47 protein-coding genes are annotated in these 51,653 nt (G+C 72.8%); 15 read left to right on the top strand and 32 right to left on the bottom strand.

Translation table 11 applies throughout. The features are described from left to right. Positions 1 to 202: 202 nt before the first annotated feature. The gene (locus tag AB0D28_RS13875) at positions 203 to 1,216 is read left to right on the top strand and encodes a hypothetical protein (RefSeq protein ID WP_357385578.1); all 1,014 of its coding nucleotides are present in this window, start codon (positions 203 to 205) and stop codon (positions 1,214 to 1,216) included. An 83-nt stretch (positions 1,217 to 1,299) separates the two neighbouring features. Here the strand turns inward: AB0D28_RS13875 and AB0D28_RS13870 are convergent, their stop codons facing one another. The 3 genes from AB0D28_RS13870 to AB0D28_RS13860 all read right to left on the bottom strand — a co-directional run bounded on the left by AB0D28_RS13870 (position 1,300) and on the right by AB0D28_RS13860 (position 4,737). Continuing rightward, a complete protein-coding gene (locus AB0D28_RS13870; RefSeq protein WP_357385576.1) occupies positions 1,300 to 2,988 on the bottom strand; it encodes a S8 family serine peptidase in 1,689 nt (562 codons plus the stop codon). 88 nt (positions 2,989 to 3,076) lie between these two features. After that, on the bottom strand, positions 3,077 to 3,775 hold the full coding sequence (locus AB0D28_RS13865) for an HAD family hydrolase (RefSeq protein WP_357385574.1): 699 nt from the start codon (positions 3,773 to 3,775) through the stop codon (positions 3,077 to 3,079). Beyond that, complete coding sequence (locus tag AB0D28_RS13860) at positions 3,772 to 4,737, bottom strand: DMT family transporter (RefSeq protein WP_357385572.1); 966 nt, start codon at positions 4,735 to 4,737, stop codon at positions 3,772 to 3,774. Before AB0D28_RS13860 ends, AB0D28_RS13865 begins: the two co-directional genes overlap by 4 nt. 72 nt (positions 4,738 to 4,809) lie before the next feature. Here AB0D28_RS13860 and AB0D28_RS13855 point away from each other — a divergent pair, with 72 nt between their 5' ends. After that, positions 4,810 to 5,358, top strand: a complete 549-nt coding sequence (locus AB0D28_RS13855; protein WP_357385570.1) for a CGNR zinc finger domain-containing protein — start codon at positions 4,810 to 4,812, stop codon at positions 5,356 to 5,358. Here the strand turns inward: AB0D28_RS13855 and AB0D28_RS13850 are convergent. The 6 genes from AB0D28_RS13850 to AB0D28_RS13825 form a co-directional block, all read right to left on the bottom strand. Beyond that, positions 5,322 to 5,921, bottom strand: coding sequence for a GNAT family N-acetyltransferase (locus AB0D28_RS13850; protein WP_357385568.1), 600 nt, complete (start codon positions 5,919 to 5,921; stop codon positions 5,322 to 5,324). The two genes, AB0D28_RS13855 and AB0D28_RS13850, sit on opposite strands and share 37 nt — an antisense overlap. A 54-nt stretch (positions 5,922 to 5,975) precedes the next feature. Further along, positions 5,976 to 7,385: a class II fumarate hydratase gene (locus tag AB0D28_RS13845; protein WP_357385566.1), complete on the bottom strand. Its 1,410-nt coding sequence runs from the start codon at positions 7,383 to 7,385 to the stop codon at positions 5,976 to 5,978. A 44-nt stretch (positions 7,386 to 7,429) separates the two neighbouring features. After that, on the bottom strand, positions 7,430 to 10,402 hold the full coding sequence (locus AB0D28_RS13840; protein WP_357385564.1) for a BTAD domain-containing putative transcriptional regulator: 2,973 nt from the start codon (positions 10,400 to 10,402) through the stop codon (positions 7,430 to 7,432). A gap of 261 nt (positions 10,403 to 10,663) precedes the next feature. After that, complete coding sequence (locus tag AB0D28_RS13835) at positions 10,664 to 12,331, bottom strand: fumarate hydratase (RefSeq protein ID WP_357385562.1); 1,668 nt, start codon at positions 12,329 to 12,331, stop codon at positions 10,664 to 10,666. 76 nt (positions 12,332 to 12,407) lie between these two features. After that, entirely contained in the window at positions 12,408 to 13,844 is a 1,437-nt protein-coding gene (locus AB0D28_RS13830; protein WP_357385560.1) for a PQQ-binding-like beta-propeller repeat protein, read from the bottom strand. A 120-nt stretch (positions 13,845 to 13,964) separates the two neighbouring features. Beyond that, complete coding sequence (locus tag AB0D28_RS13825) at positions 13,965 to 14,453, bottom strand: Lrp/AsnC family transcriptional regulator (RefSeq protein WP_357385558.1); 489 nt, start codon at positions 14,451 to 14,453, stop codon at positions 13,965 to 13,967. 140 nt (positions 14,454 to 14,593) lie between these two features. Between AB0D28_RS13825 and hppD the strand changes: the two genes are divergently transcribed. Genes hppD through hisC form a run of 4 tightly spaced genes read left to right on the top strand, consistent with a single transcriptional unit; the run spans position 14,594 to position 18,665 of the window. Continuing rightward, positions 14,594 to 15,799, top strand: a complete 1,206-nt coding sequence (gene hppD / locus AB0D28_RS13820) for a 4-hydroxyphenylpyruvate dioxygenase (RefSeq protein WP_357385557.1) — start codon at positions 14,594 to 14,596, stop codon at positions 15,797 to 15,799. A 10-nt stretch (positions 15,800 to 15,809) separates the two neighbouring features. Next, positions 15,810 to 16,499, top strand: coding sequence for an RDD family protein (locus tag AB0D28_RS13815; RefSeq protein ID WP_357385555.1), 690 nt, complete (start codon positions 15,810 to 15,812; stop codon positions 16,497 to 16,499). 55 nt (positions 16,500 to 16,554) lie between these two features. Continuing rightward, complete coding sequence (locus AB0D28_RS13810) at positions 16,555 to 17,565, top strand: RDD family protein (protein WP_357385553.1); 1,011 nt, start codon at positions 16,555 to 16,557, stop codon at positions 17,563 to 17,565. Continuing rightward, positions 17,562 to 18,665: a histidinol-phosphate transaminase gene (gene hisC / locus AB0D28_RS13805; RefSeq protein ID WP_357385551.1), complete on the top strand. Its 1,104-nt coding sequence runs from the start codon at positions 17,562 to 17,564 to the stop codon at positions 18,663 to 18,665. Before AB0D28_RS13810 ends, hisC begins: the two co-directional genes overlap by 4 nt. 124 nt (positions 18,666 to 18,789) lie before the next feature. Here the strand turns inward: hisC and AB0D28_RS13800 are convergent, their stop codons facing one another. The 5 genes from AB0D28_RS13800 to AB0D28_RS13780 form a co-directional block, all read right to left on the bottom strand. Continuing rightward, positions 18,790 to 20,043, bottom strand: a complete 1,254-nt coding sequence (locus tag AB0D28_RS13800) for a PQQ-binding-like beta-propeller repeat protein (protein ID WP_357385549.1) — start codon at positions 20,041 to 20,043, stop codon at positions 18,790 to 18,792. Between the two features lie 67 nt (positions 20,044 to 20,110). Then, positions 20,111 to 20,593: an SRPBCC family protein gene (locus AB0D28_RS13795; protein ID WP_357385547.1), complete on the bottom strand. Its 483-nt coding sequence runs from the start codon at positions 20,591 to 20,593 to the stop codon at positions 20,111 to 20,113. 112 nt (positions 20,594 to 20,705) lie between these two features. Continuing rightward, the gene (locus AB0D28_RS13790) at positions 20,706 to 20,915 is read right to left on the bottom strand and encodes a DUF397 domain-containing protein (protein ID WP_104114857.1); all 210 of its coding nucleotides are present in this window, start codon (positions 20,913 to 20,915) and stop codon (positions 20,706 to 20,708) included. A 171-nt stretch (positions 20,916 to 21,086) separates the two neighbouring features. After that, entirely contained in the window at positions 21,087 to 22,286 is a 1,200-nt protein-coding gene (gene fahA / locus AB0D28_RS13785; RefSeq protein ID WP_357385596.1) for a fumarylacetoacetase, read from the bottom strand. Between the two features lie 176 nt (positions 22,287 to 22,462). Next, positions 22,463 to 23,329, bottom strand: a complete 867-nt coding sequence (locus AB0D28_RS13780) for a hypothetical protein (RefSeq protein WP_357385544.1) — start codon at positions 23,327 to 23,329, stop codon at positions 22,463 to 22,465. A gap of 94 nt (positions 23,330 to 23,423) precedes the next feature. Here AB0D28_RS13780 and AB0D28_RS13775 point away from each other — a divergent pair, with 94 nt between their 5' ends. Then, positions 23,424 to 24,620 (top strand): homogentisate 1,2-dioxygenase domain-containing protein, encoded by a 1,197-nt coding sequence (locus AB0D28_RS13775; RefSeq protein ID WP_357385542.1) that lies wholly within the window; start codon positions 23,424 to 23,426, stop codon positions 24,618 to 24,620. A gap of 55 nt (positions 24,621 to 24,675) precedes the next feature. On the opposite strand, the gene AB0D28_RS13770 is transcribed toward AB0D28_RS13775, so the two are convergent. Genes AB0D28_RS13770 through AB0D28_RS13760 form a run of 3 tightly spaced genes read right to left on the bottom strand, consistent with a single transcriptional unit; the run spans position 24,676 to position 28,223 of the window. Then, positions 24,676 to 25,716, bottom strand: a complete 1,041-nt coding sequence (locus AB0D28_RS13770; protein WP_357385540.1) for an NAD(P)-dependent alcohol dehydrogenase — start codon at positions 25,714 to 25,716, stop codon at positions 24,676 to 24,678. A 45-nt stretch (positions 25,717 to 25,761) separates the two neighbouring features. Next, positions 25,762 to 26,820, bottom strand: a complete 1,059-nt coding sequence (locus AB0D28_RS13765; RefSeq protein WP_357385538.1) for a tetratricopeptide repeat protein — start codon at positions 26,818 to 26,820, stop codon at positions 25,762 to 25,764. 50 nt (positions 26,821 to 26,870) lie between these two features. Then, positions 26,871 to 28,223, bottom strand: a complete 1,353-nt coding sequence (locus AB0D28_RS13760; RefSeq protein WP_357385536.1) for a BTAD domain-containing putative transcriptional regulator — start codon at positions 28,221 to 28,223, stop codon at positions 26,871 to 26,873. Between the two features lie 174 nt (positions 28,224 to 28,397). Here AB0D28_RS13760 and AB0D28_RS13755 point away from each other — a divergent pair, with 174 nt between their 5' ends. After that, the gene (locus AB0D28_RS13755; protein ID WP_357385534.1) at positions 28,398 to 28,928 is read left to right on the top strand and encodes a hypothetical protein; all 531 of its coding nucleotides are present in this window, start codon (positions 28,398 to 28,400) and stop codon (positions 28,926 to 28,928) included. A gap of 37 nt (positions 28,929 to 28,965) precedes the next feature. Here the strand turns inward: AB0D28_RS13755 and ispF are convergent, their stop codons facing one another. From ispF to AB0D28_RS13740, 3 genes are all read right to left on the bottom strand, one after another. Further along, a complete protein-coding gene (gene ispF, locus AB0D28_RS13750) occupies positions 28,966 to 29,448 on the bottom strand; it encodes a 2-C-methyl-D-erythritol 2,4-cyclodiphosphate synthase (protein ID WP_357385532.1) in 483 nt (160 codons plus the stop codon). A 669-nt stretch (positions 29,449 to 30,117) separates the two neighbouring features. After that, on the bottom strand, positions 30,118 to 30,813 hold the full coding sequence (gene ispD / locus AB0D28_RS13745; RefSeq protein WP_357385530.1) for a 2-C-methyl-D-erythritol 4-phosphate cytidylyltransferase: 696 nt from the start codon (positions 30,811 to 30,813) through the stop codon (positions 30,118 to 30,120). A gap of 53 nt (positions 30,814 to 30,866) precedes the next feature. After that, positions 30,867 to 31,352, bottom strand: coding sequence for a CarD family transcriptional regulator (locus AB0D28_RS13740; RefSeq protein WP_013288937.1), 486 nt, complete (start codon positions 31,350 to 31,352; stop codon positions 30,867 to 30,869). A gap of 327 nt (positions 31,353 to 31,679) precedes the next feature. On the opposite strand from AB0D28_RS13740, the gene AB0D28_RS13735 reads away from it, so the two are divergent. Next, positions 31,680 to 32,375, top strand: coding sequence for a hypothetical protein (locus AB0D28_RS13735; RefSeq protein ID WP_357385528.1), 696 nt, complete (start codon positions 31,680 to 31,682; stop codon positions 32,373 to 32,375). A 19-nt stretch (positions 32,376 to 32,394) separates the two neighbouring features. Here the strand turns inward: AB0D28_RS13735 and AB0D28_RS13730 are convergent, their stop codons facing one another. From AB0D28_RS13730 to AB0D28_RS13715, 4 genes are all read right to left on the bottom strand, one after another. Beyond that, positions 32,395 to 32,991, bottom strand: coding sequence for a hypothetical protein (locus AB0D28_RS13730; RefSeq protein WP_357385526.1), 597 nt, complete (start codon positions 32,989 to 32,991; stop codon positions 32,395 to 32,397). 39 nt (positions 32,992 to 33,030) lie between these two features. Then, positions 33,031 to 34,080, bottom strand: coding sequence for a type III polyketide synthase (locus AB0D28_RS13725; protein WP_357385524.1), 1,050 nt, complete (start codon positions 34,078 to 34,080; stop codon positions 33,031 to 33,033). A 96-nt stretch (positions 34,081 to 34,176) separates the two neighbouring features. After that, entirely contained in the window at positions 34,177 to 35,343 is a 1,167-nt protein-coding gene (locus AB0D28_RS13720) for an acyl-CoA dehydrogenase family protein (RefSeq protein ID WP_357385522.1), read from the bottom strand. A gap of 40 nt (positions 35,344 to 35,383) precedes the next feature. Beyond that, entirely contained in the window at positions 35,384 to 36,139 is a 756-nt protein-coding gene (locus AB0D28_RS13715; protein WP_357385520.1) for a methyltransferase domain-containing protein, read from the bottom strand. A 45-nt stretch (positions 36,140 to 36,184) separates the two neighbouring features. Between AB0D28_RS13715 and AB0D28_RS13710 the strand changes: the two genes are divergently transcribed. From AB0D28_RS13710 to disA, 4 genes are all read left to right on the top strand, one after another. Next, positions 36,185 to 37,015 carry a UbiA family prenyltransferase gene (locus tag AB0D28_RS13710; RefSeq protein WP_357385518.1) on the top strand — a complete coding sequence of 277 codons (831 nt, stop codon included), beginning with the start codon at positions 36,185 to 36,187 and terminating at the stop codon, positions 37,013 to 37,015. A gap of 141 nt (positions 37,016 to 37,156) precedes the next feature. Beyond that, positions 37,157 to 37,909 (top strand): hypothetical protein, encoded by a 753-nt coding sequence (locus AB0D28_RS13705; RefSeq protein WP_357385516.1) that lies wholly within the window; start codon positions 37,157 to 37,159, stop codon positions 37,907 to 37,909. 103 nt (positions 37,910 to 38,012) lie between these two features. After that, the gene (gene radA, locus AB0D28_RS13700) at positions 38,013 to 39,461 is read left to right on the top strand and encodes a DNA repair protein RadA (RefSeq protein ID WP_357385514.1); all 1,449 of its coding nucleotides are present in this window, start codon (positions 38,013 to 38,015) and stop codon (positions 39,459 to 39,461) included. A 130-nt stretch (positions 39,462 to 39,591) separates the two neighbouring features. After that, positions 39,592 to 40,782, top strand: a complete 1,191-nt coding sequence (gene disA / locus AB0D28_RS13695) for a DNA integrity scanning diadenylate cyclase DisA (RefSeq protein ID WP_357385512.1) — start codon at positions 39,592 to 39,594, stop codon at positions 40,780 to 40,782. Between the two features lie 8 nt (positions 40,783 to 40,790). On the opposite strand, the gene AB0D28_RS13690 is transcribed toward disA, so the two are convergent. The 3 genes from AB0D28_RS13690 to AB0D28_RS13680 all read right to left on the bottom strand — a co-directional run bounded on the left by AB0D28_RS13690 (position 40,791) and on the right by AB0D28_RS13680 (position 42,739). Next, a complete protein-coding gene (locus tag AB0D28_RS13690) occupies positions 40,791 to 41,561 on the bottom strand; it encodes a hypothetical protein (RefSeq protein ID WP_357385510.1) in 771 nt (256 codons plus the stop codon). A gap of 105 nt (positions 41,562 to 41,666) precedes the next feature. Continuing rightward, positions 41,667 to 42,230: a peptide deformylase gene (locus AB0D28_RS13685; RefSeq protein WP_357385508.1), complete on the bottom strand. Its 564-nt coding sequence runs from the start codon at positions 42,228 to 42,230 to the stop codon at positions 41,667 to 41,669. Further along, on the bottom strand, positions 42,227 to 42,739 hold the full coding sequence (locus AB0D28_RS13680) for an ACT domain-containing protein (RefSeq protein ID WP_357385506.1): 513 nt from the start codon (positions 42,737 to 42,739) through the stop codon (positions 42,227 to 42,229). Before AB0D28_RS13680 ends, AB0D28_RS13685 begins: the two co-directional genes overlap by 4 nt. Before the next feature lie 95 nt (positions 42,740 to 42,834). Here AB0D28_RS13680 and AB0D28_RS13675 point away from each other — a divergent pair, with 95 nt between their 5' ends. Beyond that, positions 42,835 to 43,734, top strand: a complete 900-nt coding sequence (locus AB0D28_RS13675) for an A/G-specific adenine glycosylase (protein ID WP_357385504.1) — start codon at positions 42,835 to 42,837, stop codon at positions 43,732 to 43,734. Positions 43,735 to 43,934: 200 nt separating this feature from the next. Here the strand turns inward: AB0D28_RS13675 and AB0D28_RS13670 are convergent, their stop codons facing one another. The 3 genes from AB0D28_RS13670 to lysS form a co-directional block, all read right to left on the bottom strand. After that, a complete protein-coding gene (locus AB0D28_RS13670; protein WP_064446770.1) occupies positions 43,935 to 46,472 on the bottom strand; it encodes an ATP-dependent Clp protease ATP-binding subunit in 2,538 nt (845 codons plus the stop codon). Between the two features lie 551 nt (positions 46,473 to 47,023). Then, the gene (locus AB0D28_RS13665) at positions 47,024 to 47,374 is read right to left on the bottom strand and encodes an Lsr2 family protein (protein ID WP_013288952.1); all 351 of its coding nucleotides are present in this window, start codon (positions 47,372 to 47,374) and stop codon (positions 47,024 to 47,026) included. Between the two features lie 118 nt (positions 47,375 to 47,492). Next, on the bottom strand, positions 47,493 to 49,001 hold the full coding sequence (lysS, locus tag AB0D28_RS13660; protein WP_357385502.1) for a lysine--tRNA ligase: 1,509 nt from the start codon (positions 48,999 to 49,001) through the stop codon (positions 47,493 to 47,495). Positions 49,002 to 49,095: 94 nt separating this feature from the next. On the opposite strand from lysS, the gene AB0D28_RS13655 reads away from it, so the two are divergent. Beyond that, positions 49,096 to 49,842: a class I SAM-dependent methyltransferase gene (locus AB0D28_RS13655; protein WP_357385500.1), complete on the top strand. Its 747-nt coding sequence runs from the start codon at positions 49,096 to 49,098 to the stop codon at positions 49,840 to 49,842. A gap of 94 nt (positions 49,843 to 49,936) precedes the next feature. Here the strand turns inward: AB0D28_RS13655 and AB0D28_RS13650 are convergent, their stop codons facing one another. Then, the gene (locus AB0D28_RS13650) at positions 49,937 to 50,695 is read right to left on the bottom strand and encodes a type III pantothenate kinase (protein WP_013288955.1); all 759 of its coding nucleotides are present in this window, start codon (positions 50,693 to 50,695) and stop codon (positions 49,937 to 49,939) included. A 9-nt stretch (positions 50,696 to 50,704) separates the two neighbouring features. Next, positions 50,705 to 51,601: a carboxylating nicotinate-nucleotide diphosphorylase gene (gene nadC / locus AB0D28_RS13645; protein WP_357385498.1), complete on the bottom strand. Its 897-nt coding sequence runs from the start codon at positions 51,599 to 51,601 to the stop codon at positions 50,705 to 50,707. Positions 51,602 to 51,653 lie beyond the last annotated feature (52 nt).

Genomic DNA, 51,653 nt, shown 5'->3' with positions numbered 1-51,653 from the left:
CACCCGCTTCGACAAACTCGCCGTGCGCTACGCGGCCACCGTGCACGTCGCCGCCATCAACGAATGGCTGTGACCGACTTCGACACAGGCCCTAGCACATCGGCAGGCCGCTCGGGGGTTGTCCACAGGGCGCGAAGGGCGGCACGGCTGCGGCTGTCCACAGGGGTATCGATCTCCACCCGTGCGCCGCCACGCTCGTCCCATGCCACCTCAACCTCATCGACCGCCGGAGCTGGCCTGGCAGGTCTTCCGGGGCTCGGAAGCGATCCGGCGCGGGCTGCTGTCCCGGCACCACCTGCGGGGCGCGTCCTGGATCCGGCTCCGGCAGGACGTGTACGCCGACGCGCGGCTCGACCGCGACCACGCGCTGGCCTGCCGCGCCGCGCTGATGCGCATGCCGCCGGGCGCGGTGGTCGCCGGCCCTTCGGCGGCCTACCTGCACGGGGTCGAGCACGCCGCCGGCCTCACCGACGACGTGCACGTCCTGCTGCCGGCCACGGTCCGGGCCGACTCCCAGCCGGGTGTCCGGGTGCACCACGCCCCGATGTCGAGCACACGCAGCGGCCTCCTGGTCCCGGTCGGCGGCGCGGCACCCGCGCGAACGAGCCCATCCGTCGGCACGGGGTCGCCCGCCGCATCGAACCCCTTCGCAGAGTCGTCCCCCGGCGCGGTGATGATCCTGGCCGGCCCGCCGCCGCGTACCGAGCCGGTCGCCTGTGCCTGGGAGACAGCGGTCTGGGCCGATCCGGTGAAGGCGGTCGGCATCATCGACGGGCTGTTGCGTACCGGTTCGGTCAGCCGCTCGGCACTGGCGGGCGAGGCGGCCCGGAACGCCTGTCGCCCCGGTGGGCGGCGGGCGGCGTGGGTGTTCGGCCTGACCGACGGGCTGGCCCAGTCACCGCCCGAGTCCCACCTGCGGGTACGCCTTGTCCTCGCCGGCCTGCCGCGCCCGGTGGCCCAGCATCCGGTGCGCGTGTCGACCGGCCTGATCCTGCACTCCGATCTGGCCTGGCCGGGGTTCCGGGTCGCCGTCGAGTACGACGGTCAGTGGCGCGCCGACGCGGACCGCACGCACCTCGACCGGAGGCGGCTCAACCAGCTTGTCGAAGCCGGCTGGCTGGTGTTGCACGTGACCGGCCGCCGCCTGCGCAAGGAGTTCCCCGCCCTGGTCCGGGAGATCCGCGCCGCACTGGTGGCCCGGGGATGGCGGCCGTGACGCCCGCCGTCCGGAAGGAAGCCGGAACGCCGAAGTGGCGGCGTCCGGGAACTCCGGACACCGCCACTTCGGGGAAACGGTCGTTACGGTCGGACGTTCGGCTTGACCGGGGTCTTCACCGCGGCGTAGGCGTCGACGATGCCGTAGCCGTAGAAGCCGTTGAAGTTCAGCGAGCCCGCGCAGTACGCGTCGAACTCGGCGTCCCGGCCCTCGTTGGTGTAGCTCTGCAGCCGCGGCTCCGGGCAGGCGTGCTCCGCCGCCGTCCGGTAGAGGTGCTGCTCGACCAGGTTCGGCGCCATGCCGTAGCCGTTGCGGCCCTCCTTCTTGCCGTGCTTGCTGACGATCAGCGCGGCCACACCCGAGACGTGCGGGGACGCCATCGAGGTGCCCTGCAGGTAGGTGTAGTAGCCACACTCACCCTTGGCGGTGCACTGCTTGAACACCGATTCCTCGAAGCCGGCGACGATGTTGCCGTTCTCGTCGACCGACCCCTCCTCCTGGAGCACCTTCTTCGGGTACGTGGAGAGGATCATGTTGGCGTCGGTGCGGTACGTGTCGGTGCCGAAGCCGTCCCGGAACCAGCCACCCGGCGCCGCCACCGAGATCTGCTCGGTGCCGTAGTTCGAGTAGTCAGACTTCTTGCCGGACGGGCCGACCGCCGACACGCCGATCACGTGCGGGCCCTCGACCGGCAGGTCCCAGCAGGTCGCGTTGTCGATCGGGCGCGGGTACGGGTCGGCGCCGTAGTCCGGGCTGCTCACGTCGGTACGCGGCGCGCCCAGGTCCTCGTGGTTGTTGCCGAGCGAGCCGACCAGCGTGACGCCCTTGCGGTGCGCGAAGTTCAGCGCCCGCTTCATCGCCTCGATGACGGTGCGCTGCTCGGCCTGCGCCTCCGGCGAGTCGGCCGGGTTGGCGGTGCAGTTATAGAGCCACGGGTCGACGTAGAAGGACATGTTCACCACGTCCAGCCCGGAGCGGCCCGCGTGCACCAGGGCGTTCACCACCGGGTTGAGGAAGAAGTACCCGCTGTCCTGGCCGCCCTTCAGCTCCACCAGGGAGACGTTCGGGGCCACGCCGGACAGGCCGAAGCCGTTGGCTGCGGCGCCGATGGTGCCGGCCACGTGCGTGCCGTGCCCGCCGTCGTCGGTGCCGACCGGGTCGAGGCAGCTCGCCACCTCGCACGGCCCGTCGACCTCGGGGATGTCCGGGGCGAAGTTGCGCGACAGCGCCCAGTTGAAGTTCGGTGCCAGGTCGGGCTGGCTGGCGTCGACGCCGGTGTCCAGGATCCCGACGGTGACCCGGCGGTCGCCCGGCTCGATCTTGCGGGCCTTGTCGGCCCGGATCATGTCCAGACCCCAGAGCTTGTCGTCGAGCGGGTCCATCTTCTTGTTCTTGCCCTTGGCGACCTTGCCCTTCGTCGCCGCGGCGGCCAGCAGGTGCTCCTGCTCGACCCGGTCCAGCTTCGGCTTGCGGCCGATCGCCTTCTCCTCGGCGGCGCCGACCAGCGCGCCGGCCGCGTTGGCCCGGCTGGCGAAGTCCGCCCGGTCGCTGGTGACCTGGAAGAGGCCGACGTCGTCGGTGCGGGCGACGACCTTGCCACCGGCGGCGGCGATCGCGGCGATCGCGGCGTCGGTGGAGACGCCGCTCTCGGCCAGCACGGTGAAGGTCCGGGTGTCCGACGGCGCGGCGCTCGCCGGAATGCTCAGGCCGGTCACCGTGAGTGCCAGCGAGGCCGCAGCCGCGACCGCGCCGACGGTGAAGCGCTTGCTCACCACATCAGATCCTCTCGTTGAGGGACGTGGTGTCATCCCACATCACGGGAGCGCGTTCCGCCAGATCGACGTCCGTTATCGGCGGCAACTAGGCATTCGCGTTCGTCAAGGCGATAAGCACCTCGGACAGGTCGGCGAGCGTGGCCACCTCGGCGTCGGGTTCGAGGCCCCGTGGACGGGGCAGTCCGGCCCGGTTGAGCCAGATCGCACGCAGCCCGGCCCGCTGCGCGGCCACCACGTCGTGCTCCGGCGAGTCACCGACGTGGACGATCCGGGACGCCGGCAGCCCGGACGCCGCCACCACCGCGCCGAAGAACTCAGCGGCGGGCTTCTTGGGCAGACCGCCCTCGTGCGCGTACAGCTCGAACGCGAACTGCCCGTCGAGGCCGCAGCGTTCGGCACGGCTGTTGCCGTTCGTGGCGAAGCCCAGCACGTGGTGCGGGCGCAACGCCGCCAGCGCGGGCAGCACGTCCGGGAAGGGGCGGCTCAGCGCGTACCGGCGGGCGAAGAACAACGCCGCGAACTCGTCCAGGTCCGCCTCCAGCCCGGCCCGGGCCAGCGAACGGACCAGCGCGGCCCGCCGGATCTCCTGCACCGGGGCGGCGCTGAGCGCGCCGAAGACCGCACCCCAGTCCTCCTCCAGGTCCGCGAGCGCCACGGCGGCCGCCGCCGGGGTCCGCCGCCGCATCTCCTCGAGTACGGCGACGAGCGCGCCGGTGACCGCCGGGCGCAGGTCGACGAGGGTCTCGTCGGCGTCGAAGACGACGGCGCCGCGTGGCCCGCTCACCGGTCACCGGCCGGCACCGGTTCGGCTGCCGCCGGCGTCGGCACCGGTTGTGGCGCGCCCCGCAGTTCGTCTGCCCGGACCAGGGCGACGCCGCCGAGGATGAGCACGCCGCCGGCCAGCTGGATCAGGCCGGGCAGTTCGTCGAGCACCAGCCAGGCGATCAGCACCGCGAACATCACCTCGGTCAGCCCCACGAAGGAGGACAGCCGCGCTCCGAGCAGCCGGGTGCTGGCGACACCGGCGAGGTACGCGACCACCGCGGCGATGAGCGACAGCCCGGCGACCGGCACCAGCCAGCTCACCCGGTGCCCGCCGAAGGTGACGTCGGCGGTGCCGGCGGTGAGCGGCAGCGCGCCGATGCCGCCGAGCAGGAGCAACGCCAGCGCGCCGACCGCCATGCCACCGCTGGCCATCACCACCGAGGGCAGACGCGCGTCGGTCCGGCCGGCGATGACGAAGTATCCGGCCAGCCCGACGCCCGCACCGAGCCCCCAGAGCACGCCCACCGGGTCGAGTCGCCCGGCACCGGTGAGGTCGAGGACGAGCACCAGTCCACACAGGGCGGTGACGGAGCCGGCCACTGTCAGCAGCCGGGGTCGCTGCCCGTGGGCCAGCCACATCCATCCGACCACGAGCACGATGCCGAGGTATTCCAGCAGGAGCGCCACACCGACCGGGAGGTAGCGGACCGCGTTGAAGAAGCACGCCTGCGCCGTGGCCACGCCGAGCAACCCGAACAGCACCACGCTGAACGCGTTGCGGCGCAGCACCTCCCACCTGCCGCGCAGCGCCAGCACGGCGGGGACGGCGAGCACCAGCGCGGCGATGCCGACCCGGGCGATCACCACAGCTACCGCCGACCACTCCCCGGTGATCAGTGGGCGGGCGAAGGTGCCCGAGGTGGCGAAGGTGATCGCGGAGAGCAGTGCCAGGCCGAGCCCGACGCTGGACCGTTCACGCATCGGCAACTCCTGGTCATGAGTGAATGGAGGTTATGCTGATGACGCTAGGCGTAGCCTCCGACAGGAGTCAAGTTGCTTTTCGCTCATGACACCGAATGTGCGCTGGTCAGCGCCGCGGCACTGGTGAACACCGCCGACGGCGACCGGGAAGGGCTGCCCGACGTGGCCGCCCTGGACGCCTTCTTCACCACCCACGGGTGGAGCGGCCGGCACGAGCACACCGACGCCGAACTGCGCCAGGTCCGCGCGCTGCGGCCCCGGCTGCGCCGCATCTGGTACGCCGACACCGACGAGGTGGTGGCGATCGTCAACGGGCTGCTGCGCGAGTCGCAGGCGCTGCCGCAACTCGTCCGGCACGACGACGAGCCGTACCACCTGCACGCCGTGCCACGGGACGCGCCGCTGGCGACCCGGATGGCCGTCGAGGCCGCGATGGCGATGGCCGACCTGGTCCGGGCGGGCGAACTGAGCCGGCTGCGGCACTGCGACCACCCCGACTGTGACAACGTGCTCGTCGACCTGTCCCGGAACCGGTCCCGCCGGTTCTGCGACGCCGGCTGCGGCAACCGGGCCGCGGTGAGCGCCTACCGGGCCCGCAAGGCCGCCGCGTCCCACTCCTGACGCGTCGCGGGCCAGTCGTCGCGGCGCAGCTCGTACTCCACCTCGCCGTGCTCCGTACCCGGAATCGGGTCGTCGAAGGTCAGGTGGAAGGTGCGGACGTAGCGCAGCCCGGCGCGGGCCATCACCGCGCGGGAGCGGTCGTTGATCGTCATCGTCTCGGCCCACACCCGGCGGACGCCCACCGTGTCGAACGCGTGCCGCACCAGCGCCCGCGCGCCCTCGGTCGCAAGCCCGTGTCCCCACGCCGCGCGGCGCAGCCGGTAGCCCAGCTCCGCCTCGGTGCCGTCCTCGGACGGGTCGAGCGCGAACCAGCCGAGGAACTCGCCGCTGAACCGGTCCAGCGCCGCCCAGCGGCCGAGCCCGGGATGCCGGTCGTACCCGGCGAGCACCCGGGGCAGCACCTCGTCCCGGAACGTCCCGGCCGGCGTCGGCGCGCCACCGGTCAGGAAGCGCATGACCTCCGGGTCGGCGTCCAGCGCCACCAGCCGGTCCACGTCGTCCATCGTGAACCGGCGCAGCGTCAGCCGCGCGGTCTCCAGCAACACGTCGCCGTCGTCACGCACGGTCGGATCATGCCGCGCTCACTGTGGCCGGTCGAGGCAATTACCGGTACCGGCTCAGGGGTGGGTCATCCGCAGCAGGTCCAGTGCCTCGTCCAACTGGGTCTCGGTGAGCTTGCCCGAGTCGACGTGCCCCCGGGAGATCACCACCTCGCGGATGGACACCTGCTTGGCCAGCGCCTCCTTGGCGATCGAGGCGGCCTCGTCGTACCCGAGATGGCGGTTGAGCGGGGTGACGATCGACGGCGAGCCCTCCGCGTACGCCAGGCAGACCTCGGCGTCCGCGACCAGGCCGGCCACCAGCCGCTCCGCGAACAGCCGGCTGGACGCGGCGATCAGCTTGATCGACTCAAGCAGGTTGCGGCCCATCACCGGGAGCATCACGTTCAGCTCGAAGTCGCCCTGCGACCCGGCGAACGCCACCGCCGCGTCGTTGCCGACCACCTGGGCGCAGACCTGCCGCATCGCCTCGGCGACCACCGGGTTCACCTTGCCCGGCATGATCGACGATCCCGGCTGGAGGTCCGGGATGCGCAGCTCGCGCAGCCCGGCGCGCGGGCCGGAGCCCATCCAGCGCACGTCGTTGGCGATCTTGTAGAGGCCGACCGCGATGGTACGGAGCTGGCCGGACGTCTCCACCAGCGCGTCCCGGGCGCCCTGCGCCTCGAAGTGGTTGCGCGCCTCGGTCAGCGGCAGCCCTGTCGACTCCCGCAGCTTGCCGATCACCCGGTCGGCGAAGCCCAGCGGCGTGTTGATGCCGGTGCCGACGGCGGTGCCGCCCAGCGGCAGCTCGGCCAGCCGGGGCAGCGCCGACTCCAGCCGCTCCACGCCGTAACGCACCTGCGCGGCGTAACCGCCGAACTCCTGCCCGAGCGTGACCGGCGTGGCGTCCATCAGGTGGGTACGCCCGGCCTTGACCACCGTCTCGAACTCGGCCGCCTTCTCCTCCAGCGCGCCCGCGAGCTGCTTCAGCGAGGGGATCAGATCCTCCACCACGAACTGGGTGGCGGCCAGGTGGATCGAGGTGGGGAACACGTCGTTGCTGGACTGCGACGCGTTGACGTGGTCGTTCGGGTGCACGTCCCGGCCCAGCTCGCGGCTCGCCAGCGTGGCGATCACCTCGTTCGTGTTCATGTTGGACGAGGTGCCGGACCCGGTCTGGAAGACGTCCACCGGGAACTGGTCGTCGTAGCCGCCCTCGGCCACGTGCGCGGCGGCGGTGGCGATCGCCTGCGCCACGTCCGCGTCGATCACGCCCAGCTCACCGTTGACCAGGGCCGCCGCCCCCTTGATCTGCGCCAGGGCCTTGATCTGGGCCGGTTCCAGCCCGCGCCCGGAGATCGGGAAGTTCTGCACCGCGCGCTGGGTCTGCGCCCGCCACAGCGCGTCGGCGGGCACCTCCACCTCGCCCATCGAGTCGCGTTCGATCCGGTAGCCGGTCGCCTCTGGAGTCGTCACGCGTACCATCCTGCCGCGCCACTGGCCGGTGTGCAGGGAAAGTGGCGCGGCCCTCAGCCGAGCTCGGCCAGCAGCCTCTCCGCCTCCCGCTGGTCCGGCGACTCGACCTGGCGGAACAGCGCCAGCGCCCGCCCGGCGTACCGGCGAGCCCGCTCGGCGTCGGTGTGCCTCAGGCAGCGGGCCATGCCGTCGAGCGCACGAGCCTGCTCGTAGCGAGCGCCGAGCCGAGCGGCATCAGAGAGCACCCGTCGGTGCAGGTCCAGCGCGCTGGCGACGTCGCCCTGATCGAGGATCGCCCGGGCCAGCAGGTTCCGGGTGGCACACTGCCCGACCAGATCCCCGGCGTCGGTCATGGCCACGAGCGCTTCCCAGTGCAGCTCGGCGGCCAGTTCCGGCCGGCCTTCCTCGCGCTCCATCGTGCCCAGCTCGTTGAGCAGCTCACCCTCGCCGTAGCGGTTGCCCACCTGGCGCTTGAGCCTTGCACCGGCACCCAGGAGCCGAAGCGCGGGGCCGCGCTCGCCCCTTCGGTGCCGCGCCATCCCGAGGTGGCCGATGGCGTTACCGACCTGCCGCAGATCGCCGGCCTGCCGGGCCACGGCCATCTGATCGCGGCACATCCGCACCGCCTCGTCGTAGCGGCCGATCTCGATAAGCGTGAACGCCAGGTTGTTCAACCAGCTCAAGAACGAGGTCGGGTCCGGCATCCGGCGAGCGGGCACCAGCAGCGACTCGAACACCTTGATGGCCCGCTGGGGCTGTCCGTCGACCCCGTACGCGGTGCCGAGGTTGCCGAGCGCCTTGACCAGGTCGTCCCGGCGGCCGAGCCGCCGGTAGATGCCGACCGCCGCCTCCATCCGCCGGATGGCCTCTGCGAACCTCGCCCGGCGGTAGTCCGCCGAAGCCAGATAGTTGAGCATCGTGGCCACTGCTTCGTCGTCGCCCAGGCGCTCCGCGGCACGCAGACCGATCTGGTGCGTCTCCACCAGATCGTCGAGGTGACCGCCGTAGAAGTTTATCGACCAGCCCACCCGGGCGAGCTGCCAGCTCTGCTGGAGGAAACCCTCCTGCTCGGCCAGCCGGACCAGGGCCGTCATCGCCGGCCGATTCTCCTCCAGCCACGGACGGCCGAGGGCGACGGTGCCGTCCACCAGGTCGGATCGCACCGGCTCGGGCAGTGACGGGCACCCGACCGAATCGATCGCCTTCCCCAACGCCGCGGCGACGTGCAGGTGAAAGTCGAGGAGCCGTGCCGTCACCGCCCTTCGCTCCTCGACGGTCTCGCGTTGCGCGACGAGCATGCGCGCGTACTCCCGGATCAGATCGTGCAGCCGGTAGCGGCCCGGCTCCGCCTCGTCGACGAGGTGCGCGTCGACGAGTTCGTCGAGGGCATCCTGAGCATCCGGCACCGACAGCTCCGTGAGCACCGCCGCCACCCGGTTGTCGGCGGTGACGCCGGGGTGCAGCCCGAGCAGCCGGAAGACCCGCTGCGCGACCGCTGACACCTGCTCGTACGACAGCGCGAAGGCGCGGGCGACCGAGCGCTCCCCCGCGGCCAGCTCGGCCAGCGGATCGGACGCGCCGGCCAGCCGCTGCGCCAGGTCCGCCACCCGCCAGCGCGGCCGGTGCGCGAGCCGGGCCCCGGCCAGCCGCAGGGCGAGCGGAAGGTGACCGCAGCGCCGGGCCACCTCCGCCGCCGCCTCGGGCTCGGCGGCGATCCGCTCCGTGCCGGCCACCCGGGCCAGCAGCTCGACCGCTTCATCGCTGTCGAGTACCGGCAGCGACGACGGCCGGCCCGAGTCCAGGCCGACCAGTCGGCGGCGGCTGGTGATCAGCACCAGGCAGTCCGGGCCGTTCGGCAGCAACGGCGCCACCTGGTCCGCGTCGGCGGCGTTGTCGAGCACCACCACCGCCCGCCGGCCGGCCAGTTCGGACCGCCACACCGCCAGCCGGTCCGCCAGGTCGGCGGGAACCCGCTCGGGCGGCACGCCGAGTTGCCGGAGCAGGGTGGCCACCGCCGCGGTCGTGGCGAGCGGGCTCTGTTCGCTGTGTCCGTGCAGGTCGACGAAGAGCTGCGCGTCGGGGAACCGGTCGGCGACAGCGGTCGCCACCTGTACCGCGAGTGTGGTCTTGCCGCTACCGGCCATGCCGTCGATGAGCTGGACCCGGATTCCGTCCTCGACGATCTCCCGCACCAACCTGGACACTGTCTGCTGCCGCCCGGTGAAGTCGCTGATCGTGCGGGGCAGCGCCCGCACCGGGGCGGTGGGCCGGTTCTCCGGCCCGCCCAGCGCCACGTCACCGGCGAGGATCCGCTGGTGCAGCTCCTGCAACGCCGCGCCGGGTTCGATGCCCAGCTCCTCGGCGTAGATCCGCCGCCCCTCCCGGTAGACGGCGAGCGCGTCCGCGTGGCGGCCGACCGCCGAGAGAGCCAGCATCGACTGCCCGCGCAGGCGCTCCCGCAGCGGGTTGCGCTCGACCGCCTCGGTCAGCTCGTCGATCAGATCGGCGGCCATGCGCAGCCGCAGCTCGATGTCGACGCAGTCCTCCAGCACGCCAAGCCGCTGCTCGTCCAGCGCCCGGGCCCGCTGCCGCACACTGCGGGCGGGGACGCCGGCCAGCGCCGGGCCACGCCACAGCGCCAGCGCGGCCCGGTAGTGCTGGCGGGCCTCGGTCAGCCGGCCGGCGGCGGCATTCCGGCGGGCCGTCTCCACAGTGCTCGCGAACACCTCGGCGTCGAGGTCCCCCGCCTCGACCCGGATGGTGTAGCCGGCCGGATCGGTGACGATGGTCCCGGCCGGCAGTCCGAGCCGCACGAACCGCTGCCGCAGGCGCGACACGCAGCTCTGGAGCTGGGTACGCGCGGTGGCCGGTGGGCGCTCGTCCCAGACGGCGTCGACCAGGTCCTCGACCGGTACCACTCGTCCCGGGCGCAACAACAAGACGGCGAGCACGGTCCGATCCCGTCCCGCGGTGACTGTGGCCTCACCGCCACCGACCCGCAGGGGCCCCAGGATTCCGAACCGCATCCGCGCTCCCACCCGTCACGAGCAACATTCAGCAGAGTAGCCCGATGATCACCGGGTGCTCCGAGCAGGCGATAGCGATTCGATAGCGGTTCGGCAGCGGCCTCACCCAGACTTGCCGCGGGTTGTCGGTTACGGCATCCGACGGGGGCGGTGCGCCTGTCCGGCCACGCGGCCGGGCAGGCGCACCGATGTCGATGCACGACGAACACGCCGAGGGGCGCTCGGGATCTCTCCCGGGCGCCCCTCGGCGTATGTCCGGACTCAGCGCCGCCCGACGGTGAGCACCGGCTTGGTGACCTCGGCGAAGAAGTCGTTGCCCTTGTCGTCGACGACGATGAAGGCGGGGAAGTCCTCCACCTCGATCTTCCAGACCGCCTCCATGCCCAGCTCGGCGTACTCCAGCACCTCGACGTGCTTGATGCAGTCCTGCGCGAGGCGGGCGGCCGGGCCGCCGATCGAGCCGAGATAGAACCCGCCGTGGGCCTGGCAGGAGCGGGTGACCTGGGCGGACCGGTTGCCCTTCGCGAGCATCACCATCGAGCCGCCGGCCGCCTGGAACTTCTCCACGTACGCGTCCATCCGGCCCGCTGTGGTGGGACCGAACGAGCCGGAGGCGTAGCCCTCGGGGGTCTTCGCCGGGCCGGCGTAGTAGACCGCGTGGTCACGCAGGTATTGCGGCATCGGCTCGCCCGCGTCCAGCCGCTCGGCGATCTTCGCGTGCGCGATGTCCCGGGCCACGACGAGCGGGCCGGTCAGGGACAGCCGGGTCTTCACCGGGTACTTCGACAGCTCGGCCCGGATCTCGTCCATCGGCCGGTTCAGGTCGACGCGGACGACCTCCTCGGTCTCCAGCGTCTCGTCGGTCACGTCGGGCAGGTAGCGCGCCGGGTCGGTCTCCAGCCGCTCCAGCCAGACGCCCGACGGGGTGATCTTCGCCACCGCCTGCCGGTCGGCCGAGCAGGACACCGCGATCGCGACCGGGCAGGAGGCGCCGTGCCGGGGCAGCCGCACCACCCGTACGTCGTGGCAGAAGTAGCGCCCGCCGAACTGCGCGCCGATGCCGAAGTTGCGGGTCAGCTCCAGCACCTCGGCCTCCAGCTCCAGGTCACGGAAGCCGTGCGCGCTCATCGAGCCCTGAGTGGGCAGCGCGTCCAGGTATTTCGCGGAGGCGTACTTCGCGGTCTTCAGCGCGTACTCGGCGGAGGTGCCGCCGATGACGATGGCCAGGTGGTAGGGCGGGCAGGCGGCGGTGCCGATGAGCCGCAGCTTCTCCTCCAGGAACTGCATCATCCGCGTCGGGTTCAGCAGCGCCTTGGTCTCCTGGTAGAGGTAGGACTTGTTGGCCGAGCCGCCGCCCTTGGCCATGAACAGGAACTTGTACGCGTCGGGGTGGCCGTCCGGGTCCTCGGCGTACAGCTCGACCTGGGCGGGCAGGTTGCTGCCGGTGTTCCGCTCGTCCCACATGGTCAGCGGGGCGAGCTGCGAGTAACGCAGGTTGAGCCGGGTGTACGCCTGGTAGACGCCGCGCGAGATCGCCTCCGCGTCGGTGCCGTCGGTGAGCACGTGCCGGCCGCGCTTGCCCATCACGATCGCGGTGCCGGTGTCCTGGCACATCGGCAGCACGCCACCGGCCGCGATGTTCGCGTTGCGCAGCAGGTCGAGCGCGACGAAGCGGTCGTTCGGCGAGGCCGCCGGATCGTCGATGATCGACCGGAGCTGGGCCAGGTGCGCCGGGCGCAGGAAGTGGGCGATGTCGTGCATCGCCTCCGCCGTGAGCGCGGTCAGCGCGCCCGGATCCACGGTCAGGAACCGGCGGCCTCCCGGGCCGTTGACGACGTCCACGCCCTCGTCGGTGACCAGGCGGTATTCGGTCTCGTCGGGGCCGGTCGGCAGCAGGGGTGCGTACGAGAATGCGGCGGCACTGCTCATGACCGAAAAGCCTAGGGCAGAGGCGTCGATCGGTGGCACCCGCAGGTGGGTGGTGGGACGACGCTCTCACAGGCAGTCACCCGCCGTCGGCGCAGAGTTCCCGTTTCGGCCCGCAACTGCCCTGGCCGGTCGGCGGGCGCCAGCTGCCGTCCGGGTCCGGCGCGACCGGTGCGCCGTCCTGCTCCGGTCCCGGCACCGCTGCCGTACCGGCGCCCCAGCGAACGTACCCGATCTCCCGTCCCTCGCCGATGATCATGCCGTTCGGGCCGACCGCCAGCGCGTTCGCCGACGTGCGCAGCTCGACCAGCACCCGGCCCCCGCGCGGCTCGACAGCGATCAGCCGGGACGGCTTCTCCTCGGTGATCACCGCCGCGTACGGGGTGAGTGCCGCGCCGCTCTTGCCGCCTGCCGGCCGGGTCCAGCGGGTCCGGTCGGCGGACAGCTCCCGGCCCAGCAGCGAGCCCTTGTCGGCGCTGCGCACCACGGCGTAGCGGTCGTCCACGGCGAGCAGCTTCTCGCCGTCCGCGCCGACCTGGAGCAGGCGTCCGTCGTACCCGTCGAGCACCGCCTCGCGCCCGTCCGGGGCCACCCCGATGAGTACGTTGCGCCCGCCCTGCGGATCCTCCCGCTGCACGCAGCCGGCGTAGTCGGCGGTGCGCAGGTTGAGCCCGGTACGCCGCCACACCTGCTGACCGTTGGCCGGGTCCACAGCGGTGACCGCGTAGTAGCAACCCCCGTCCCGGGAGGTGGCGGCGATCCGGAGCAGCCGGCCGCCGACCACGGCGAGCCGCTCCTCCCGGCCGGGCTGGACGTTCTGCAACACCCGGCCGGTGGCGGTGTCCACCACGTGCACCCGCCCGTCGACCGGGAAGCCGAGCAGCGGTGGGACGGACTCCGGCCCGGCCACCCCGCCGTCGATCCGGTTGGCGCCCAGTCGCCGGGTACCGAGCAGTTCCGGGTTGTCGGCGAGCACGCCGCTGTGCACGCCGGGCAGGAACGCGCTCCACAACGGGACGGTGCCACGCGGCTCCCAGGCACGCAGCGTGCAGTCGGTGGGCTGCACGCAGTACGCGTCCAGCAGCAGGTTCCGGTACGTCCAGACGGCGATCGCGCGGTCGTCGCGGCGGCGGGTCACGCCGCTGACCGGGTCGAGCACCTCGTACCCCTTGTCGAGCAGCCGGCCCACGGCGACGACCGGGTCCCGGTCGCCGCCCGCGACCGCCGACCAGTCGGCCTTGCGTTCCCACAGCCGGCTGCCGTCGGCGAGGTTGCGCGCCTCGATGCGGGTGCGCTGCTCCACGATCACGGTGTCGCCGGCGATGGTGACGCTGCGCGGCGTGCCGCCGACGCGTTGCTGCCAGGCCACATCCGGCTCGGAGATCGGCTTGCTGCGGTCGACCCAGTCCCACAGTGCCGGGAAGGGGTTCCAGACGCCTGTCGCGGCGAGGACGACCACGGTGACGAGCCCGAGCAGCAACCAGCCGCGTACGCCTAGGCCCTTCACACCGCACACGGTAGCGACGATCACCTGTCCCCCGGGCCGCGTGCGGCGCGTGTCGCGGCGCTTCTTGGGTGGGTGAGGTGTTAATAGGGGGCCCTTCCACCTCCGAATGCGTTAACAGGGGGCCCTTCCTTACCCGCGGGCGGCGGAGCGGACGAGCGGCAACGTGCGGTACGGGATCTGCTCGGCCAGCGCGATGATCGTGGACGCGCGCCGGATGCCCTCCGAGGCGACGATCTGGTCGATGACCCGCTGGAGGTCGGCGTTCGACCGGGCGACGATCCGGCAGAGCATGTCGCTGGAGCCGGTGATGGTGTGCGCCTCCAGCACCTCGGGGATGGCGGCCAGGTGCGCGGTGACCTGGTCGTGGCCGTGTCGCTGGCTGATCTCCAGGGTGACGAAGCTGGTCACCCCGAAGCCGATGGCGGCGGGCGTGATGTCCGGCCCGAACCCGGTCACCACGCCCCGGCCGACGAGCTTGTCGAGCCGGGCCTGGACCGTGCCCCGGGCCACGCCGAGTCGGCGGGAGCACTCCAGCACACCGATCCGCGGCTCCTCCGCCAGCAGTTCGATCAAGCGCGCGTCCAGGTCGTCGAGCTGTACATCCTGACCAGTGTTCATGGTGTCCGACGGTACCGAATGCACAACCTGACCAGGAATAATGCTAACTGTTGCCCAACTCACCGTGACCCGTAGATCCTCGCCGGAAGAGCACATCCACGGCGGCCCCCGAGGCCGGCCGGTACGCGAGGGAGGCCACCATGACCCAGGCGATCGACCGACCCCAGTCGACCGAGGAGGTCGACGTCGACGCTCTCGTCGGCGCGGTCGACCACGACATCACCCGCGACCCGTTCCCGGTCAAGGGCATGGACCACGTCCACTTCCTGGTGGGCAACGCCAAGCAGGCGGCGCACTACTACTCCACCGCGTTCGGCATGACCTGCGTCGCGTACCGGGGTCCGGAGCAGGGCTACCGGGACCACGCGCAGTACGTGCTGACCAGCGGTTCGGCCCGCTTCGTGCTGACCGGCGCGGTACGCCCGGACGCCGACGGCGCCGACCACGTGGCGAAGCACAGCGACGGCGTCTGCGACATCGCGCTGGAGGTGCCGGACGTGGACGCCGCGTACGCGCACGCGTTGGCGCAGGGCGCGACCGGCGTGGTCGAGCCGCACGACGTCAGCGACGAGCACGGCACCGTGCGGATGGCCTCCATCGCCGCGTACGGCGACACCCGGCACAGCCTGGTCGACAGGTCCCGCTACACCGGCCCGTTCCTGCCCGGCTTCGTCGCTCGCGGCCCGATCGTGGACCGGCAGCCGATGATCGACGCCGGGCTCCAGCCGAAGCGGTTCTTCCAGGCGGTCGACCACGTGGTCGGCAACGTGGAGCTGGGCCGGATGGACGAGTGGGTCGAGTTCTACAAGCGCGTCATGGGCTTCTCGAACATGGCGGAGTTCATCGGCGACGACATCGCCACCGACTACTCGGCGCTGATGAGCAAGGTGGTCGCCAACGGCACCCGCAAGGTGAAGTTCCCGCTCAACGAGCCGGCCGTGGCCCGCAAGAAGTCGCAGATCGACGAGTACCTGGAGTTCTACCAGGGCCCCGGCGCCCAGCACATCGCGGTGGCCACCAACGACATCCTGGCCAGCGTGGACGCCATGCGCGCGGCGGGTGTCGAGTTCCTGGACACGCCGGATTCGTACTACGAGGACCCGGAGCTGCGCGCCCGTATCGGCAACGTCCGGGTGCCGATCGAGGAGCTGCAGTCCCGCAAGATCCTGGTCGACCGGGACGAGGACGGCTACCTGCTCCAGATCTTCACCAAGCCGGTGCAGGACCGCCCCACCGTCTTCTTCGAGCTGATCGAGCGGCACGGCTCGCTCGGTTTCGGCAAGGGCAACTTCAAGGCCCTGTTCGAGGCCATCGAGCGCGAGCAGGAGAAGCGCGGGAACCTGTAACACTGTCCGCGTGACCCAGCCTCCTCCGAACCCGACGCCGCCGCCCGCCGGACATCCATTCGCGGGCGGCGGCTTCGCGCCGCCCGGCGGACCGGCGGTGCCCGCACAACACGTTCCTCCGGGGTACGCCGGCCCGCCCGGCTACCCGCCCCCCGGGTACGCCCCGGCGCCCGCCCCGCCTCCGGTGGCGCCGAACGGGCAGCCGCTGGCGGGCTTCGGCGACCGGCTGCTGGCCTACCTGATCGACGTCGCCGTCGCCATGGCGGTGACGCTGGTGTTGTTCATGCCGGTCTTCCTCCTGCTCATCTTCTGGATGGTCGACCAGATCGAGCAGGCCGGCCCGAACGGCCCGGACCCGGCCGACATCTGGACGGACGTGTTGCTGCCGCTGCTCGCCGCCGAGTTCGGAATCCTGCTTCTGATGCTCGCCTTCTACTGGGTCTACCACGTCGAGTACGCCCGCCGGACCGGGCAGACGCTCGGCAAGAAGGTGATGAAGCTGCGGATCGTGCCGATGCAGCCGGACGCCCCACTGACCCGGGGGATGCTCGGCAAGCGCTGGCTCGTCGAGTTCGCCGGTGGGATGTTCGTGCCGTTCCTCAGCTACCTCGACGGTTTGTGGCAACTCTGGGACAAGCCCTGGCAGCAGTGCCTACACGACAAGTTCGCCGGAACGGTCGTCGTTAAGGTTGGCCAGTGAGCGCGAGGAGTGAGCCGGGTCTGCGAGCCCCGCAGTCGCGAACAAGGACGGCATCGTGAGTTTGGAACCTGGCTGGTACGTCGACCCCGCCGACACGGAGACCCGCAGGTGGTGGGACGGCGAGGGCTGGATCGGCGCGCCGATTCCGGTCGACGTCACCCCGCCCGAGGGTCCGCCGCCCGCGGAACCCGAGCCCGCGCCGGCCGCCGCGACGCCCGCCGCCGAGCGCCCGGCCTCCGGGCCCGGCGACCGGCCCGAGGCGACCCCGACGTCCGGCACGCCGGGCGGACCGAGCCCGTGGCCCGGCCAGCCGGGTCAGGCCGGTCCCTGGCCGGGTCAGCCGGGCCAGCCCGGCCAGGTGAACCCGTGGCCGGGCCAGCCCGGGCAGCCGGGACAGGCCGGACCGGGCACGCAGGGGCCGCCGCCGGGCTGGCCGTACCCGCACTGGCCCGGCGCGCAGCCGATCCCGCGCCCGCACGGGCTGCCGCTCGCCTCCTACGGCGCCCGGCTGGTCGCGCGCCTGATCGACCTGGGCATCGTGTTCCTGCTCAACGCCGTGGTGAACGGCTGGTTCGTCTGGCGCTACATCGAGGCCGTCTCCCCGTACCTGCGCGAGTCGGTGCGCCGGGCGCTGAACGGCGACACGTCCACCGACGGGCTGCCCCAGATCGACGACCAGGCCGGCGGTCTCCAGATCGCCATCCTGGTGATCGCCACCGCGCTCTGGTACGCGTACGAGGTGCCGTCGATGGCGGCGCGCGGTCAGACCTTCGGCAAGCGGCTGATGGGCATTCGCGCGCTGCCGGTCGAGGCGGACCAGCCGCTCGGCTTCGGCCGGGCCACCCGGCGCTGGAGCACGCTCGGCCTGCCGACGCTGCTCTGGTACTGCTGCGGGCTGGGCCTGCTGCTCCAGCTCATCGACGCGATCTCGCCACTGTTCGACCATCCGCTGCGCCAGGCCCTGCACGACAAGCGGGCGCAGACGGTGGTGGTCCAGCTCCCCCGCAAGCGTGACCCCCGTACCACCCCGCCCGAGAGCGCCGACACCCCGGGAGACACCCCATGACCGACACCGGACGCCAGCAGCCCGCGCTGCGGCTGACCCGCGCCGACCTGGACGCGCTGCCCAACTACGTGCCCGGCCGCAGCCCGGCCGACCTGGCCCGCGAGCTGGGCCTGGCCGAGGCGATCAAGCTGGCCAGCAACGAGGTGCCGTACGGCCCGCTTCCGGGCGTGGTGGAGGCGGTGGCCGAGGCGGTGGCCGGTTCGCACCGCTACCCGGACATGGGCGTGGTGGCGCTGCGCCAGGCGCTCGCCGAGCGGTACGGCGTGGACGCGGACCGGATCGCCACCGGCTGCGGTTCGGTGGCGCTGGCCGAGCACCTGGTGCGCGCCACCTGCCTGCCCGGTGACGAGCTGCTCTACTCGTGGCGCTCCTTCGAGGCGTACCCGATCATCGCGGCGACCAGCGGCGCGACAAGCGTGCGGGTGCCGAACGACGCCGGCCACGGGCACGACCTGGCCGCGATGGCGGCGGCGGTGACCGACCGGACCCGGATGGTGCTGGTCTGCAACCCGAACAACCCCACCGGTACGGCGGTGCGCCGCGCCGAGCTGGACCGCTTCCTCGACGCGGTGCCGGACGACGTGCTCGTGGTGATCGACGAGGCGTACCGGGAGTTCGTCACCGACCCGGAGGTGCCGGACGGCCTGACCTACCTGGACCGGCCGAACGTGGCGGTGCTGCGCACGCTGTCCAAGGCGTGGGGCCTGGCCGGCCTGCGGATCGGCTGGCTGGTCGCGGCGCCCGAGGTGGCCGCCGCCGTGCGCAAGGTGGTCACCCCGTTCTCCACCAGCATGGCGGCCCAGGCCGGCGCGCTCGCCGCGCTCGCACAGGCCGACGAGGTGGAACGGCGCTGCGCGCTGGTCGTGGCCGAGCGGGACCGGGTCACCGAGGCGCTGCGCAAGTTCGTGCCGGACGTGCCGGACAGCCAGGCCAACTTCGTCTGGCTGCCGCTGGGCGAGCGGGCGGTGGAGTTCGGCCGGGCGTGCGAGGCGCGCGGCGTGATCGTCCGGCCGTTCCCCGGTGACGGCGTACGGGTCACCATCGGCACCCCGGCCGAGAACGACGCGTTCCTGGCCGCCGCCGAGGCCGCGCTGGCCTGACCGGGCGCGCCCGGGCCGGTCCGTCAACCCCCTACGGACCGGTCCGGGCGTCTTCGTCCGAAGACCGATCAGACAAGAGAACCCTAGGGGCTTTTGTCCGTTTTGTAACGCTCGACTCGCCGAGTCAGGTCACCGCGAACAGCACCGGCTCGGCCATCAGGAAGTACCCCTGGTCGTCGTCCTCCGCGGCGGCGCTCTCCCGCAGCCGCTCCACCGCGACGTAGCCGTCCACCGCGTACGCCCGCCCCGGCCGCCAGCCGATCCCGTCCCGTCCCAGGTCCAGCACGAAGCTCGACCGGGTCGTGCCGGTGAGCGGGTCGACGGTGACCAGTTCCCGCCGGTCGGTCAGCAGGTGCACCCGTCCCGGCTCGGTCGCGAGCACCCGGGCCGGATGGATGTCCGCCCGGCGCCACAGCTCCTCGCCGGTACGCGCCGAACGCCCGACCACCACGCCGCCGGCCGTGTCCACCGCCCGCTCGCCGTCCAGCACCGTGTCCGGGTGGTCCAGGCCGGGCGCGGCGGCCGGTTCGCCCGGGTCGGTGACCAGCCAGCCCCGGCTGCCCGCGCCGTCCGGCCCGGCGGTACGCAGCCCGCGACAACCCGAGTGCCCGTCGCGGCAGCCCACCGGCGTCACGGCGAGTTGTTCCGGCGCGTCCGGCGGACGCCAGCGGGTCCGCACCACGCCGGTCGCCGCGTCCCGCAACTCGACGGCGGCCGGGCCGTCGCAACGGTCCACGCCGACCAGCTCACCGCTCGCTGTCGTACCCACGTCGGACCGGCAGCCCCGGCCCACGTCGACGTGCCAGAGCCGGCGGCCGTCGGCCAGGTCGTACCCGCCGACCCCGCCCGGGCCGGCCGCCACCAGCACGGTCCGCCCGTCCGCGGTGCGCGCCACGTGCAGACCCGCCGGATCCCAGACCGTGGCGGCGAAGGTGCGTCGCGGCTCCGGCACCGACCCCGGCCGCGGGCCGTCGGCCCGCCAGGCCACCCGGCCGGTACGCGCGTCCAGCGCCACCAGCCTCCCGTCGGACCAGCGGCTGACGACTGTGGTCTGCTCGGCGAGCACTCCGGCCAGCTTCGCCGGCCAGCGGCGGAAGGACCAGAACGGGGTGACCCGGTGCCGTCCGGTGACCGGCTGGTCCGCGTACACCTGACGGGTGCCCGCGTAGACGCGGAGGCGGCCGTCCACGACCAGCGGCGCCACCGGCAGCCGGGCGAGCACCCCGGCGGTCGGCGCGGGCGCCTCCGGGTAGGGCTTGCGGGCCGGCGTGTCGACCTCGGCGGGTGCCAGCACCCGGACGACCACGGCGACCGACGCCGCGACGGCGAGCACCGCCACCAGCGCCACCACGGCCCGCCGCTTCGCGGCCTTCGCCATCCGTCACCTCCGCCCCGGCACCCTACCGGCCGCGTGCGGGCCGGGTACGGGGAGCGGCCGGGTCGGCTCAGGCGGCCTCGGTGGATCGGGCGGAACCGGCCGCTAGTGCCAGGTCGGCCAGGTCACGCCGGAGCGCGCCCTCGACCGCGCGGGCGGCCAGGCCGCCGAGGATCAGGGCCAGCACCCGCCCGTACGCCCGGGTCGGCACCGCCTCCTGCTCGACGGTGACCTCGGTGCAGCCGCGCCGCCGCCGCTCGACGGTGCGCAGCGTCCAGGTGATCCGGTAGTCGGCGCCGGCACCGCGCGAGCCGAGCACCAGACGGCTCGGGGCGACCGACTCGATCACCTCGAACTCCTCCGGCTCGGTGCCGCCGTCCGGCCGGACGCGGGTCTCCCGCCACACAGTGCCCGGTCCGAACCCGCCGGCGCCGAGGACCTCGACCGCGTCCACCGCCGAGAGCCAGTCGGCACGGGCCGGGAGGTCGGTGAGCAGCCGCCACAGGTCGGCGTGCTGCGCTTCGATGAATGCGGATACCGTCACCGTCGACATGGCACCTCCCGTGTCGTACACGGTACGGGGCGTGACGGGAAACGGGGAGCCTCGCTGTGACATTTCCACCGCCGGTGCCCCGATCCGGGGCACCGGGGTGTGGCACGGACGGTCAGCCGCGCAACGAGCCGCCCCGCAGCGCGGTGACGAACGCGGCCCAGCCCGGTGGGCTCACCGCCAGCGCCGGGCCGTCCGGGTCCTTCGAGTCGCGTACGCCCACCACGCCGTGCGCGGCGACCACGTTCGTCGCCACCTCGACGCAGAGGCCCTGATCGTTCGAGCGGCTGCTGGTGCGCCAGACGGCACCGGTCAACTCGGTCATGCTCGGTCCTTCCTGTTCGGCTTCCCGGGTACGCCCCGGCCCGGCACCGCGGGCGGCTCCCGGCTCGACCGGGAGCCACCGGCCGGGCGTACGTGATCCGGACCGATCAACGGCGAAGGAAACGGCCCCGGTCGCACATCTGGTGCGACCGGGGCCGTGGCAGGCCGGATGTCAGCGGGCCGGGAGGATCGTCCCGGTGACCTCGCCCAACGCGACTGTGGTGCCGTCCGGGCCGGGCGCGGTGGCGGTGATCGTCACCGTGTCGCCGTCCTCCAGGAACGTCCGCTCGCTGCCGTCGGCGAACTTGACCGGCTCGGACCCGCCCCAGGTCAGCTCCAGGAACGACCCGACCTGACCGCGCTCCGGGCCGGAGACGGTGCCGGAGGCGTAGAGGTCGCCGGTACGCAGCGACGCGCCGTTGACGGTGAGGTGCGCGAGCTGCTGCGCCGGGGTCCAGTACATGCCGGCGAACGGCGGCTCGGCTACCCGCTCGCCGTTCCACTGCACCGACAGCGTCAGGTCCAGCCCGAGGCGCGGGGTGTCGCGCAGGTAGTCCTGCACCGGCGGGTCCTGGTCGGGCGCGGGCACGAACGCGTCGGCCAGCGCCTCCAGCGGCGTCACCCAGGCCGAGACGGAGGTGGCGAACGACTTGCCGAGGAACGGCCCGAGCGGCTGGTACTCCCACGCCTGGATGTCCCGGGCCGACCAGTCGTTGACGAGCACCACGCCGAAGACGTGGTCGTCGAAGTCGGCCACCGGCACCCGCTCGCCGAGGCGGCTCGGCACGCCCACCACGAAGCCCACCTCGGCCTCGATGTCCAGCCGGACCGAGGCACCGGTGGTCGGGCCCTGCGCGCTGGCCCGCTGCCCGGTCGGGCGGATCACCGGCGTGCCGGAGACCACCACCGTGCCCGCCCGGCCGTGGTAGCCGATCGGCACGTGCTTCCAGTTCGGCAGCAGCGGCGGCTGGCCGGGCCGGAAGATCTGCCCGACGTTCGAGGCGTGGTGCTCGGAGGAGTAGAAGTCGACGTAGTCGGCCACCTCGAACGGCAGCGCCATCTCGACCTCACGCAGCGGCACCAGCAACGGCTCGACGGCCGCCCGGCGCTCCGGCTCGGTGAGCAGCTCGACGACCCGCTGCCGGACCGCCGTCCACTGCGGGCGGCCGAGCGCCATGAAGGCGTTGAGCGTCGGCCGGCCCAGCGCGCCGCCGGCCAGCACCAGACCGGCGGCCTCCGCGCCGGCCAGGTCCAGCGCGAAGTCACCGATGCGGACGCCGACGCGCGGCTCGCCCTCGCCGTGCCGGAACACGCCGTACGGCAGGTTCGTCACCCCGTACGGCGACCCCGCCACACCCGGAACCCAGCTCATGCCGTGCTTGCCGTGCTTGCCGGGCATGCCCTCACGGCCCTCGCTCCGCTCGGTGCGTTCGCTCATGCCGTGCTTGCCGGGCATGCCCTCACGGCCCTCGCTCCGCTCGGTGCGTTCGCTCATGCCGTGCTTGCCGGGCATGCCATCACGGCCCTCGCTCCGCTCGGTGCGTTCGCTCATGCCTCAAAGCCTCCGTTCACCAGCCCCAGCCGGATCAGATCGGTAAGTGGGTCGGAGATGCTGCACGAGCCGTACCCGACCCAGAGCGGGCGCTCGGCGTCGCGGTGCGCCCGGGCCGGCTCGACCACGCGTACCGGGTCGGTGGCGGCGAGCAGCTCGGCCACGGCGTCCACCTCGGCGCCACCGACGGCGGCGAGCGTCGCGCCCAGCACGTTCACGAAACCGTGGTGGTTGAAGCCGGTCTCCGGGTCGCGGTGCCGGATCGCGTGGTGCAGCCCGGCGGTGAGCTTGAACGGCAGCTTCCGGTCCCGGCAGGCGCAGATCACCGCGGCCAGCTCGACCGGGGTCGGGAACAGCTCGGCGGCGAGCCCGCCGGTGCGGAACTTGGCGGCCACCGGCAGCCCACCGGCACGCGCCTCGGCGAGCGTGTCGAGCGCGCCCATCAGCCCGAAGGTGAGCGGGATCTCCGCGTACACGGCGGTGGTGTCGAGCCGGCCGGCGAGCGTCATCAGCGCGGACAACCCCGGTTGCGGGTCCTCGCCGCGCTTGGCCACCGGCGCCTCGATCTGCCGGGCGGCCACCCCGTCGGGCGCGAGCGCGTCCAGCGCCTGCGGGAGCTGGTCCAGGCCGGTGTCGCCGACCAGCCCGATCACCAGCCCCTCGGCGGGGTCCACCAGGCCGCGCAGCGACCCGCGCTGGATCTCCGAGGCGGGCAGCAGCAGCGGACCGACCATGTCCGCGTACCAGGCGGTGCGGTGGGTGCGGTGCGCGGTCACCGCGTCGGGCAGCGGGGCGTTGCCGGGCGGGAAGACCGCGGCGTCGTCCACCAGACCGGAGAGGAGGCGGGGCACCTGCGTTGACACGAGACAAGAATGTACGGGACGCTACGAGGAACGGACAACAGCGTCCGATTATCGGACGCCACCGGCCGGAGAACGGGACATATCGGGAGGCGAAATGCCGTACTACCGCAGCGTCGGCGACGTGCCGCGCAAGCGCCACACCCAGTTCCGCCAGCCCGACGGCACGCTCTACGCGGAGGAACTGGTCGGCCAGGAGGGCTTCTCCTCCGACTCGTCGCTGCTCTACCACCGGCACGCCCCGACCGCGATCCTCGCCGCCGAGGAGTACGCCCCGCCCACAGTCACCCGCGTGCCGAACCTGCCGCTCAAGCCGCGCCACCTGCGCACACACAAGCTCGACGGCACCGGCGCGGACCCGGTGCTCGGCCGGCAGTACCTGCTCGCCAACGACGACGTACGCATCGCGTACGTGCTCGCCGACCGCCCGTCGCCGCTGTTCCGCGACGCCACCGGCGACCACTGCCTCTACCTGGAGGCCGGGTCGATGCGGGTCGAGTCGCCGTTCGGCGTGCTGGACGCGGTCGCCGGTGACTACGTCGTCATCCCCACCTCGACCATCCACCGCCTGGTGCCCACCGGCGACGAGCCGACCCGGCTGCTCGCCGTCGAGGCCGCCGGCCACATCGGGCCGCCCAAGCGCTACCTCTCCGTACGCGGGCAATTCCTGGAGCACGCGCCCTACTGCGAGCGCGACGTCCGAGGACCGGACACCCCGCTGCTCGTCGACGGCGAGGAGGTGGAGGTGCTGGTCAAGCACCGGTCTCGGGCCGCAGGACCGGGTGGCAGCGGCACAGCCTGGACGCGTCATGTCTATGCGAACCACCCGTTCGACGTGGTCGGCTGGGACGGGCACATGTACCCGTGGGCGTTCTCCATCCACGACTTCGAGCCGATCACCGGGCGGATCCACCAGCCGCCGCCGGTCCACCAGACGTTCCAGGGCCCGAACTTCGTGATCTGCTCGTTCGTGCCGCGCAAGGTGGACTACCACCCGGCCGCCATCCCGGTGCCGTACAACCACCACAACGTCGACTCCGACGAGATGCTGTTCTACACCGGCGGCAACTACGAGGCCCGGCGCGGCTCCGGCATCGAGCAGGGCTCGATCTCGCTGCACCCGTCCGGCTTCACCCACGGCCCCCAGCCGGGCGCGGCCGAGCGGTCGATCGGGGCGGAGTTCTTCGACGAGCTGGCCGTCATGGTGGACACGTTCCGGCCGCTGGACCTCTGCGACGCGGCCGCCGACTGCGAGGACGACGGCTACGCCTGGACCTGGGCGCGCAAGTCCTGACGTACGCGAGAAGGGGCCGCGCCCGGCACGGACGCGGCCCCTTCGCACGCGGTCGTCAGAACGTGGACGCGTCGATGACGAAGCGGTAGCGCACGTCGGAGGCGAGCACCCGCTCGTACGCCTCGTTGATCTTCTCCGCCGGGATGACCTCGATCTCGGCGCCCAGCCCGTGCTCGGCGCAGAAGTCGAGCATCTCCTGGGTCTCCGCGATGCCGCCGATGTTCGATCCGGCGAACGACCGGCGGGCCGGGATCAGCGAGAACGCGTGCACCGACAGCGGATCCTCGGGCGCGCCCACGTTGACCAGCGTCCCGTCCACAGCCAGCAGCCGCAGGTACGCGTCCATGTCGAGGGTCGCGCTCACCGTGTTGATGATCAGGTCGAACGAGCCTGCCAGCTCGGTGAACGTGTCCTCGTCCGCCGTGGCGTAGTAGTGGTCGGCGCCGAGCCGCAGCCCGTCCTCCTGCTTCTTCAGCGACTGCGACAGCACAGTCACCTCGGCGCCCATGGCGTGCGCCAGCTTCACCGCCATGTGGCCGAGGCCGCCCAAGCCGATCACCGCCACCCGGCGACCCGGCCCGGCGTTCCAGTGCCGCAACGGCGAGTACGTGGTGATGCCGGCGCAGAGCAGCGGCGCGGCGGCGTCCAGCTCGATGCCGTCCGGGATGCGCAGCACGAAGTCCTCGGTGACCACGATGGCCTGCGAGTAGCCGCCCTGGGTCGGCTTGCCGTCCCGGCCCACCCCGCCGTACGTGCCGGTGCTGCCCTTCAGACAGTACTGCTCCAGGCCCTTGCGGCAGTTGTCGCACTCCCGGCAGGAGTCGACGAGGCAGCCGACGCCCACCCGGTCGCCGACGGCGAACTTCGTGACAGCGGAACCGACCTCCCGCACCACGCCCGCGATCTCGTGACCCACCACGATCGGGTAGCGGGTCGGCCCCCACTCGCTGCGCGCGGTGTGGATGTCGGAGTGGCAGATGCCGGAGAACTTGATGTCGATGAGGACGTCGTCCGGTCCGAGATCGCGCCGCTCGATGGTGGTCGGGGCGAGCGGTTCGGTCGCGGACGTCGCCGCGTAGGCGTTGACGGTGAGCACTGGTTCCCGCTTCCTTCAGCCGGTGTTTCCGGTGCTCCTACCCTCTCACCGGCGAGTGAACGCGGTGAGTCCGGCCACCACCGACGCGGTGATCGCCCCGGCGAGCGGCCACGGGCCGCCGACCAGCGCGTACACGAGCAGCAGCAGCACCGCGGCGGCGGCCGCGTAGACCGGCACGGCCAGGCCGCGCGACATCGCCTCCCGCAGGCCGGGCTGCCAGGTGGCCGGGCGCCGCAGCAGCACCGCCACCCCGGCCACCGACAGCACCGCGAGCAGCCGGGACGCGCCCGGCGAGGCCGGGGCCAGGGCGGCGACCAGCACGCTCGCGACCAGGGACAATCCGGCCACCGACAGCATGAGGCGCCGGATGCCGGCGTCCACCGTCCGGGCCGGGTCGGGCCGGGCCACCGGCAGGTCGGCCAGCGCGGTCAGGTGCTCCAGCGTCTCGGCGTAGCGGCGTCGTTCCAGCCGGGCCACGCCCACATCCTGCCCCGCCTCGCCCAGCTCCGGGTCCAGCCGCAGCGCCTCCCGGTAGGCCCGCTCGGCCAGGTCGAACAGTTGCAGCCGCACCGCGACCAGGCCCAGCACCAGGTGTGCCTCCGGCTCGTCCTGGGCCAGCTCCACCCCGCGCCAGGCCGCGTCCAGCGCCGCCTGCCCGTTGCGCGACGCGGAGAGGAGGGCGGCGGCACTGCGCTGCGCGTACGCGTCGCCCGGCGCACGCGCCAGGATCTCGTCGGCGGTGGCCGCGGCGGGCTTCCAGCGTTCCAGGTCGAGCAGCGCGAACCCGCGCGCCACGAGCGCCGGCACGACCGCCTCGGGCGGGGCGGCGGGCGACGTGCCGGGTGTCTCAGCGGTGCCGTCCACGGTGGGCGTCTCGACGGCGGGCACGAGCGTCTCGACGGCGGCGAGCGCCTCGGCCGGCCGGCCTGCGGCCAGGTGCATCCGGGTCAGCATGGTCAGCGCGGGCAGGTGCCCGGGCTCGGCCGCGAGCAGCGCGGTCAGCTCGCCGATCCCCTCGTCGTAGCGCCCCAGCTCGGCGAGCAGGTGGGCGCGTTGCAGGTAACCGTCGGCGGCGGACTGGTCGGGGGCGGCGTCACTCGGCATCCCGGCGAGCGTATCCGCCCCGACCCACCGCGCGCCGAGGGTGCCCGGCGTCAGGCACTCCGGCAGGACGCGCCCGCCCGGCCGCCGCACGTGCCCAGGCTGCACCACCGGCGCAGCCCGCTCTCGTCCAGGAACAGCCATCCGCACCGCCGGTCCGGGCAGACCCGCACCGTGAACCGGGCCGGATCGGCGAGCAGCTGCGCGCCGCTGAACGCGGCGGCGTGCACCGGCAGCCGGAGCCCGGCCGCCAGGTCGGGCCACCACCTGCCGCGTCCGTCTGCCTCGCGCCGGAAGACGAGCGTACGGGCGGCGGCCTCGGCGGCCCGCGCGACGTTCTCGAAGGCAGGGCCGTCGTCCGGGTCGACCAGGCTGGCGTAGAGCGCGGCGCGGAGCGTACGGGCCTCGTCGAGCACCGCCTCCGCCGCTGCCGGGTCGCGGCGCGCGAGGTGCAGCAGGCGGTTCGTCGAGACCTCGTCCACCAGCCCGACGTGACCGGCCCAGACGGCGAGGGTGCGGTAGCCGCGCAGCCACTCGGCGCCGGGCAGCGGCGGCTCGTGCCCCCACCCGGCGAGGGTGTTGCAGAAGTCCAGGGCCGGGTGGCCGCCCACGCTCCACGGCAGGCTCTCGTCGCCGACCCGGATCTCGTGCATCGGCCGGGTGGTCCGGTCCAGCCGGTCGTCGCCCGCGAGCACCCGGCGCTGCACCTCCCGGAGGCGGGGCCCCGGCTCGACGCCGAAGTCGGCCGCGAGCAGGTCCCGGGTGGCGCGGTAGAGGCGCAACGCGTCGGCCCGCCGGTCGCCCCGGTACAGGGCGGTCATCAGGACCGCCACGAGGTGTTCCCGCGTCGGGTGCTGGGCGGCCAGCGGCATCAGGTCGGCTATCGCGCGCGTGTGCCGGCCCAGCGCGAGCTGCGCCTCGGCCCGCAGTTCCACGGCGACAAGGCGAAGTTCCTCGACCGTGCCGTGCAGCCGGTCCCGCAACTCGTCGTCCGCCGCGTCGGCGAGCAACGGCCCGCGCCAGAGGGCGAGCGCCCGGTCGAGCGACCGCACCCGCCCGGCGGGATCGGCGGTCCGCCCGGCCGCCCGGACCAGGTCGGCGAACTCGTCGACGTCGACCCGGTGCCCGTCCTCCTCCACCGCGTAGCCCTCACCCCGGGTGCTGATCAGAACCCCGTACGGGTTGAGCGAGCCCCGCAGCCGCCCGATGTACGTCTGCACCGCACTCCGGGCCGTGGCCGGCGGCCGGCCGTTCCAGAGCAGGTCGATGAGGCGATCGGTCGGCACCACCCGGCCCACGTCGAGCAGCAGCACCCCGAGCAGGCAACGCTCCTGGCGCCGGCTGCCGACGTCGACCGGCCGGCCGTCGTGGCGGGCCTCGAACGGCCCGAGCAGGCGGAACTCCATACCGAACAGGACGACCCGGTACCGGCCGGGGGTTGTCGCCCGACGGTGATCGCGTGGTGAGGGACCCGGCCGACCGGGTCCGCCCGCGCGACGCCTGCCGCTCGACACGGTGAGCCGGTGGTGAGCGGGCACGGCGATGCTCGCCGCCCGGACCAGCGAGGGATGGAGTGGAACATGCGGTTCAGGATGAGTATCGCGGTGGCGAGCGTCGTGGTGGCGGTGGTCGCGGCCCTACCAGGGTCGGCATCCGCCGCGCCGGAGCGGCATCCCGCCCCGGGTGCCTGGGAGCCGGCACCCCAGGCGCCGTTCGAGATGCCCGCCGGCGCGCGGTGCGAGTTCGCTGTACGGGTCGAGCCGATCGTGGACGAGGTGCGGAAGCTGACGATCGAGACCTACCCGGACGGCGCCCCGAAGCGAGAGTTGTTCACCGGCGCTCTGATCAACCGGGTGACGAACCTGGAGACCGGCGCCACCTCGACGGCGGACGCGAGCGGCACCGCCCTCGTCGTCTACCGCACCGACGGCTCGATGACCTGGTACGTGACCGGGCCGGTGCTGCTCGGCTTCCGGGAGAACGCCGGCACGCTGCCGAAGGGGCTGTGGATCGTCGACGGCCAGTTCCGGGTGGAGTTCTCCCCCACCTACGACAAGACGATCACGATGCTCCACGGCACGACCCACAACGTCTGCACCGACGTCGACTGATCGGGTGACGCGGTGACCGGCGTCCCCGGTCACCGCGTCAGTCGGCCGGCGCCTCGTAGACCAGGGCCACAGAAATTCCGGCCAGCCCCTCCCCGCGCCCGGTGAAGCCCAGCCCGTCGGTGGTGGCGGCGGAGACGGTCACCGGGGCGCCGACCGCCTCGGAGAGCACCCGCTGCGCCTCCTCCCGGCGCGGCCCGATCTTGGGGCGGTTGCCCACCACCTGCACCGACACGTTGCCGATGTGGAAGCCCGCCGCCCGTACCCGGCGAGCGCTCTCGGTCAGCAGCGCCACCCCCGACGCGCCCGCCCACTCCGGCTGGTCCACCCCGAAGTTCGCGCCCAGGTCGCCGAGGCCGGCGGCGGAGAGCAGGGCGTTGCAGGCGGCGTGTGCCGCCACGTCGGCGTCGGAGTGGCCGGCCAGGCCGTCCTGGTCGGGCCAGTGCAGGCCGGCGACCCAGCAGGGTCGTCCGGCAGCGAACGCGTGCACGTCGGTGCCGACGGCCACCCGAGGAACGATCATGACCAGAGGGTACGCGTCGCGCCTTGACGGCGGCCTGGGCTGTGGTTAGCTTTGGTTGTTGTACGCCCCAGTGTCGCCTCTGCCTCGTGCAAGCGCCTGGGGCTCTTTCGTTGCCGTCGGCGCGGCGGGCGATCCCTCGCGATCGTCACGCTTAGCATCCGTTCCGTGACGCATCACCCCCATGCTTGAACGGTGCACCACTGGATCTCGCCCGGCAGGTTCCACCCCTATCTGGCTGCCGCCGGTGGCGACGAAAGCAAAGCCTGCGAGTTGTACGAGTGGAGCGTCGCCCTCACAGGCGCGTCGTTCGAGGCGTTCCACTACGTCGAGGTCGTTACCCGCAACGCGCCTTCCAGAGGTGCCCAAGATCCTCTTCCGGCTCGACAACGTCGATTGGACGGTCGGTGAGGTGAACCGGCTCCGAGCGGCGGGTGAACCACGCGACGCACTCCTCGCCGACATCATCGAGGTCAGCCGGAAGCACGGGTGGACCGAGGGGCGTTATCAGGTGTTCGGACTCACGGCGCCGGGGTCGGCGGGCCATCTGACGCTACCGACGCCGATCCCGCACCACGGCCGAGGCAGAGGTAGCGCTTTCACGCAAGGCCAGCGGTATGTCGTCCGAGACCGCCTCCGCCGGGCTCGATCCACCGCCGACCTGTGAGGCGGTCAGGCGCCGGTGGCAAGCAGGTGTTCGGCCAGGGCCAGGTCGAACGGGCGAGTGATCTTCAGGGCCAGCTCGGAGCCGGGTACGCAGGTCACCGCGCCCCCCTGCTTCTCGACCAGCCCGGCGTCGTCGGTGAGCGCGTCACCAGCCGAACTGTGGGCCGCGATCAGCACCGACCGACGGAAGCCCTGCGGCGTCTGCACCGCCCGCAGCGCTGACCTGTCGACAGTGCCGAGCACCCGCTCGGCCGCGTCGACCTCCTTGATCGTGTCGACCACCGCAAGCACCGGGATCACCGCGTCGTGCCCGTCGCGGACCGCCGCGGCCACCGACTCGACCAGGTGGGGCGGGGTGAGCGCGCGGGCCGCGTCGTGCACCAGGACGATGTCCGGGCCGGCGGGAACTGCTGCGAGGGCCGCCGCCACCGACGCCTGGCGTTCGGCGCCACCGGGTACGACTGTCACCGGGGCCACGGGGTCGAGCATCGCGCGTACCGCCTCGACCTCGGTCGCCGGTGCGGCCACCACGATCGTGTGCACCGAGGGCGCGGCGGCGATCCGGCGGACCGCGTGCACCAGTAGCGGCTCACCGGCGAGCAACCGGAGTGCCTTGGGGGCGCCGGGTCCGAGGCGTACGCCGGCACCTGCCGCAGGAACGAGGACCGCGACGTCACCGCGCGGATTGAGCTGCGCGGTCACGTCGCGGTCCTCGGATTCGTTCGCTGCGGGGTGGGTAGAGGCAGAGGCGTGGATCAGGCCTCGGTCAGCACCTTGTCGAGCAGCGTCTCGGCCTCGTCCTTGGTGCTCTTCTCCGCCAGCGCGACCTCGCCGACGAGGATGTCACGAGCCTTGGCGAGCATCCGCTTCTCGCCCGCCGACAGGCCCCGCTCCCGCTCCCGGCGCCACAGGTCGCGGACGACCTCGGCCACCTTCAGCGGGTTACCGGAGGCCAGCTTCTCCAGATTCGCCTTGTAACGCCGCGACCAGTTGGTCGGCTCCTCGGTGTGCGGTGCACGGAGCACGTCGAAGACCTTGCCCAGGCCCTCTTCGCCAACCACTTCGCGCACACCCACGATCTCGGCGTTCTCGGCGGGCACCCGGACCGTCAGGTCACCCTGCGCGACCCTCAGGACGAGGTATTCCCTGGGCTCGCCCTTGATGACCCGAGTCTCGATTGCCTCGATGAGTGCGGCCCCGTGGTGGGGGTAAACAACGGTCTCGCCGACACTGAAAACCATAGGTTCGAAACCCCTTTCGCTGTGTCTAGGGTAACACGCTCAGGCACCGATGTCTCACCGCTGTCCTGATCGTTGGCGCAGCTCAGGGGCCCTGTGAGAGGTATTTCTTCAGCTTGACAGGCGGTCAAACCGATGCTTTCGACACGCTCCGTGAGGAACACGTGACAACCCGGTAAGGGTGACGGGAGCGTCCGGATCTAGGGCTATGCGCTCCTTCCATGGTAGCTCCGCAACTCCATCCGCGCCCAGGTGTGGCGTTACGGCGGCCGTTGCGGGACGCTGGTGAGGGACGTGACGTCCGCTCACCGAGACGTTCCTGGGGGTCCGATGGGCGTGCCTGACGCTGACGGCCAGGGGTCGTCGGACGGGCTCCCCGGCCTGCCCCCGGAGTGGGGACGGGTGGTCGTCCCGGACGACGCCTCGGCGCTCGCCGACGAGGCCCGGCAGGTCCGCCGGGAGCTGCGCCGCGCGCGGCGGGGCTCCGGCCGGCGTACGACTCCGGCCCGGCTCGGGCTGCCGGTGCTGATCCTGCTCGTGTCGGTGCTCGTCACGCTCGCCGGGCTGGCCGCCGTCACATGGCCGCGTACCGGCACCCGGTCCGGTGCGCCGACGGTGCTCCCGCGCTCCACCGCCGCGCCGCAGCCGGTCGGCCCGCTGCCCGCACTGGACCTGGTCGGCGCGGACGACACGCCGGTGCCGCTGCGTAGCCTGCTGCCCGCCGTGATCATCCTGGTCGACGCCTGCGCCTGCGCCGAGCAGGTCGGCACCGCGGCACGCGCCGCCCCGCCCGGCGTCACCGTGGTCACCGTGACCGAGGGCCGCAGTGCCGGGCCCGCGAGCGTCCCGGGGGTACGCCCGCTCGGCGACCCGGCCGGCGGCCTGCGCTCCTACCTGCACCTGTCGCCCCACCCCGGCACCGCCGCCGCGCTGCTCGTGGACCGGCAGGGCACGCTGGTGCGGGTGGTGCCGGAGCTGGGCCCGTTGTCGGCCTACGGCGCCGACCTCGCCCGGCTGGGCGGCTGAGCCACCGGCCCGACCGCGCTCAGTAGAGCGCTTCGAGCCGGGCGTCCAGTTCGGCCCGGCCGCGTACACCGCTGAACCGCACCAGCACCGGTGCGCCCGTGCCGCCCAGCACGGGCAGCTCCAGCCGCCCGCCGCACCGGAGCACCCGCCGCGCGTCACCGTCCCCGGCGCCGGAGAGCCGGACGGCGACCACACCGTCCCCCGAGCAGCTCACAGTCAGCCGGTAGTCGTCGCCGCGCGAGGGGTTCACCTGCCGTACGACGGGTGGGCCGTCCGGCGTCAGGCTTGACGTCTCCCGCCACACCACGTGCGACATCCTGAGAACACGCGCGGTGCCGTCCGCCTCCACCCGCATCACCACCGACCGCTCCGGCTCGGTGACCGCCCCACGGCGCACCCCCGGCGGCAGATCGCTTCCCGGGCGGGACGGCCAGACGACGCCGGTCGGCGGGTCGACCATCACAGTGCGGAAGAACGCCTCGGCACTCGCGGCCGGTGCCGCGGTGGCCGGACCGGGCTCCGGTGCCGCCGCCCGCCACCAGGCCGCGCCGGCGGCCAACGCCAGGGCGGTCAGCACGGCCAGCGGTACCCGCCCGTCCCGCTCGTCGGAGGCCATGACGGCAGCGTATCGGCGCGGCCCGGGCGGGGCGAGCCGTCAGCCCACCCGTTCCAGCAACACCGCGTAGAGCGTCAGGCCCGGCCCGAACGCGAGCATCACCACCCAGCGCGGGGACGGCTCCGCGCGCCACAGCCGGTCCAGGATCAGCAGCACCGTCGGGGACGAGCAGTTGCCGTGTTCGGCGAGCGTGCCCCGGGACGCGTCGAGCCCGTCCGGCGGCAGAGCCAGCTCACGCTCCACCACGTTGAGGATCCGCGGACCGCCCGGGTGCACCGCCCAGCCGTCCACGTCGGAACGTTCGCACCCGTGCCGCGCCAGCAGGTCGTCGATCAGCGTCCGGACATGCCGGGAGAGGACCTGCGGCACCTTCGGCGACAGCCCCATCCGGAAGCCGGTGTCGGTGACGTCCCAGGTCATGTGGTCGGCAGTGGAGGTGTCGGTGACCGAGGTGACCTCGCGCAGCGCGTACCCCCGGCCGCCCGGGACGACCACGGCGGCGACCGCGGCGTCCGAGAACAGCGCGTGGGAGACGATCTGCTGGGTGTCCACCCGGGCGCCCGGCGGCTGGATGTGCAGGCTGGTCAGCTCCGCGCAGAGCAGCAGCGCCGGCCGCCCCCGGGCGGTGACGAAGTCGCTCGCCGCGCCCAGCCCGGGCAGGGCCGCGTAGCAGCCCATGTGCCCGACGAACATGCGCTGGGTGGCGGGAGACATGCCGAGGTCCCGGGCGAGCAGGATGTCCAGCCCCGGGGTGGCGTACCCGGTGCAGGAGCAGACGATGAACAGCCCGATGTCGGCGGCGTCCAGGCCGGCGGCGGTGAGCGCCCGGCCGACCGCCTCCTTGCCCAGCGGTAGCGCCTCCACCTGGTAGCGGCGCATCCGGCGCTCGGTCGGCCACTCCGAGACGTCCTCCAGCAGCGGGTTGACCGCCGCCTGCCGCCGGGTCACGCCGGAGTTCGCGAAGATCCGCTCGGCCAGTGCCCGGGTGCTCCCCTGGAAGTGCCCCGCGAAGAAGCCCGTCCACAGCTCGTCCTGCGCCGCCGCCGGCGGTTGTGCCGTACCCAGACCCGCGATCACCGGTATGCCCACGTCCCCACCCTCGCCCTTCACTCGCACCGACTCTGGTCACCGTGCCGCTTTTCGTCAGCGACTGCGGGGCTCGCAAAACCGGCTCACTCCTCGCGCTCACCAACGAGGGAGCGTGCTGTCGCGGTCCGGGTCGCCGCCCAGCGCGGCGATGCCGAGCCAGTCGGCGCACACGTCGGACGTGGCCGGATGCAGCGAACCGCAGCGGGCGTCCCGGTAGAGCCGCTCCAGCGGATGCCCACGCCGCGTCGCCGAGGTGCCCGCCGCCTCCAGCATGGAGGCCGCGACGTCGGCCGCGGTGGTGCCGGCGAGCAGCTTGGCCCGCCACACCCAGCGGTTCGTCTCGGCGTCGCCGGGCGCCTCGTCGACCCGCCGGGCCGCCTCGGCGACCACCAGTTCGGCGGCGGCGGTGGCCGCGTCGGCCCGGCCCAGACGGGCCCGCACGGCGGGCAGGCCGGCCAGGTTGCGCGCGTTGAGGTGCTCGGCCGCGGCGTCGACGGCGGCCCGGGCCACGCCGACGTAGACCGCCGCGTAGCTCGCCACCAGCCAGTGCGGCATGAGCTGGGCGACGACCAGGGCCAGCCCTTCGACGCCGCCGAGCAGCCGGTCGGCCGGGACCGTCACGTCCAGGTGCACGTCGTGCGAGGAGGTGGCCCGCATGCCGAGCGAGTCCCAGGTGGGCTCGACGGTGATCCCGTCCCCGGCCGGGACCAGGAACTGCGACACCACCGACTGGTCGGCGGCGCTGCGGGCGGCCACCAGGTAGCCGTCCGGGTGGCCGGCCCCGGAGCAGAACGTCTTGCTGCCCTTGATGTGCCAGCCACCCTCGACCGGCTCGTAGACGGTGCTGAGCTGGGACAACCGGGCGCCGGCGCCGCGTTCGCTCATCGCGACCGCGTACCAGGCGCCGGCGGCCGCCGCGCGCAGCAACCGGTCCCGCGCCGCCAGCGCCTCGTCCGGTACGCCGAGCGCCTCGGCCAGTTCCTCGGTGACCGCGCCCAGCGCCCCGGTGACCGAGGCGTGCATGTTGAACACCAGCGCGGTCGCGCCGTTGCCCCGGGCCAGTTCGGTGGCGACAGCTGCGTACTCGGCGAAGCTCGCGCCCGCGCCGCCCAGCTCGGGGGGCACCATCAGGCCGAACAGCCCTGCTTCCCGCAGGTCCGCGAAGTCGTCCACGGGGAACGAGCCGTCCCGGTCGTGCCCGGCCGCGCGGGCGGCCAGTCGCGGCGCCAACCGGCGGGCCGCCTCCAGCGCGTGCACAGTCATGTCGCCCCCTTCTCGCGTCCTTTACCCCGGGCGGCCCCGGCTACCCGCTCCGGCGCCCCCAGCCCTGGTACAGCACCGCCGTCGACCGGGTCGGCACGATGCGCGGTTCGGTCCGGCCCGGACGGTCGCCGCCGCGCATGCGGCGCAGCAGCCACGCGAGCGTCCCGCCCAGCTCCGGGCGGACCCCGCGCACCGTCAGCGACACGCCGTGCCGGGCGCACTCGGCGACCAGTGCGCGGGCGTCGACGAACAGCCGCGGGTCGTGGATGCCACGCGGCACCGTGGGCAGCCGTTCGCCCAGCTCCACCGCGACCAGCCGGGCCAGCAGCGTGTCGTTGAGCGTGTCCAGCACCAGCAGGCCGCCGGGTCGCAGCAGCCGGCACGCCTCGGCGACCGCCCGCCGCCAGTCCGGTACGTGCTCCAGCACCTCCCCGGCGGAGACCACCGCGGCGCAGCCGTCGGCCAGCGGCACCGCCGTCGCGTCGCCCTGGATCACGGTCACGCCGTGCTTCGCGGCCTGGTCGAGCGCGGAGCGGGTCAGGTCCACCCCGACGTGGTGGTAGCCCTTCCCGGCCAGGTGCGGCGCCAGCAGCCCGGCGCCGCAACCCAGGTCGACGAGCGGATCGTCCGGCGTGGACGACGGAGGCACGAGTGCCGCGCGCGCCCGCGCCAGCCAGTGCAGCATCGCGAACGCTCCGTCCGGCCGCCACCACTCGCCGGCCAGGTCGTCGTACTGCCGGGGGTCGTTCGGCGGCAGCACCCGGTACGGAGTGGACACCGGGGACGCGTCGGGCATGCGTCGAGCGTGGCACGACTGCCCGGTAACGACCAGACTTCCGGTATGTCGACACGGGTGTCAGGGCTCGTCCGGGCGAGCCATCCGGAGCCGGCGGCGGCGGTCACCGTGGTCGCCGCGCTGCTCGCCGCCGGTGTCGGGCACTCCGCGGCCGGTGTCGTCGCGGTGGGGCTGACGGTGCTGGCCAGTCAGCTCGCGGTCGGGTGGAGCAACGACCTGATCGACGCCGACCGGGACGCCGCGGTGGGGCGTACCGACAAACCGGTGACCACCGGCGCGGTGGCCCGGCCGACGCTGGCCCGCGCCACCGCGGTGGCCGCCCTCGCCGTGCCCCTGCTGGCGCTGGCCGGCGGCCCGGCCGCGGCGGCCTGCGCCACCCTGGGCCTGGTCTCCGCGCTGCTCTACAACCGGCCGCTGAAGTCGACGCCGGTTTCGGTGCTGCCCTACGCGGTCTCGTTCGGCGCGCTGCCCGCGTTCGTGGTGCTCGCGCTGCCCGGCTCGCCGGCGCCCCCGGTCTGGCTGGTGGCCGCCGCCGCGCTGCTCGGCGCCGGCGCGCACTTCGCCAACGTGCTGCCCGACCTGGCCGACGACGCCCGGACCGGGGTGCGCGGGCTGCCGCACCGGATCGGGCCGGTGGGCAGCCGGCTGGCCGCCGCCGGGCTGCTGCTCGCGGCCACTGTCACGCTGGTCCTCGGCCCGCCCGGGCCGCCGTCGTGGACCGGCCTGTCGGCGGTCGCCGCCGCCGTCGCCGTGCCGGCGGCCGGCTGGTACGCGGGACGCTCCGCGCCCGGACGCTCGGCGGCCGCCTTCCGGGCTGTGCTGGTGGTGGCGCTCATCGATGTGGTGCTGCTGGTGACGAGCGGCCGGGTGGTCTGAGCAGCTCCCTCCGAGGTGGTATTGCCGGGTCCGCGTGCGGGCCTCGATCAGCTCCAACTACCCTGGAGCGCGGTCTGCGCGGGTATGGCCACCCCGTGCCCGGTGGTCGACCGGGCGGGGATCGTGACGAGGAGGACCGACGTGACGCGCTCGATCAGGGGTTCCCGGGGGCCGGCCCTGCTGCTGGCCGGCACGGCGGCGGCGGCGAGCCTGCTGCTGTCCGGGTGCGGCGCCGGGCAGATTTCCGAGACCGCCAACAAGATCCCGTCGGTACAGGGCGTCAACGTCCAGACCTCCGACAACCTCTACAAGGTGCGCGGGCTCTACGTGCAGTTCCCGGGCCCGAAGGGCTACGAGGCCGGGTCGAACGCGCCGGTCAACGTGGTGATCTACAACGACAGCGAGAAGCCGGTGACCGTGACGGTCACGACCGACAGCGCGCGGGAGATCGTGCTCACCGGTTCCGGCGCGGGCGAGAGCGGCGCGGCCACCCCGACCGGTTCGCCCACCGAGCCGGTGACCACCTCGCCGACCGCGTCCGACCCGAGCGCCTCGCCGAGCCAGTCGCTGGAGGTGACCGGGTCGCCGTCGGCCAGCCCGTCGCCGAGCGAGAGCGAGTCCGCGCCCGCCGGTCAGCCGGCCCGGATCGAGATCCCGGCGCTCAGCTACGCCCAGCTCAACGCCGGCAACCCGCGGTTCCTCCAGCTCGTCGGCCTGAACGAGAAGCTGCTCGTCGGCCAGCAGGTCAACCTGACCTTCGACTTCGGCGACGGCAAGGTCGTCAAGACCCCGGCCCCGATCGGCATCCCGCTGACGGCGGAGGCCACGCCGTCGAAGATCGTGAACCCGCGTGAGCACGCCGGTGAGGACGGCGGCGCCGAGGGCGGCCACTGACCTCCCCCTCCTTCCGTCGGCACCGCCGCCGTGGCCAGCGCCACGCCGGCGGTGTCGCCGTTTCGGGTGGGCTTTCGTCGTACGGGCCGGTTAGCGTCCGGTGGTGACCTCGTCCCGATCGACCCCCTCCCGTGCCGGCGCCGGCCGCGGTCGCGCCGCCACCCGCGAACCCCGCCCGGCCTACGAGTGCGACGCCTGCGGCCACCAGCCGCCGAAGTGGGTGGGCCGGTGCCCCGAGTGCGGCGAGTGGGGCTCGGTGGTCGAGTGCACGGTCACCGGTCCCATGGTCTCCGGCCGGGTGGTCAGCTCACGGATGCCGGCCGAGCCGGCCCGGCCGATCGCCGCGATCAGCGCCGCGCCCGCCCGGGCCCGCCCCACCGGCGTCAGCGAGCTCGACCGGGTGCTCGGCGGCGGGCTGGTTCCCGGCGCTGTGGTGCTGCTCGCCGGTGAGCCCGGCGTGGGCAAGTCGACGCTGCTGCTCGACGTGGCCCAGCAGTGGGCGGCCGGTGCCGGCAGCCCGTCGCTGGTGGTCAGCGGCGAGGAGTCGGTCAGCCAGGTGCGGCTGCGCGCCGAGCGGATGGGCGCCCTGCACGACCAGCTCTACCTGGCCGCCGAGAGCGACCTGTCGGCGGTGCTCGGCCACCTCGACGCGGTCAAGCCGGGGCTGCTGGTGCTCGACTCGGTGCAGACCATCTCGACCACCGGCACCGAGGGCGTGCCGGGCGGCGTCACCCAGGTCCGCGCGGTCACCGCCGCGCTGGTCGCGGTGGCCAAGGAGCGCGGCATCGCCACCGTGCTGGTCGGGCACGTCACCAAGGACGGCCAGGTGGCCGGTCCCCGGGTGCTGGAGCACCTGGTCGACGTGGTGCTGCACTTCGAGGGCGACAAGCACTCCTCGCTGCGCATGGTGCGCGGCGTGAAGAACCGCTTCGGCGCGGCCGACGAGGTGGGCTGCTTCGAGATGCACGAGGGCGGCATCAGCAGCCTGGCCGACCCGTCCGGGCTGTTCCTGACCCGCTACTCCGAGCCGGTGCCGGGCACCTGCGTGACGGTGGCGATGGAGGGGCGCCGGGCGCTGGTGACCGAGGTGCAGGCGCTGATCGGGGCAACTGTCGCCGGCTCGCCCCGGCGCACCGTCTCCGGCCTCGACAGCGCCCGGCTCGCCATGGTCCTCGCGGTTCTCCAGCGCCGCACCGAGCGGCTCACGCTGCACGACCGGGAGGTCTTCGCCGCCACCGTCGGCGGCATCCGGGTGGTGGAGCCGGCGGCCGACCTGGCCGTGGCGCTCGCCGTCGCGTCCGGCGGGCTCAACCTGGCGCTCAACCCGCATCTGGTGGCCATCGGCGAGGTGGGCCTCACCGGCGAGGTCCGCCGCGTCGGCGCGGTCCCCCGCCGGCTGGCCGAGGCCGCCCGGCTCGGCTTCCGGCTGGCCCTCGTGCCGCCCGGCTGCGGGCCGGAGAGCAGCGGCGCCGGGCCGGAGAACATGCGGGTGATCGAGGTCACCGACGTGCGAGCCGCCCTCCAGGCGGCCGCCCGCGCGTCGGCGGAGTGACACGGGTGGGATCCGCCGGGCGTTTCCGGGCAGGCCACGCAGGCCGCACCGACCCGCCCGAGCCGGGCATCGTGACACATCACAGTAACCACGAGAGCACCCACCGCATGGCAGTCCGTAGACTGTGCCCGTGCCGATCGACCGCGATGCCACAAAGCCCGCAACGGCGACGCCGCACGCCCGTACCGGCGCCGTGAGCGGCAACACCGCTCGTGCCATCAGCGTGAGCGTCAACGGAAGCGTCGGCGGCGGGGCCGGCGCCGACCCGCTGCGCGCCAATCTCGCCCTGATGGCGCCCGGGACCGCCCTGCGCGACGGCCTGGAGCGGATCCTGCGCGGCCGCACCGGCGCGCTGATCGTGCTCGGCTACGACAAGGTGGTCGAGCAGATCTGCACCGGCGGCTTCCCGATGGACGTGGAGTTCTCCGCCACCCGGGTCCGGGAGCTGTGCAAGATGGACGGCGCGGTGGTGCTCTCCAGCGACGGCACCCGGATCGTGCAGGCCGGCGTGCACCTGATGCCCGACCCGTCCATCCCCACCGAGGAGTCCGGCACCCGGCACCGCACCGCCGAGCGGGTGGCCCGGCAGACCGGCTACCCGGTCATCTCGGTCAGCCAGTCGATGCGGATCATCAGCCTCTACGTCAACGGCCAGCGGCACGTGCTGGACGACTCGGCAGCCATCCTGTCCCGTGCCAACCAGGCGCTCGCCACGCTGGAGCGCTACAAGCTGCGGCTGGACGAGGTCTCCGGCACGCTCTCCGCGCTGGAGATCGAGGATCTGGTCACCGTCCGCGACGCGGTGGCGGTGGTGCAGCGGCTGGAGATGGTCCGCCGGATCGCCGACGAGATCGCCGGCTACGTGGTGGAACTGGGCACCGACGGCCGCCTGCTGGCCCTTCAGCTCGACGAGCTGATGGCCGGCGTGGACGCCGACCGCACCCTGGTCATCCGCGACTACCTGCCGACCGGCCGCAAGTCGCGCACGCTCGACGAGGCGCTCGTCGAGCTCGACCTGCTCAGCGCCACCGAACTCATCGACCTCGTGGCGGTGGCGAAGGCGATCGGTTACCCGTCCGCCTCGGACGCGCTCGACGCGGCGGTCAGCCCGCGCGGTTTCCGCCTGCTGGCGAAGGTGCCCCGGCTGCCGGTCGCCGTGGTCGACCGGCTGGTGGTGCACTTCGGCAGCCTCCAGCGGCTGCTCGGCGCGACTGTGGAAGACCTCCAGGCGGTCGAGGGCGTGGGCGACGCCCGCGCCCGTGGCGTCCGCGAGGGCCTGTCCCGGCTCGCCGAGGCGAGCATCCTCGAACGGTACGTCTGACCGACTGCTCAGCCGGTGACAGTCAGCTTCACCGGCTCGCTGATCTTGGTGCCGACCCGGGCGAACAGCTGGTACGCCCCGATCGCGGCGAACTCACCGCTCGCGACCCCGTTGGCGCACCTGTTGTCCCGCCGGCCGTTCCAGCCCAGCTCGTAGGAGCGCTCGAAGTTCGGCGTGAACGACTGCACGTCCGAGCCCTTGCCGGTGCCGCAGGTGTCCGACGACCAGACCTTCTCCGCGCCCGACTTCAGGTACAGCTCCTGGAGATCGGCGCCGACGTCCCGGCTGCACGTACGGTTCGACACGTTCTTGACCTTGAGGCGCAGCGTGACCACAGTGCCCCGCTGGGCGGTGGGCGGCACCGCCACCGGCGTCACCAGCAACTCGGAGTCGGTGCAGGTGCCGTCATCGGAGACCGGCTGGCCGGTGGCGCCGCCGTTGCCGTTGCCACCCCCGTTGTTCACGCCCCCGCCGGTGTTCGCGCCGCCGCTGCTCGCGCCACCGTCGCCGGTGCCGCCGCCGGTGTTCGCGCCGCCGCCGCTGTCGCCGGCCGTCGGTGACGGGCCGCCCGACTGCGGGGTCAGCACCGAACCGGACGGGTCGGGCTGAGCGCCGGCGGAACCGCTCGGGGACGGGTCCGTACCCGGCGCACCGGTGTTGCGGTCCGTGCCGGTGCAGGAATAGAGCAGGACAATCAGGAAGAGCAGCCCTGCTCCGAGCACGACGGCACGACGCCGCCAGTACACGGCAGGGGGCAGGGGGCCGACCGTCAGACGCATGATGCGCCTACCGTAGCCGCGCGGCGCACGGCTCGCCGGTCCGACGCGCCGGGAACCCGCCGCGGCACCCGGACAGCCGTCCACAGTGGAGTGCGACGATCACCGTCAGAGGTAGACCTTGCGCTGGTAGATCGCGTGCGCGCCGGCCACCCGGTCGAGGAAGAGCAGCCCCGCGCAGTGGTCGATCTCGTGCTGGAGCGCACGCGCCTCGAAGCCGTCGGTCACCAGCCGGACCGGCTCGCCGCTGCCCGGAAGCACACCCTCGACCACCAGGCGGCTGGCCCGCTTCACATCGCCGGTCAGGTCCGGCACCGACATGCAGCCCTCCCGGCCGGCCTTCCACCGGGACGCCTCCACCACCCGGGCGTTGCAGAGCACGAACGTGCCGTGCACCGTGACCGCCTTCGGATGCCCCGTCACGTCCACCGCGAACACCTGCGCGCTCACCCCCACCTGCGGCGCCGCCAGGCCCACACAGCCGGGCGAGACGCGCATCGTGGCCACCAGGTCGGCGGCGAGGCGCACCACCTCGGCAGACGTCGGGTCGACCTCCGGGCCGGGTTGGCTCAGCACCGGCTCCGGGGCCGTGACCACCGGACGCACCGCACCGGAGACGCCGAGCTTCTCCGGTGTCCAGCCGCCCAGGCCCGCGTACTCCGGCCCGGTCACAGCAGATCCGTGTCCGCCGGGCGGAGGCTGACCCCCACGCCCAGATCCGCGGCGACCCGGGTGAGCCGGCCGGCCACCTCGTCCGACACGCCGGGCGGCAACTCGACCTCGGCGACCACCACGTAGAGCGAGCCGGTCAGCCGGGTGCTCAGGTCGGTGACGTTCCCGCCCGCGTCGGTGAGCACCCGGGTCATCGCCGCGACGATGCCCATCCGGTCCGCGCCGTGCACCGCCAGCACGTACGGCTCGCCCGTGGGCTCGCTGCCGCCGTCCGGCGTGACAGCGCGTACGGTGGCCAGCAGGTGACCGTCGGCGGCGAGCGGGGCCAGCGCGGCCTCGACGTCGGCGGCGGCCGGGCCAACGCAGATCAGGGTCATCGCGAAGTGTCCACGCAGCCGGGTCATCGTCGAGTCGGTGAGGTTCGCGCCCAGCCGGGCGAGGACCTCCGCGACGTCGGCCACGATGCCCGGCCGGTCCCGGCCGATGACGGTGATCGCGAGCTCGTTCATTCGGACATTCTGCCCCGTCGTCCATGATCGATCGACACCGGCCACCCGCCCGCCCAACCTGCGGGAAAGGCAGTCGTGACATGATCGGCGGCGCGATGTCCGAGCCCACATTCGCCACCCTGGTCAGCCGGTGGTACGAGCGCAACGCCCGCGACCTGCCCTGGCGCAAGCCCGGCATCGGCGCCTGGGCGATCCTGGTCAGCGAGGTCATGCTCCAGCAGACCCCTGTGGTCCGGGTGGTACCCGCCTTCCAGGCATGGCTGGCCCGCTGGCCCGAGCCGCGCGCGCTCGCCGAGGACACCCCGGCCGAGGCGATCCGGATGTGGGGGCGGCTCGGCTACCCCCGCCGGGCGATCCGCCTGCGCGAGTGCGCGGTGGCAATAGTGGAACGGCACGGCGGCGTGGTGCCCGACCGGCTCGACCAGCTGCTGGCGCTACCTGGTGTCGGCACGTACACGGCCCGCGCGGTCGCCGCGTTCGCGTACGGGCAGCGGCACCCGGTGGTGGACACCAACGTCCGGCGGGTGGTGTGCCGGGCGATCGCCGGAGAACCCGACGCCGGCCCCACCACCCGCCCGGCCGACCTGGTCGCCACCGAGGAGCTGCTGCCGATCGAGCCGGCCGCCGCCGCGCTCGCCAGCGCCGCGTTCATGGAACTCGGCGCCGTTGTCTGCACCGCCCGTACGCCGCGCTGCGCGGTCTGCCCGGTCGAGTCGAGCTGCGCCTGGCGGGCCTCCGGGCAGGCCGCCCCGGCCGGACCGACCCGCCGGCCGCAGCGCTACGCGGGCACCGACCGGCAGGTACGCGGACTGCTGCTCGCGGTGCTGCGGGAGTCCACCGGCCCGGTGCCGCACCAGCGGCTGGACCAGGTCTGGCACGACGACGTGCAGCGGGCCCGGGCCCTGGCCGGCCTGGTCACCGACGGCCTGGTGGAACCGGTTGGCGAGGAGTCGTTCCGCCTGGCCGGCGACGGCCCCGCCCTCCCCCTCCCCTGACCGCACCCCACCCACCCGCCCCGCCCCCTCACCGCAAGCGGTGATCAAGGAGTTTGTGTCCCCGAGAAGCCCATCGGGAGACACAAACTCCTTGATCAACCGGGTAGGGGCGGGGCGGGTGGGGTGGGGTGGGTGGGCATGGGAAAGGCGACGGCCCCGGTGGCTTTCGCCTACCGGGGCCGTCGCCCTTCGTGCTCTCGTTATGCGGCGTCGTCCGCGCCGGTGGCGGCGGTGCCGCCGAGGTCCGCCGGGACCGCGTCCGGCACGGCGTCCGGCCGGTCCGCACCCCGGAAGACGAGCTTGGACTTGTCGATGTTCTCCGGGTCGCCCTCGCAGTCCACCACCACGATCTGACCCGGGGTCAGCTCGTTGAACAGGATCCGCTCGGACAGGTTGTCCTCGATGTCGCGCTGGATCGTGCGGCGCAGCGGCCGGGCACCCAGCACCGGGTCGAAGCCCTTCTTCGCGAGGTACTTCTTCGCGTTGTCGGTCAGCTCCAGACCCATGTCCTTGTTGCGCAGCTGGGTCTCGATGCGCTGGATCATGATGTCGACGATCGAGAGGATCTCGGTCTCGCGGAGCTGGTGGAAGACGATGGTGTCGTCGATCCGGTTGAGGAACTCGGGCCGGAAGTGCTGCTTGAGCTCGTCGTTGACCTTCTGCTTCATCCGGTCGTAGTTCGACTCGGAGTCCTCAGAGGCCTGGAAGCCCAGCGACACCGCCTTGGCGACGTCACGCGTACCGAGGTTGGTGGTCAGGATGATGACCGTGTTCTTGAAGTCCACGATCCGGCCCTGGCCGTCGGTGAGGCGCCCGTCCTCCAGGATCTGGAGGAGCGTGTTGAACACGTCCGGGTGGGCCTTCTCGATCTCGTCGAAGAGGACCACCGAGAACGGCCGGCGACGCACCTTCTCGGTGAGCTGCCCGCCCTCGTCGTAGCCGACGTAGCCGGGAGGGGCACCGACGAGCCGGGACACGGTGTACCGGTCGTGGAACTCCGACATGTCGAGCTGGATGAGGGCGTCCTCGCTGCCGAACAGGAACTCGGCCAGCGCCTTGGACAGCTCGGTCTTACCGACGCCGGATGGGCCGGCGAAGATGAACGAGCCGGAGGGGCGCTTCGGGTCCTTCAGGCCGGCCCGGGTACGCCGGATCGCCTTCGAGACCGCCTTGACCGCGTCCTCCTGGCCGATGACGCGCTTGTGCAGCTCGTCCTCCATGCGCAGCAGGCGCGAGGTCTCCTCCTCGGTCAGCTTGTAGACCGGGATGCCGGTCCAGTTGCCGAGCACCTCGGCGATCTGCTCGTCGTCGACCTCGCTGACGACGTCCAGGTCACCGGCCTTCCACTCCTTCTCCCGCTGCGCCTTCTGGCCCAGCAGCTGCTTCTCGGTGTCGCGCAGCTGCGCGGCCCGCTCGAAGTCCTGCGCGTCGATCGCGGACTCCTTGTCGCGGCGCACCTGGGCGATGCGCTCGTCGAAGTCGCGCAGGTCCGGCGGCGCGGTCATCCGGCGGATGCGCATCCGGGCACCCGCCTCGTCGATCAGGTCGATCGCCTTGTCCGGCAGGAACCGGTCGGAGATGTACCGGTCGGCCAGCGTCGCGGCGGCGACCAGGGCGGCGTCGGTGATGGAGACGCGGTGGTGCGCCTCGTAGCGGTCCCGCAGGCCCTTGAGGATCTCGATGGTGTGGGCCAGCGACGGCTCACCCACCTGGATCGGCTGGAAACGACGCTCCAGAGCGGCGTCCTTCTCCAGGTGCTTGCGGTACTCGTCGAGCGTGGTGGCGCCGATGGTCTGCAGCTCACCACGGGCCAGCATCGGCTTGAGGATGCTGGCGGCGTCGATCGCGCCCTCGGCCGCACCCGCACCGACGAGGGTGTGGATCTCGTCGATGAACAGGATGATGTCGCCCCGGGTGCGGATCTCCTTGAGCACCTTCTTCAGGCGCTCCTCGAAGTCGCCGCGGTAGCGGGAACCGGCGACCAGGGCACCGAGGTCGAGCGTGTAGAGCTGCTTGTCCTTCAGCGTCTCGGGCACCTCGCCCTTGATGATCTTCTGGGACAGGCCCTCCACCACGGCGGTCTTGCCGACGCCGGGCTCACCGATCAGCACCGGGTTGTTCTTGGTGCGGCGGGACAGCACCTGCATGACCCGCTCGATCTCCTTCTCGCGCCCGATGACCGGGTCGAGCTTGCCCTCGCGGGCGGCCTGGGTCAGGTTGCGGCCGAACTGGTCCAGCACGAGGCTGGTCGACGGCGCGGCCTCGCCCGGCGCGGCGCCGGCCGCGGCCGGCTCCTTGCCCTGGTAGCCGGAGAGCAGCTGGATGACCTGCTGGCGCACCCGGTTCAGGTCGGCGCCCAGCTTCACCAGGACCTGGGCGGCGACGCCCTCGCCCTCGCGGATCAGGCCGAGCAGGATGTGCTCGGTGCCGATGTAGTTGTGGCCGAGCTGCAGCGCCTCGCGCAGCGACAGCTCCAGCACCTTCTTGGCCCGCGGCGTGAACGGGATGTGCCCGCTCGGCGCCTGCTGGCCCTGGCCGATGATCTCCTCGACCTGCTGACGCACGCCCTCCAGGGAGATGCCGAGGCTCTCCAGGGCCTTTGCCGCGACACCCTCACCCTCGTGGATCAGGCCCAGCAGGATGTGTTCCGTACCGATGTAGTTGTGGTTGAGCATCCGGGCCTCTTCTTGGGCCAGGACGACAACCCGTCGCGCTCGGTCGGTGAACCGCTCGAACATGCCCTCGTGCTCCTCACGTGCCGTGCGCCTTGATGGTCAGATCTCGGCGGGGCCGGTGCGCGGACGTCCGGGACGGGCGTCCGTGCCTCCTTACTCTATCGCCGCGGACCGCCTCCGCTGAGGTCGTGTGCCCCCGCGAATGACCGTTCCGGCGTCGTTTCTGACAACCGTCCACGCTCAGGAGGTGTTCCGGGACCCCTGCCTGTACGCGCAGAGCGAAATTCGACCGGCGGCCGAACGGCCGGTCGAGGTGGACCCGGTGCGTCGCCGGCGCGTCCGCCGGGTCGTCCACAGCCTGTGGACGCAGTCTCCACCGCCTGTGGACAACCGTCCCCGGCGGAGATTTCTTCCCCGACCGTGGACCGGCCGGCCCGCTCGGGCCGCACCGGCCAGCCGGCGCGGCGCGGCCGAAACGGGACCGCGCGACCGGTCGGGGACGCGGACGCGGAAACAGGACACCAGCGCGCAACAGGACACCGACGCGGAAACGGCGACGCCGGCCCGGAGTGGCACTCCGGTCCGGCGTCGCGTCGCCCGTGACGAGGGTGGGGTCAGTGCCCCGCCTTCGCGTGGTACTCGTCCACGATCTCCTGCGGGATCCGGCCCCGGTCGGAGATGTCCTTGCCGGCCTTCTTGGCCCACTCGCGGATGGCCCGGTTCTGCTCGCGGTCGGCGGTCGCCCCGCCCCGGCCCCGAGCGGCCCGGCCACCCACGACCACACCCCCGCGACCGACCTTCGTTCCGTTCGCGATGTACGGCGCGAATACGTCACGCAATTTACCGGCGTTGGATGCGGAGAGGTCGATCTCGTACTGCACCCCGTCGAGCGCGAACTTGACGGTCTCGTCAGCGTCCCCACCGTCCAGGTCATCGACCAGCTTGTGAATGATCTGCTTGGCCACGTCCTACATTCCTTTCGAGCAGGGTTGTGCTCCTGCAATACCCCGAGCACAATAACCCGTCCGGCGCTTGCTCCGTCAATAGGACCGGGTAACGAGCCGGAGAAGGCTTGCGGAGCGCCTACTCGGGCCGGACCAACGGGAACAGGATCGTTTCCCGAATTCCGAGCCCCGTCAGTGCCATCAGCAGCCTGTCGATTCCCATTCCCATGCCTCCGGACGGCGGCATTCCATACTCCATCGCTCGGAGAAAATCCTCGTCCAGCCGCATGGCCTCGTCGTCTCCGCGCGCCGCGAGCTGCGCCTGGGCCACCAGCCGCTCGCGCTGCACGACCGGGTCGACCAGCTCCGAGTACGCGGTGCCCAGCTCGAATCCGAGCACGTAGAGGTCCCACTTCTCGGCCAGGCCCGGCTCGCTGCGGTGGGCCCGGGTCAGCGGGCTGGTCTCCTCCGGGTAGTCCATCACGAACGTCGGCGCCTGAAGGGACGGCACCACCAGTTCCTCGAACAACTCCTCGGCCAGCTTGCCCGGCCCCCACTTCGGGTCGACCGAGAGACCGACCTTGTCCGCGTACTCGACGAGGCGTGCCCTTTCGGTGCGGACGGTGACCTCCTCACCGAGCGCTTCGGAAAGAACACCGAACAGCGACACCGACCGCCACTGCCCGCCCAGATCGAACTCACGCCCGTCGGCGTGGGTCACCACCGTCGAGCCGGCGACCGCCAGTGCGGCCTGCTGCACGAGATTTCGGGTCAGCTCCGCCATCGTGTGGTAGTCGCCGTACGCCTGGTACGCCTCCAGCATCGCGAACTCGGGCGAGTGCGAAGAGTCGATGCCCTCATTACGGAAGTTGCGGTTGATCTCGAAGACGCGGTCCACGCCGCCGACCACCGCACGCTTGAGAAACAGTTCCGGCGCGATTCGCAGATACAGATCCGTGTCGAGCGCATTGCTGTGGGTCACGAATGGGCGGGCCGCCGCCCCGCCGTGCAGCAGTTGCAGCATCGGGGTCTCGACCTCGATGAAGTCCTGACCGTGCAGGGTGTCGCGCAGGCTGCGTACGGCGGTGGACCGGGTGCGTACCATCTGCCGCGCCTGCGGGCGGACGACCAGGTCCACGTAGCGCTGGCGGACCCGGGACTCCTCGCTGAGCGGCTTGTGCGCCACCGGCAGCGGGCGCAGCGCCTTGGCGGTCACCGCCCACTCCTCGGCGAGGACGGACAGCTCGCCGCGCCGGCTGGTGATCACCTCGCCGGTCACGCCGACGTGGTCACCGAGGTCGACCAGACGCTTCCAGTCCGCCAGCCGCTCGGCACCGACCCGGTCCAGCGAGAGCATCGCCTGGACCTCGGTACCGTCACCGTCGCGCAGCGTCGCGAAGCAGAGCTTGCCGGTGTTGCGAATGAAGATCACCCGGCCGGTGACCGAGACCCGGTCGCCGGTGGCGGTGTCGGTGGGCAGGTCGGCGTAGCGCTCCCGCAGCCGCGCGAGCGTGGTGGTGCGCGGGAAGCCCACGGGGTACGGCTCGACGCCCTCGGCGAGCATCCGGTCCCGCTTCTCCCGGCGGACCTTCATCTGCTCGGGAAGGTCGTCGGCGGGGTCTGTTGGCAGGGCGTTCTGCTCGGTCACGGCACGCTTCCTCAGGCCTTGGGGAACATCGGCGGGGTCAGCACATGAGCGTACTCAAGCGCCCGGGCGGCCGTTACGGGATAACCTGCCCGCCATGACCGACCCCACTGCGGCCCTCTCGTTCGGCGCCGCCGCGGCCGAGTACGACCGGTTCCGTCCCCGCTACCCCGAGGCCGCGTTGCGCTGGGCGCTGGACGGGCTGCACGCCGCCCGGGTGGTGGACCTCGGCGCCGGCACCGGCATCCTCACCCGAGGGCTGCTGGCGCTGAGCGGGCCGGTGGCGCGGGTCGTACCCGTGGAGCCCGATCCGGGGATGCGGGCGCAGCTGGCCGCCGCCACGCCTGGCACGACGGCGCTGGCCGGCAGCGCCGAGGCGGTGCCGCTGCCGGACGGGTCGGCGGACGCGGCGCTGGCCGGGCAGGCCTACCACTGGTTCGACAGGGAGCTGGCGCACGCCGAGGTGGCCCGTGTGCTGCGGCCGGGCGGCACGTTCGCGCCGGTCTGGAACATCCGCGACGAGCGGGTCGGCTGGGTCGCGGAGCTGACCCGGATCGCCCACCTCGGCGACAACGCGGGCGACGTGACCCAGCGGTACGCGGACTTCGGCCCCGCCTTCACGGCGGTCGAGGTGGGCGAGTTCGCGCACGCCACCACGCTCACTCCGGACGAGGTGGTGGCGATGCTGCACACCCGCTCGTTCTGGCTGACCGCCGACGCGGACGAGCGGCGGCGGGTGGACGCGGAGCTGGCGGAGCTGTTCGCCACCCACCCCGACCTGGCCGGCCGGGACGCCGTCGAGCTGCCGTACCGCACGATGGTGCTCCGGGCGTGCCGGAGTTGAAGCGGCGGCGTTGAAGCGGCGGCGTTGAAGCGGCGGCGTTAAGAAGGGGCCCTTCCTCTACCGGAGGCGTTAAGAGGGGGCCCTTCCTTGCACCTCAGACGTTGCGGTCGTAGACCATCCGCAGGCCGATCAGCGTGATCATCGGCTCGTGGTGGGTGATGGTGTGGCACTCGCCGAGCACCAGCGAGGCCAGGCCGCCGGTGGCGATGACCGCCTTCACGCCGCCCAGCTCCTCCGACATGCGCTCGACGATCCGGTCCACCTGGCCCGCGAAGCCGAAGTAGAGCCCGGCCTGAAGGCACTCGACAGTGTTCTTGCCGATCACCGAGCGCGGCCGGGTCGCCTCCACCTTGCGCAACTGGGCGGCGCGGGCGGCCAGCGCGTCGAAGGAGATCTCGATGCCGGGCGCGAACGCGCCGCCGAGGAATTCGCCCCGGCTGCTGACCAGGTCGAAGTTGGTGGTGGTGCCGAAGTCCACGACGATCGACGGCCCGCCGTAGAGCGTGTACGCGGCGAGCGTGTTCACCACCCGGTCCGCGCCCACCTCCTTCGGGTTGTCGATGGCGAGCTGCACGCCGGTCCGCACCCCCGGCTCGACGATCACGCTGGGCAGGTCGGCGTAGTACCTGTCCAGCATGGTGCGCAGCGAGCGCAGCGCGGCCGGCACGGTCGAGCAGGCGGCCACGCCGGTGATCTCCACGGCGTCGCCGGCGAGCAGCCCGCGGAACATCAGGCCCAGCTCGTCCGCGGTGGAGCGGGCGTCGGTCTTGATCCGCCACGAGTGCACCAGCTTGTCGCCGTCGAAGGTCGCCAGCACGGTGTTCGTGTTTCCGATGTCGATGCAGAGCAGCACAGCGGCAGCCTAGACGGCGCGCAGGTCGAGGGCGATGTCCAGGATCGGCGAGGAGTGGGTGAGCGCCCCCACCGAGAGGAAGTCGACGCCCGTCGCGCCGTACTCGGCCGCCATCGGCAGCGTCAGCCCGCCGGTGGCCTCCAGCTCCGCCCGGTCACCCACCGACGCCACCACCTCGCGCAGCTGGGCCGGGGTCATGTTGTCCAGCAGCAGGAACCGCGCGCCCGCCTCGACGGCCTCCACCGCCTCGGCCGGCGTGTCCACCTCGACCTGCACCGGGACGTCGGGGAACGCGTCCCGGACCCGGCGGAACGCGGCGGCGATCCCGCCCGCCGCGAGCTTGTGGTTGTCCTTGATCATGGCGACGTCGTACAGGCCCATCCGCTTGTTCGTGCCGCCACCGGCCCGGACCGCGTACTTCTCCAGCGCCCGCAGGCCCGGCGTGGTCTTGCGGGTGTCGAGCACCGTCGCCTTCGTGCCGGCGAGCGCGTCGGCCCAGGCCCGGGTGTGCGTTGCCACGCCGGACATGCGGGACAGCAGGTTCAGCGCCGTGCGCTCGCCGGTCAGCAGCAGCCGGGTCGGCCCGGTCACGGTCGCCAGCACGTCGCCGCGCGTCACCCGCTGCCCGTCGTGCGCCACAAGCGACACCTCGACCGTACGCCCCGCGCCGGTCACCTCGCCGACCAGCTCGAACACGGCGGCGGCCACCGGCAGTCCGGCCACCACGCCGTCGGCACGCGCCACCAGATCGGCCGTGTCGTGCTGCTCGTCCGGGATGGTGGCCACGCTCGTGACGTCGAGGAAGTCGGGCCCCAGATCCTCGCGCAGCGTGTCGACGATGACGTGCCGGACCCGCTCCGGGTCCAGGCCACCCTCCCGCAGCGCCCGCTCCGTCGGCTCCCTCATGAACTGTGCCTCCTTCGTTCGCGACTGCGGGGCTCGCAAAACCGGCTCACTC

The sequence above is a fragment of the Micromonospora sp. NPDC048169 genome (assembly GCF_040652815.1).
Taxonomy (GTDB): Bacteria; Actinomycetota; Actinomycetes; order Mycobacteriales; family Micromonosporaceae; genus Micromonospora.
Note: the sequence above shows the minus strand (reverse complement) of the source record. Positions and strands in the feature narration are given on the sequence as shown.

Bases quoted from the DNA above. Each gene is read 5' to 3' on its own strand.
- hppD (WP_357385557.1), top strand. From the start codon at position 14,594: ATGACCCAGGCGATCGACCGACCCCAGTCGACCGAGGAGGTCGACGTC.
- AB0D28_RS13730 (WP_357385526.1), bottom strand. From the start codon at position 32,991: ATGGCCTCCGACGAGCGGGACGGGCGGGTACCGCTGGCCGTGCTGACC.
- AB0D28_RS13800 (WP_357385549.1), bottom strand. From the start codon at position 20,043: ATGGCGAAGGCCGCGAAGCGGCGGGCCGTGGTGGCGCTGGTGGCGGTG.
- AB0D28_RS13670 (WP_064446770.1), bottom strand. From the start codon at position 46,472: ATGTTCGAGCGGTTCACCGACCGAGCGCGACGGGTTGTCGTCCTGGCC.
- AB0D28_RS13840 (WP_357385564.1), bottom strand. From the start codon at position 10,402: ATGCGGTTCGGAATCCTGGGGCCCCTGCGGGTCGGTGGCGGTGAGGCC.
- AB0D28_RS13775 (WP_357385542.1), top strand. From the start codon at position 23,424: ATGCCGTACTACCGCAGCGTCGGCGACGTGCCGCGCAAGCGCCACACC.
- AB0D28_RS13755 (WP_357385534.1), top strand. From the start codon at position 28,398: ATGCGGTTCAGGATGAGTATCGCGGTGGCGAGCGTCGTGGTGGCGGTG.
- AB0D28_RS13735 (WP_357385528.1), top strand. From the start codon at position 31,680: ATGGGCGTGCCTGACGCTGACGGCCAGGGGTCGTCGGACGGGCTCCCC.
- AB0D28_RS13720 (WP_357385522.1), bottom strand. From the start codon at position 35,343: ATGACTGTGCACGCGCTGGAGGCGGCCCGCCGGTTGGCGCCGCGACTG.
- AB0D28_RS13690 (WP_357385510.1), bottom strand. From the start codon at position 41,561: ATGCGTCTGACGGTCGGCCCCCTGCCCCCTGCCGTGTACTGGCGGCGT.
- ispF (WP_357385532.1), bottom strand. From the start codon at position 29,448: ATGATCGTTCCTCGGGTGGCCGTCGGCACCGACGTGCACGCGTTCGCT.
- AB0D28_RS13675 (WP_357385504.1), top strand. From the start codon at position 42,835: ATGTCCGAGCCCACATTCGCCACCCTGGTCAGCCGGTGGTACGAGCGC.
- AB0D28_RS13875 (WP_357385578.1), top strand. From the start codon at position 203: ATGCCACCTCAACCTCATCGACCGCCGGAGCTGGCCTGGCAGGTCTTC.
- AB0D28_RS13680 (WP_357385506.1), bottom strand. From the start codon at position 42,739: ATGAACGAGCTCGCGATCACCGTCATCGGCCGGGACCGGCCGGGCATC.
- AB0D28_RS13790 (WP_104114857.1), bottom strand. From the start codon at position 20,915: ATGACCGAGTTGACCGGTGCCGTCTGGCGCACCAGCAGCCGCTCGAAC.
- fahA (WP_357385596.1), bottom strand. From the start codon at position 22,286: ATGAGCTGGGTTCCGGGTGTGGCGGGGTCGCCGTACGGGGTGACGAAC.
- nadC (WP_357385498.1), bottom strand. From the start codon at position 51,601: ATGAGGGAGCCGACGGAGCGGGCGCTGCGGGAGGGTGGCCTGGACCCG.
- AB0D28_RS13710 (WP_357385518.1), top strand. From the start codon at position 36,185: ATGTCGACACGGGTGTCAGGGCTCGTCCGGGCGAGCCATCCGGAGCCG.
- AB0D28_RS13825 (WP_357385558.1), bottom strand. From the start codon at position 14,453: ATGAACACTGGTCAGGATGTACAGCTCGACGACCTGGACGCGCGCTTG.
- AB0D28_RS13740 (WP_013288937.1), bottom strand. From the start codon at position 31,352: ATGGTTTTCAGTGTCGGCGAGACCGTTGTTTACCCCCACCACGGGGCC.
- AB0D28_RS13655 (WP_357385500.1), top strand. From the start codon at position 49,096: ATGACCGACCCCACTGCGGCCCTCTCGTTCGGCGCCGCCGCGGCCGAG.
- hisC (WP_357385551.1), top strand. From the start codon at position 17,562: ATGACCGACACCGGACGCCAGCAGCCCGCGCTGCGGCTGACCCGCGCC.
- AB0D28_RS13715 (WP_357385520.1), bottom strand. From the start codon at position 36,139: ATGCCCGACGCGTCCCCGGTGTCCACTCCGTACCGGGTGCTGCCGCCG.
- AB0D28_RS13845 (WP_357385566.1), bottom strand. From the start codon at position 7,385: ATGGTACGCGTGACGACTCCAGAGGCGACCGGCTACCGGATCGAACGC.
- AB0D28_RS13765 (WP_357385538.1), bottom strand. From the start codon at position 26,820: ATGCCGAGTGACGCCGCCCCCGACCAGTCCGCCGCCGACGGTTACCTG.
- AB0D28_RS13760 (WP_357385536.1), bottom strand. From the start codon at position 28,223: ATGGAGTTCCGCCTGCTCGGGCCGTTCGAGGCCCGCCACGACGGCCGG.
- AB0D28_RS13795 (WP_357385547.1), bottom strand. From the start codon at position 20,593: ATGTCGACGGTGACGGTATCCGCATTCATCGAAGCGCAGCACGCCGAC.
- AB0D28_RS13860 (WP_357385572.1), bottom strand. From the start codon at position 4,737: ATGCGTGAACGGTCCAGCGTCGGGCTCGGCCTGGCACTGCTCTCCGCG.
- AB0D28_RS13835 (WP_357385562.1), bottom strand. From the start codon at position 12,331: ATGAGCAGTGCCGCCGCATTCTCGTACGCACCCCTGCTGCCGACCGGC.